Source organism: Nitrospira sp. Vd2, assembly GCF_979581665.1.
Window position 1 is genome coordinate 1 of the sequence record NZ_CEFZSK010000014.1, and the last position, 57671, is coordinate 57671.

A 57671-nucleotide genomic window follows, 5' to 3' on the forward strand; every position below is an offset into this window, starting at 1 on the left:
ACAGGACACTAGCAGGATGTTGAAAAAGGCCGCCAGCTTCGTTCTCGCATCGCTCGGAGGCTCACCGTACAAACAAGAGTACGCTTCGCCCCCTCGCTCGCTGCGGCCTTGCTGAACAGCCTTTTTGAACATCCTGCGATATTCTTTCTGTTCATGTTGTACCGTGAAGTATTGTTGCTTCTGGCGTCCGGCTATCGTTTTCAACAGCCTGCTACCGACCCGACGCCGGCTGTCGCTCGGGATACAAGCCGGCGGGAACCCCCGAACGCGCCGGCGCCGCCGCTATCCGGCCTGCCAAGTCCTCAATGCACCCCCGGAGCAACTCGTAGCATCGAATCACATCGGCCAGTTCCCCTCGATACGGATCCTCGATCTCCAGGCCTCCATCCGAAGCGCTCCCGCAGAGCCCAAGGAAATAGACCTTCCCTCGGGCATGGGGGAACCGGCCGAGGAGTTCCGCCTCGTTGAAGGCGTCCATCACGAAAATCGCATCCGCGCGCCTCACGAGGTCGGGGGTCACCGGCATCGCACGATGCTCACGGAGCGAGACCGCAAAGGCCTGAGCGGCTTGGATCGCCCGCGGATCGGCCCCCTTCCTGGGGTCGGCATGCAGGCCGGCCGATTCCACGTCGACGCGCTGCCCGCGCGCCGCCAGCGCCTGTTTCAGTAACGTGGCGGCCATCGGACTTCGGATGATGTTGCCGTGGCAGACGAACAGAACGAAGTTGTTCACGGTGAGGCGACCGGGCAGGCGATCGCGGAGCAGACGGAGTTCCCGAAGGATCGCCCTTCGAATGAACACGCGCCGGGCTCTGGTCCCGAGGACGCGGCTCTTGGCTCGCACGGTCAGCACCCCATCCGGGATCACCCGGGTGAGGTACTGTTTCGCTTCGCCCCACAGCAGTCTTTTGATCACGCTGAACGTCTCGCTCACCGCAGGCCGTGGATCACGCCAGCTCCACAGCATGTCGGCAGTCCCCGGCGCGCAGTCCTTTAGGAATCCTGCGACCGCGCGTCCCGCGCTCCCCACGCCGCCTCTGCGCTGGACCTCGCCGTACCATCGCTCGATGGCACCCGACGTCCACCGCGTACGGACACCGACTCGATAGTGCCGCGGCACGCTCGGCGTCTCGCCGCGTGCGATCTGCCATTCGAGCCATGGGAAGTCCATGCCTGCTTGGACAGACAGCGCCAGCGAGCCCCAGTACCGGCCGTTCACTTCCATCAAGACGGCGCGGCCACTCGAGGGATCGACACGAAATTCCACCATCGCGACGCCATCCCATCCGAGTGCGCGAAGCAGGCGGACGGCGTGCTCCGCGAGCACTGGATCGACGGCCTGCGACTCCGCGATCACGCTCACGCCACCCGTGCTCGGCAGCTCTTTGATCCGACGGTGCTGGAACAGCGCGACCGGCTCTCCACGACGCATGAGCGTTTCGATGCCCACGCCCACGCCCTCGCAATACTCCTGAAAGACGCACGACTGCAGCATCGCGGGCCACGTCGCGACCGCTTCCCGCCACTCATCCGAGTTGTTGAACCGACGCACCTTGAACGGAACGCGGACATCGGCCTTGCCACGGGGCTTCGCAACGATCGGAAAACGCACGCCGTGGTCGGTCAACGTTTCGGGGGTCAACAATCCATATGTGATCGGAATCGGAATCCCGAGACGCTCGGCCAGCGTTAATGTCTCGGCCTTGTCAAGCACGCGGTTCACGATGTGCGGCGGTGGACAGCCGACGGCGACGAGATGGGACAAGGCGGTCCAATAGCGACCGACAAGAGCCAACGCGGTATCGCTGGCCGGGATCAGCCGATCATAGGCATGGCGATCCAGATGCTTGAGGAGCCATGTGAGGAAGAATTCCGGATCGGCCTGATGATCGGGGAAGCGCACGAACCGCCGGATGGCCCGTGACGCGAGCGCCGGCCCATGCGAAGACAACGCGGCGACATCCACCACCACACCGCGCCGTGCCAGCGACCTGGCAATTACCACCACGACTCGCGGCTCATCCCCCAGAATCAATGCGGTACTCATCACCTGCTCCCCGACAGCGCGGCATCCCGCAGCATCCTGACGCCGGTCCCGAACCATTGGGTCATACGACGACGGAGTGTGAGTTGGACGGCCTCCAGCGAAACGCGCCGTGCGCCGAAGCCACCCTTGAATTGCTCGAGCCCGGAACCCGCCGTGCTGACACCGCCCAAGTTGAACGTCTTCTTTCCTTCCGCTTTCAGGACCATCGCGATCTCATGCACAAGGGCGTGAGACGCGCCGCACCGCAGCCCTTCCGCACCCGTGCCAGCCGAATGGTAGTAGCCCCCCTCGCGGGCGATGAGGACGAGAATCGAAGACAGCACGCCGTCGTCGTCCCAGGCTTGAAACACCTCACCGGCGCCTGCTTCCATCAACGCGAGGACTTCTCGGGCGGCATAGCCGTCGGTGTCCGGGACCGCTTCTCCTCGCGCCTTGCGCCGCTCCATCGACGTCGCCATCAACGCAACATGCCGATCGACAGCCGCTCGATCGGTGGAGCGTTCGATACGCAGCCCGGACCGTTGTCCCCGCTTGATCTGGCGCCGATGGTGAGACGAGAGGTCGGCCCACAGCGCATCAGAGTGAAGCTCCAACACGTATTCCCATCGCTCGCGTCGCGCCCGCTCTTCTGGCAGGCGTGGAATGAGCGCCTCGCTGGACGCAAAGGTCGCCACATCCACCGTCACGATGTCATGGCGCCGGCATGCGTCGAGCAACGCCGGCCAAAAGGAGTCGGCGGCGATCAGGACGGGCAATGAGGTGATCTCCAGCCGCCCTCCGGCCCGTCCGCGCTGGATGAAGACCGGGCAGAGCGCGTTCGTCTCGCGCAGTCGATCGTCGATGAGCATCCGGCACTCCCATCCCAAACGAGCCCGCGCGGCGGCGTAGGCCGATGTAAAGAACGGATTGGCCGGCGCTGCACCGGCCAGCCGTTCGGCCCAGCCATCCGCCGTGGCATCGACAATCTCTATGCGGCGACGTTCAGGCATCGCGATACCGGCGCTCTAGGATGTTCGCGTCGATCGTGAATTTGCACGCCCAATTGAGATAGAGGTAGGGATTGTAGGCGCCGTCCACGGGGAAGGATCCTTTGACGCCCCCACGGACATCGGCGGGTCCCTCGACGGTGATGCTGCGCCGCACGTAGCGGTTGGCGCGCACGGCCGCGTCCCGGTATCGCATCTCACGCGTGGCGTCGAACAGCAGCCACCAGCACACGGCGATCTGTGACGTGCCCGTCAGGCACGACCAGGAGACGGCAGGCTTCCAGTCGGCGTTCAAACGCCCAGGCAAGTATCCCTCACCATCCAGCACGTCGAGTAGCGGATCGGCCGCGCGCCGCGCTGCCTCGACCCACCGGCGATCGTTCGTCAATCGGTACGCTTCGATGATGCCGCGCAGGACGTAGCCGATGGTGTGAGTGAGTGGTCGCGCTGGGTCGGTGAGGCAACACCGATCAAACCACCCATTCGCGCGTTGGTGCGAGCAGGCCCACCGCATGTTCGCGAGCGCGGCCTCGGCATACCCTCGTGCCGGCTCCAGCCGTGCCGCTTCGAGCAGACCCCACGCGACGTGCGTGTCGTAGACCTTCTCGCCTGAGGCGGCGAACGGACTCGGATGTCGGCGCCAACACCCGTCTTCGTCCTGCGTCGCAACGAGCCAATCGGCCGCCCGTACCATGGCGCTGCGATAGGGCTCACCGAAGTGCTCGGCAGCTGCGGCGAGGCCCAGTAAGATCTGCCCGGTGTTGAACGTCACCGGCACGACCGGCTGCTCACCGATCATCCCGCCTTGGAAGCCGCCGCCCAGCAATTGGATGGAGACGAGCCAGTCCGCCATGCGCTTCGCCCGCTCGATCACACCTCGATCATCGTGCTCCATCCCGACCACGAGCAACGTGGGAATGATGTAGCCGGTCGTCTCCGGGTAGGACGTGCTCCAACCCGACTGCAGACTGTAGTGCCGGGCCACACCGCCGTCATGTGAGGCCGATTGATCTTGCGCCCGACCGAGCCAGGCCAGGCCGGCCTCGATGATGCGATCGACCCCGGGATCGCGTTTCGGCAGACCGGCTCGATCACGCCGGCGCTCGGCCCGCGCGGCGGGCGATAATTCCAGATAGCGCCGCACGCGGCGAAGTGGCTCGACCAATCCGTGGACGGCTTCTCCCATGGCCATGCAGTGTCCTAGAGGTTACGTTCGTCGCTCCACCAACGGCGAGCCGCCTTCGTCGCCGGTCAGCGCTACTGCGCGGAGTCGCCGGCGGTCGGGTCCATCTCCGTAGAGCCTGTCGAAGACCGCGGCGATCCGCTCCGCCGCTTTTCCATCCCACAGTTCAGGAACGCGTCGTGGCCCTCGCCGACTCCGGATCGCACGTCGCCCCGCATCGAGAATCCCGGCCTTGTCGCAGCCGGCGAGTTCGTTGGTGCCGTGTTCAATCGTGGCCGGTCGTTCGGTGTTTTCTCTGAGCGTGACGCACGGCACGCCGAGCACCGTCGTTTCCTCCTGGATTCCGCCGCTGTCCGTGAAGACGACGCGCGCCTCGCACATGAGCGAGAGAAACTCGAGATAGCCCAAGGGCTCCAACACCCCAATGCGACCACGCGCCCGCACTCGCCGCACGACCGCCGGGGCACGCTCGAGCCGCTCACGCGTGCGCAGGTGGCAGGGAAAGAGAATCGGCAGTTCATCCCCAAGCTCGGCGAGCGCGTCCAGAATTCCGGCGAGCGTGTCTGGATCATCGACATTGGCGGGACGGTGCAAGGTAAGGACGGCGTATCGCTGCGGCTCGACTCCGTAGCGTTCGGCCGTTTTCAAGGCGCGCGCCCGCTCCACATGCTTGAGCAACGTGTCCACCATCACGTTTCCGACGAACGCGATCTTCGCCGCGTCGAGACCCTCGCGCAACAGATTGCGTGTCCCGCTGGGCTCCGACGTGAAGAGGAGGTCGGACACGTGATCCGTGACAATCCGGTTCAACTCCTCCGGCATCGTTCGATCGAAACTCCGAAGGCCCGCCTCCACGTGGGCGACCCGAATACCGATCTTCGCCGCACACAAGGCCGCGGCCGCCGTGGAGTTCACGTCGCCGAAGACGATGACCCAGTCCGGCCGTTCTTCCTCCAACACCGGTTCCAGCCGAATCATGATTTCGCCGGTCTGGCGACCGTGCGGCCCCGAGCCGATCTGCAGGTCGAGATCCGGCTTCGGCAGTCCGAGCTCGTCGAAGAACAGGGCCGACATCTCATGACTGTAATGTTGTCCCGTATGGATCAGGCGCAGCCGGGCCCACGTCCGTCGGGACAGCGCTTCCAGGACCGGGGCGGCCTTCATGAAATTCGGGCGAGCCCCGACAATGCATATCATCTTGACCACACCGGCTCTCTCGCGCACGTTCATGGGATGTTCCGGACGATCGGCGGTCCCAACCGATTCGCGATGGCAAGCGGAAGCCGCTTCCAGAGCCGGACGGCGAGGGCATATCGCGGATTGTGCGGATTCAATTCCGGCACGCGGCCGTCTGCCGTCCAGTACTCCCACGTGAGCGGCACCTCCACCGCACCCCATTGCCGCTTGAAGTGGTAGGGTCCAGACCCCGGCGTGCTGCGTCCAAAATCAAAGCGGCGACAGCCGGCCTTCAAGGCCAACTGAATCGCCTCCCAATACAGCCGATGATTGGGGCACCAGCGAAGCGCATCCCGACACGAGGCCGCCCACGGCACTTCCGCCGTCTCACCGTGCACGAGGACGATGCCCGCGGCCACGGCCTCACCATCGCGACGGACGATCAAGAGTCGGCAGGTGTCGGGAAACGCACGGAGCACTTCATCAAAAAAGGTCTGCGCGTAGACCGGTGTGCCGAGGTCGCGCATGTTCCGCGCAAACACACGATAGAAGAGCGGCACTTCCGATGCGCCGCCAATCGTCACCGACAGCGATGAGGCCTCGGCCTTCCGGATTTGATTTCGCAATTTCGCATCAAAGGCTTTCCACTGCGCGTCGACGGTGGGGGCGAGATCCAGCACCATCGTCACTTTGTGATGCTTGGCGACGCCGATGAACTCATGCGGCCTGAGATGTCGCGCCTCGAGATGCCGGGCGTTGAGCCGTTGCGCGAGCGAGGTCGCATGCGCCCAGAGCGCGCGCTCGCTCTCCTCGTCGTCCGCCAACAGTCCGCCGTAGTTGACGAACGGCAGCGAGACGAGAAACCGTCCGAACAGTCGCGAGCTCATGAGGATGAGCGGAAGGACACCCGTGAGCCGCCGCCCTCGTGTCGCGGCCAAGGGCCACGCCTGATGGCCGAACGCGCGCGGAATGACATCGAGCCATTCGAAGCGATGATAGAAGGTGCGATGGGGCGAAGACTGGACGTATCGGTTCCAGTCGTGCCGGTCTTCATATGGACCGACGGTGAGACCGAACGGGGCCGGCCGTGCGGACGCGTGGAAGCTGGCTGCGATCATGCGACTCGTTCGCGAACCAGATCTCGAATGGGTGCGAATGCGTCTCGAATCGAGGCGAATCGGAAATCCTGAAGGAGCCGAATCAGGCGCTCCTCGGTCCGATCGAGGTTGAGATAGTGGCGATACCGGGAAACCACCGGCGCGTCGAGCTTCGGTTGCGCCGGATCAATCTCCCACGGATGCAGGTAGAGGACCAGCGGTTGGCCCCCGGATTCGAGACGCCGAAGCCACCGACGTAGCAAGCCGTAGGGCCAGAGCCGGAAATACCCGCCCCCCGCGACCGGCACCCGACTCTTGCCGACGGGCAGGGTCGACGGCGGAATTTCCCAAAGGGACCCGGAGCCCGTGGTCAGCCGGTGAGCCGTCGGCGTCGCACCCGGCAAGCCGTAGCGATCGTGCCAGACGGGGAAAATACTCGAATCGTACGCGTACCCTTCTTCGACGAGGATCCGGAGCGCCCACACCGTGTCCTCCATGATCGTGAAACTCGGTGCGCGATAGCCCAAAATCGGCTCGCCGACGATCTGCTCGATGACGCGTTTTGCACGTCGGACATCTTCCCGAAACGCTGTCGGAGTCAGAGCCGTCACCATTTGATGGGCATAGCCGTGCGAAGCCAATTCATGCCCTTGGTCTCGAATCCGACGGACAAGGCCCGGGTGCCGTTCGGCCACCCACCCGAGCACAAAGAACGTCGCCCGTGCACCCGCATGCCCGAGCAGCTCGAGGAGACGATCGGTCGACGCCTCCACCCGGCTTTCGAACCGATCCCATTCCTCCGTCTTCACCACACCCTCGAAGGCCGAGACGTGGAAGTATTCCTCGACGTCGATCGTCAGCGCATTCATCGTGACCCTTTCAACCCGACTATCGTGCCCCGGATTGGAACAGGACGGTGTGCAGCGTCTTCAGCGCGATCAGGCCGTCCAGGCGCAGCGACATGTGCTTGATGTAGTAGAGGTCGTATTGCAGTTTTTCGGCAGCGTCTTGAACCGTGGCGCCATAGCGGAACTTGACCTGCGCCCATCCCGTAATGCCGGGCTTGACCGCCAGGCGATACGGATAATAGGGAATGTCTTTCGAGAGCCGATCGATGAATTCGGGACGCTCGGGCCTCGGGCCGATCATGCTCATCTCGCCCCGCAACACGTTGATGATCTGCGGAAGCTCATCGAGCCGGTATTGCCGCATAAACCGACCGATCGGTGTGACCCGCGGATCGCTCTCCTCCGCCCACATGGCGCGGCCCGGAATCTCGGCGTTTTGCCGCATCGACCGAAACTTCAAGATCGTAAACGGACGCCCGTCCATCCCGAGCCGTTCCTGCCGGTAGAACACGGGGCCCCGCGACGTGAACTTGATGAGCAGCGGCAACACCACGAAGAGCGGAGCCGCACAGATCAACGCCGCGATGGCCAGACACAGATCGGCGGCTCGCTTCACGAGGCGGGAGGGCCAGCGAAACCCGCCGTGGAACAAAAAGTGACTCGGTCTGAGGCCGTCGAGAGGAACCTTTCGACACACGCGCTCGTAAAACGTGACGCCGTCTTCGACGCGAATCCCCCGAAACCGGCACGCCAACAACTGATGCATCGGCAAATCGCCGCGGCCATCAGAGGCGGCGACGACGACACAATCGATGGCGTCGCGCATGGCAATCTTGTCCAATTGCTCCAACGGATCGTATCGCTCCCGCTCGTGGTCATCGAGGGCTGCCTCGCCACCGATGCGCCGGCACACTCGGCCGACCACCTGATACGACGAATGCCTCGTCAACTCTGCGAGCAGCCGATCGCCGAGCAGACCATTTCCTACGATGAGAACCCGAGCACGGCCCGGTCGCAGTCGACCTCGGACGGTCGGCCGACTCCCGCTCTCCTGCGACGCTCGGTACGCCCAGACCCACCGGTCCGGTCCCTGTTCACCGCGATGAGGAAACGGCTGCCACGCCACTCGGTCAAGATCCGAAGACACCGATGTATCGGGTGAAGCCGTCAACCATTCCGTCGATCCCGTCTGCGCGTCATGTAGAGCGGCGGTCAAGCGCAAATACTCGGCTAACGTATCCTCCGTCTCCGCCATGCATACCCCCTCGGACAACCTGTACCCGTGGAAATGCTGAAGGCATCGTAGAGGCTTCACCTCGGAGGCAACATCGGAAAAGGGCTGTTAGGGCTGTAGGAATTCCTTCGCCCCCCGATTCGCCCTCAACTTACAGGTAGCGGGGAGCGCGTAAGAGATGATTGCGGTGCGCAGGGAACGCGCGTGCGGCTATCGACAGTGACACCGCATGACGGCAAATGGTCGACGTTCAGAGAAATGGCCGTCGTCGCATTCATGATGAAGGCGCTTGGCGCGGAAACGTTGACAGGACGCACAGGCGGGGTGAAGCAGCTGCGACGAAGCGGGAGGCTCGAAGCCGGTGATCGAGTCCTACGGACTCGCTCCTAGGGTAGGCAGCGAAGGAGCGGCCGGGCAGAGGCCCAGCGACTCCGTCAGTCGATCAATCCCTCGCGGATGACATAATGCGTGAGCTCGGCATTGTTCTTCATTTTCATCTTCTCGAGGATACGTGCACGATAGGTACTAATCGTTTTTACGCTGAGGGACAGTTTGTCTGCGATTTCCTTCACCGTCTTGCCGAGCGCGATCATACAGAGAACCTCGTATTCGCGATCGGACAAGGTTTCATGCAGCGGCTTTCCCGAATCGGATTCGAGGTCGAACGCGAGCTTTTCCGCCAGCGTCGGGCTCACGTACTTCCCGCCCGTCACAACTTTGCGAATCGCGGCGACCAATTGCTCGGGCGCGCTGTCCTTGGTCAGATACCCATAGGCGCCGGCCTTCAAGACTCGCACGGCATACTGATCTTCGGGATGGACGCTCAACACGAGGACCGGCAAGCTGGGCCGCTCCCGTTTGATATGCATCAACGTGTCGAGCCCGCTTCGCCCCGGCATGGCGATATCGAGCACGACCACGTCCACGTGGTTGGAGCGAATCTTGTCCAGCACTTCCTGTCCGTTCGTGGCCTGCGCGGCCACGATGATATCGGGCGTCTCGGACAAGATCTGCTTCAGGCCTTCGAGGACGACGGCATGGTCGTCGGCAATTAGCACTTTGATCATAGCGGCAACTCCTCGGATAATCGTTAACGACTCGACGGTGTCATCACGCGCGCTCCTCGGTAGGCGACCCGGATCCTCGGAGAGGCTCCGTCGCAGGCGTCAATTCTCGAAATGTCCAAATCCGGCCGTCGGCGCGGCCACCGTCCAGATGCGGCGTGCTCACACGCTCGATCAATCGTCCGTCGAGCAACTCCAAGATGTCATAGCTTTCCGTCTCAGGCGAGGCGTGCAGTTCGCTGACCGTCCTCAGCAGCAGCTCGGGGACTTTCAACTGCCGCATCATCCAGTCGGTGATCTCGCCAATCGTTCGCGCGCTGGCGACCGCATCCGGCATCTGCCACATCGCAATGAGACGTTGGTTGAAACTTTTCACATGACCGTCCGCGTCGACGACGAGCACCCCATCGGTCGTCGATTCGAGCGCGGCGTCGAGCTGGCGCAGAACACGTTGGAACTCCCGTTCGTCGGCAATCCCGATCGCGGCTTCAAGAATCGCGGCGCTCTTCGTCAAGCCTCGCAGCTCCACGTCCGACCACTGGCGTTCGCTGAGGCAGTGATCGAATTCCACGAACCCCCACCATTCTCGACCGGCGAACAGTGGCACGACGAGGACGTTCCGAATCCCGTACGAGCCCAGCGCGGCCGCCTCTGGTTCCGGAAACGTCTCGACCGATCCGCTGATCACCTCACGTCGCGACAGCACGTCTTCCCAGCGGCCGAAGCCTTTGGCGCGGAGCGACCAACTGAACCATTGCGACCACTCGGAACGCGCGACTTCGCCGCGGCCGATCCATTCGTATCGGCGGCTGGCCCACTGTTCTCCCCCCTCGCCCCGATGGTTCTTGAACAAAGCGACGCGGTTGACTTCCGCGAGCCGCACCCAACGCTTGAATTCCTCCCAGACGGCCGGCGTGAGCACGGCCGACTCAGGAGCCGGCGGCGCATCGACCTGCGGCTCGGCTCGCTCTTGGGGTCCGCCCGTTGGTTGAGAACGCGACGACGGCGGTGATGAGGCCCGCGATGGGACAGAGGCGGAACTCCGCTCGACGACAACCGTCTCCGCTTGCAAGGCGCGCCGTACCCGCATGAGAAGCCATGCGAGCGCGGCCAGCACGACGATCAGTGCGAGGGCAGCCCAGACAAGTAGCTGCTCCACGCGACGATGGAAGCTCGCCACAACGCGGCTGCGATCCATCCGCGCGAGGACGAGCCAGCGCGGTTGCCCCTCTTCTGCCCGGCCATACCTTGCGACGCCCGCGTAACCCGTGACCACGGGCAACCCGCGTTGCGGATGCAGCTCGAAGCGATAGCCCGATGAATCGGAGAATGCAGGCACCCGGTCCATCGCCTGCGCCGTCGACTGGCCTGTTCGGCGCGCGGCAGGTTCATACAGTACAAGACCATTGTCGGCTACGAGGCGATATTCCACGAAGCCCCCGCCATCACTTACGCCCGCGGACGACCGCCTGGCGGCATCGAACAAGAACTCTAGCGTGCGGAGGTCAACCCGCAAGATGACGGCTCCCGCCCATCGCCCCTCGTCGTCGACCATTGGCGCAGGAAAGATCAGCGCTCGAGCCGCCTGATCGAACGTCTCCGCGAACGGTCGTTCGCTGAGCGCGTGCTGCCGCAGCGCTTGAAACCATCGACTTTGCCCTTCCTCCGTCCCCACGGCAGTCGGGTCGGATGACGCCACGACCTGTCCTTCCGCGTTCGTCACGTTGATGCGTACATAGTCGGGTAAGGCCAATTTCAGGGACCGTAGATAGTCGGCTGCCGCCTCTGCGGGCCCTTCTCGAAGAGAACGGACCTGTGCGAGGGTGCGAGCGTAGAGGCCATGCTCGTACATGACCCGACTGATGGAGTCGCTCAGTGAGGCCGCGGTTCGGGCAAGGCCCTGTCCCGCTACCAGAAGCAGGCTGGATTCAAGCTGTCGGACGAGGACGGTCGCGATCGCGACCATGCCGATCCAGACGACGACCAGCGTCGCCAGCAGCCCGCCTGCCGACCAGCCAGAACCCGCGCTATCCGATCTCGTTCGACGTACCATGTCGTAAATACTTCGGAGTCCTCGTACCGTTGTGCTTACGCAGACTCTCTATCATAAAAGCCGTTCAGAACGGAACGCAACCGAGGTCCTAGGTAATGGCATCTATTCACAGCACGGGCGGCTGCTCAGCCATCGCATACCGCCCATAGTACTGGTGCCGTGGGGTGATCAAATCATTCAGCACGACGCCTTCGATACTGCCGCCCGCGAGGAAGCGCAGCGCCTCGCCCACCACCCCTTGCGGTGTCTGTTCCGCACGCACCACAAGCACGATGCCGTCGACCACCTCCGAGAACAGGTTCATGTCGGCCATCGGCAGAATCGGCGGTGCATCGAGGACGACCAACACGCCGCGTTGCCGCAGGTCGCTCAACAGCTCCTGCATGCCCAGCCGGCTCGCCGTGAGCCCCGGCCCGCCGTGCTCGACCGTGCCGGCCGGAAGAATCCGGAGGTTGGGATGGCTGTGCTGCGACAGCGTCTGATCCAAGCGACACTGACCGGCCAAAACGTTGATCAAGCCTGGGTCGTTTTGGAGACCCATCCGGATCGAGACTTCGGGGTTGCGAATGTCGCCGTCGATCAGGATGGTTTCTTCCAGATAATCGCGGGCGAGCGTCACCGCGAGGCCCAGGGCAACGGTGGTTTTCCCCTCGCCGGAGAGCGAGCTGGTGACGGCGAGGATTTTGGCGCCCTTCTTCTCACGCGCCTGGACGATCCGTCCCGCGAGGACCCGGAACTGCTCGGCCCCCAGCGCATTCATGTGCGCCTGCAAGACGCGCTGTGACCGCCCGCCGGCCGGCAGCTTCTGGAGCATCGTGCCGTTGCCCGACTCGGGCGCTGCAGGCCGCTGCACGCGCGTGAACCACCGCTTCCATCGTGACGGAGGATCGGCCGCCCCGTTGGACGCTTCGCCGCCGCCCGCGATGAACATGTGTGGAATGGTTGCCAGCATCGGCAATCCCAGCGAGACCTCGATCTCCTCCGGACGCCGAAACGGCAAGTTCCGGAAATCCAACCACCAGATCGTGCCTCCGGCGAGCCCGAGACCGCCCACGAGCCCGGCCATGAAGACCTTCAACGGATCCGGTTTAATGGGCTTAACCGGGAAGTTGGCGGGATCGAGCACGCGGAATTGCTCGCCCTTCTGCCGCTTCTCCATCTGTTCGGTGACTTTGGCGGTCTCCTTGTTCGCGAGCAGCGTTTGGTAATGCTTATTGGTGTTTTCGTAGTCGCGCAGCAGGACGCTCAATTCCTGCTCGCGCAAGGGCATCGTCTCCATGCGATGCTCGAGATCCTTGATCTGCCGCTCGAGGTCGGCCACCCGCTGCCGTCGCACCCGGATCTCCGCTTCCACCGTCCGTAATTGCCCATCGACGTCCGAGCCGCTGACGACGACGTCTTCCTCGAGGTCTTCCTTCAACGGGCCTCTGGCGATGCGGGTCTCCAGATCCTTGATCTCGCGCCGCAGCCGCAACACGTCGGGATACGTGTCCTTGTACTCGGCGAGCAACTGGGCCAGTTGTTCACGTAATTGCCGGAGCCGGGCCTTCGGCGAGAGGTGAATGACGGCGCCCGGCGACCCGGTCGTACTCTCGATCGCGTCGCGCATGATCTCGCGCCGCTCCACCAACATCCGCAGCATGTCGTGTTGCGTCTGCAGTTCGATGTTGAGACGATCGAGCGTCCTGAGCATCGCCTCGCTCTGCTGGGGGAGCTGCCCCATGTGCCGCTGTTTATAGGCCGTGATCTCCGCCTCCTGGCGGTCCAGCTTTTCCTTCACGCGCAGCAATTCCTGATCCAGGAATTCCGACGTGCCCTCCACGAGCTGCTCGCGCACTTTCAGGTTTTCCCCGATGAACAGCGAGGCGAGCTTGTTGGTGACCTGCATGACGAGCATCGGATCATAGCCGTCGTAGGAAATCGTGAAGGCCTGGATGTTGCGGTGCATCCGATCATCGACGGTCGTCACCTTGATATCGCGCCGCATCAAATCGACCACGTCGTCGAGCGGCTGGCGCTTCAGCTCGTCGGCGTACAGATGAAACTCTTCGATAATCTTCTGAAGCAGCGTCCGGCTGAGGATTTGCTGCTGAATCGTGATCAATCGCTCCTCGATCGTATCCACCGCCATCGGCTTGATGTAATCGGTCGGCACCTTCTGCGACTCCACCAAGATCAGCGTGCTCGACCGGTACACTTTCGGCATGAAGAAAAAGGCGACCGCGGCGCCGACCAAGCCGACAATCAGCCAGAGGAGCACGATCCACTTGCGCCGCTTCAGGACATCGATATAGTCGGCGAATTCGAGCATCGTTACCTGCGCTCCAGTCTGTCCATCCACTCGCGGAAGGCGTTCGGAAATTGGGCGTTCAGCGTGATCGTCACGGCATCCCGATTGAAGTCAAACGACTGCCCGCTGAATTTGTTATCGATCTTATTGTGCAAATAGCCGCCGGTCAGGGTCAGCGTCTTGGTCAGCTGGTAGTTGATACTGGCCTGCGCGCCATACGAAATGAACTCGAGCACGGGATTGGGCGTGGACTCGTTCCTCCCGTAATTCACCATCCCCGACACCGACAGGCGCTCGGTAAAGCGATGCATCACGGACAACGAGGCCACCTGGCTGATCAATGGCAGCGCCTGAATAAAGAAACTGGGGAAGATCGAGCGTGAATACGTCGCGGTCACGGTGGTATTTCGTTCGGTGTACTCGAGCGACCCGCTCGCAAGATATTGCAGTCGGTTGCTCCCGCTGAACTTCGTAAAACCGCCGGAGACGTTCGCCGACAGTTTCTGTGTAAACCCGTGCCGCCAGGCCACCGTGCCGCCTTCGAGCTCAAAACCGCTATTGAATGTGCTCCCCTGACTCCAATTGACGCTGGAATAGTTGAAATTCAGAGTCACGACATCCCGCGGCGTCACCCGAAACTGCGGTCCCACGCCGACGTTGGTGAAGGTGGTGGTGAAGAAGCCTTGCCCGGGCGTCGGCGCAAACGTCGTCCCGAACCGCATGTATTGGTTCGACACGGACGCTTGCATGCTGGTGACCCGGTTAAACTCATACGCGGTGGTCGCCGTCACGATATTGATCAACGAATTCGCCCGGACCGCTTGGATCCCGCGGATGAAGTTGTCCTGAGCGCCGGTCCCCGCTTCTGGTCGAAAGAAATTCGGCGGCTGCGGCGTGTAGGTGACGTATTCGGAGAAGCCAAGCTTCCAGCGTTTACTCACCATCGCGGCAATCGGATCGAGATTGACGCTGGCGCCCGCGTTAACGGCGATGTAATTCAAGCCGGGATTCTCGACGTACAATTCGCTCGTCATGGTGGTCCGGCCGTTGACCGTCAAGAGCCGGCTGGAATGTTCCACGTTCAGTTGCGGCGCGATGGTCGTCACGAAATCCTCGAGGTGCTTTCCCGACTGGATAAAGTACACGTTCGTATCGTACCGCTCGGACACGCTGATGGAGGGAATGACCCGCGTCTGCGCTTGACCCCACGCCGCCGGAATCAGTGCAGTCAGCCCGGCGAGCACGGTGAAGCCGAACGCCGTTACGCGCCGCGCCGTGGACCGACACATCTCCGGCCTTCGAGGGAAGTTGCCGGGGTAGGCTGCCGGCGAATGGTCATTCCGCTCTCGTGCATGGCCACGACGTTCACGCTCCGCAGGATGTCGAAAAAGGCCGCGAGCTTCCACTGGGCGCTCACCATCTCGCGCCCGTGCGCAAACGTGAGGCGAATTATTCCTCGCCTCGCGCACCTCGCATCACTCGGCGGCTCAACGTACAAACAATAGTACGCTTCGCCTCCTCCTTCGCTGCGGCCTTGGCCGGGAAGGGGCACGTCTTGGCGCGCCTGGGGCGGGCGGGTGAAACGGACGGCCTTTTTGAACATCCTGTAATACCCTACTAGGGCACCACCAGCGTGTCGCCGGGAACGAGGATGGCGTTGTGAGTCGAGTCCTCACCCGACACGATCTCATCGTAATCGATCGGGATTCGCACCTCGGTCTCCCGGTCCGGCACCTTCCGCAGCATGAACATCTTGCTCTTGGACGCGTACGGCGTGAAGCCGCCCGCCATGGAGACCGCTTGCAGCACGGTCGTGTATGACTTCAGTTGATATTTTCCGGGGTGAGCCACCTCGCCCAACACGTAGATCCCGTAGCTGTTCACCTCCTTGACCACGACGGACACATTCGGATTCTCTTTGTACTCTTTCAGGCGGTTGACGATTTCCTTGGTCAGCTGATCCGGCGTCAGACCGACGGCATAGACGTCGCCGATCAACGGCAGCGAAATTTTCCCGTCCGGCCGCACCGTGACCGTTTTCGACAGGTCCTGGTTGCGCCAGACGATGATCTCCAACACATCCTCGGGGCCGATCTTGTAATCCCCGCTCGCATAAGACGCGGTCGTGATGGCGGCAGGCTCCGGACGAGGATCGAACGGGCTGCATCCCACCACGACCGCCAACGCGAGGCAGACGACACTCGACAGGCAACGGCAGCCGATCATTGCGTCAACACCATCGTCTCTGCAGGCACGACAATCGTGTCGCCCGGTTTGAGAATGACGTTTTGCGCATGCCCCTCGCGCAGCACGATGTCATCGTAGCTTGCCTTCATCTTCACTTCGTTGTTCTTGCCTTCCCATCGGAAGATCACGATCTTGTTACGCGCGGCGATCGGCGTGAATCCGCCCGCGATCGTAATCGCCTGAAGCAGGGTCGTCTTACTCTTCAAATAGTACCGTCCCGGCTTCTGCACCTCCCCCAGCACATAAATCCCGTAGCTGTTCACTTGCTGGAGGATGACGGACACGGTCGGCGTCTCTTTGAATTGTTTGAGCCGGTTGACGATATTGGCGGTCAACTCGCTCGGCGTGAGCCCCGTCGCCTCGATGTCGCCCAAGAGCGGCAGCGAAATGCGACCATCCGGCCGGACGGTGACGACTTTGGAAAGATCCTGATTGCGCCACACAATGATCTCCAGCACGTCTTCCGGCCCGATGTAATATTCGTTCGTCACGACCAAGGAATCTTTTTCGGCCTTTTCCATCGCCTGCGTGCCGTCCACGCCGGCCCGTTTCCCGACGGAGGACGGAGGGGCCGACGGCTTCGACTCGGGCGTCGGCCCTAGTTGCGCACCAGCAATCGCCGGTAGGGAACTGATGAGCAGAGAGAACCCGAGCAGGCCAAGCAATTGTACGGTCGCGCGCACGTTGTCACCCCTTTCGTAAGCCCCGGGTCGTGAGGCGAACTCGGTTGATCACTCGATCCGTCACGGCCCCGAGTTGCAGTCGCATGAAGGAAGAAACCCTTCGAGGAGCAGTAGGCCGACACGGTGTGGTCTGACCGTTCGGCATAGACTCGTCTGACGGCGGCGTTTCGCGGTCCCTGGCGATGTCGTCAGGCAGAATCGCTCAAGCTGTTGGGTGGGATGATAAGCAGCGGAGGGAAGCCGCCATATCGGCGGTGGCCCTATTCTCCTGTAGGGGTAAAATCTGGCAGTACGTCAGGACTATCTGACGCATGCGCACGTGGGTCGGAGTCGACCCTCCGGGAGCGGGTTCTCACGACAACGTCGCTACTTGGGCTTGGCGCCTCGAAGCATCTCATCGGCGGTCTGCCGGACCGCGTGCGTAATGGACGACCCGGCGACCATGCGGGCGATTTCCTCACGGCGAGAAGCCGAATCGAGCGCGGTGACACGGGTGAACGTTCGGCCCTTGGTCACGGCTTTTTCCACTCGCCAGTGCGCGTCGGCCAGCGACGCGATTTGAGGCAGGTGCGTGATCGCAAGAACCTGGTGAAATGTTCCCAACGCGCGGAGCCGCTGCCCCATGGCGCTCGCGACCGCTCCGCCGACACCGGCGTCGATCTCATCGAAGATCAACACCGGCACGGTATCGGTCTCCGCCAGCACGGATTTCATAGCGAGCATGATCCGTGACAGCTCGCCACCGGACGCCACCTTCGCCAACGGCATGACCGGTTCGCCGGGATTTGCGGACAGCAAGAACGCCACCCTGTCGGCTCCCGCCGGCCCCAAGTTGCCCTCGTCTTGCACATCCACGATGAATTGAGTGCGTTCCATGCACAGTGCCGCCAATTCCTGCTTGACTCGCTTGGCGAGCGACGCGGCCGCGCGTCGACGAGCACTGGACAGTCGTTCCGCCATGGAACGCACGCGTTGGTGCGCCTCATCCACACGAGCTCGCAACGCGGCCGTGCGCTCATCGGACGAGGCGATCGCGGCAAGCTGTTCCCCGAGTTGGACCTGCTTCTGGATCAACCCCTCCAGCGTCTCCCCATACTTCTTTTTCAAACGCTGCAGCCGATCGACTCGTTCGTCGACGGTGGCAAGGCGATCGGGATCATGTTCCAAGCCGTCGCGATAGCTGCGGACACGGTGGACAAGCTCACGCAACGGGATGTCCGCCGAGTCGGCAAGCGACACAAGGTCCGCTGCAGCCGTGTCGATCTGCCGAATCGCTTTCAAACAATCCGACACGTGCTTCAAGCCGCCGAGCAACGACGGTTCCTGGTCATACAGCACGGCGTACGCCTGCTCGATCAACTCGCCCAGCCGCTGTGCGTGACGAAGCCGTTGCTGCTCGGCGGCCAGCGCTTCGTCTTCACCCGGTTGGAGCGCCGCATCCGATAGCTCCCGGTATTGGAACTGGAGAAACTCCTCCTGCTGGCGCTGCTCCGCAAGACGGCGCTCTTCCGCCTCGAAGGCCTCCCGGATCTCGCACCACGCTCCATAGACGTCGGCGTACTCGTGACGGAGGGCACCGAGCTGACCGAATGCATCGAGCGCCTGAAGTTGGGTCTGTGGGGAGAGGAGCGATTGCTGGTCGTGCTGACCAAGGATATCGACCAGTGTGCCGGCGAACGACTGTAAGACGTGGAGAGGTGTCAGCGCCCCATTGACATAGATCCGATGACGTCCGGAGCGCGAGAGCACCCGGCGAACGATCAGCTCCGTCTCGTCACGGCCAACGACCCCCTGCTCGCGGAGCCGGGCAAGAACGGGATGAGAGCCGGATATCGAAAAAGCCGCTTCCACGACCGCTTCTTCGGCCTCGGTCCGAATCTGATCCGTCGTGGCTCGGCCGCCGACGAGCAGGGCGAGCGCATCCACCAAGATGGATTTGCCGGCCCCCGTCTCGCCCGTCAAGACATGAAACCCGGGAGAAAATTCGAGGCTCACCCGATCGATCAGCGCGAAGTTCGTAATTCGCAGCTCGGTGAGCATTGGGAAGGGCGGCGACGCCGTGGCGCGGGACGATTCACTGAGGCGTCCGGCGGGCAACGCCCATCACGTGAGCCGGCCTACGTCGTCGCGGCTTGCGCAAGCAGATTATCGATCACTTCTTTGAATTGCCGCTTCGGTCTGGCCCCGATGAGTTTCTCGACCGGCTGTCCGTTCTTGAAGAACAGGATTGTGGGGATGCTCATGATTTGATAGCGGCCGGCGACCTCCGGATTCTCATCGGTGTTCAGCTTCATGACCTTCAGCTTCCCGGCATACTCGGTCGCCAATTCATCGACGATCGGCGCGACCATCTGACACGGCCCGCACCACACTGCCCAGAAATCCACCATCACGACGCCCGGCGATTTGATGACTTCCGTTTCCCACGTCCGATCATCCACCTTCAACGCATTTCCCACAAGCGCCCTCCTTCCGTGCATCCAGAGTCGAGCCGGCATCGTATCGTACGGTTCTTAGGGGAGTCAATGGCGCGAGGACCGAGGCCTCGTTTGGTGTGCGGCGCGTCGATGGGCAAGCGGGCAGCATCACCACGGCATTGCGAGCGCCGGCTGCGCGCCGTTCACTCTCTCCTGTGAATCTCGAGCGGACCTTGCGTGTCGAGGATGTCGACGTGCACGAACCCTTGCGCCTTCCGCTCGAATTTCACGCTACAGATCGCTTGCCCGACACGAAGCTGACGGACCTCGACGGTTTCCACGAACGCGGGCAGCCGGGGGCGGACGATCTCGAGACGATGCTCAAAGGCGTTGGGAGTCAGGCCCAACAGAGACTGCAGCATATAGGGCAGCGCGCCGGCCGCCCAGGCTTGCGGATGACAGGCGACCGGATAGGCGATGGGACGATGAAACGTGCTTCGGTCAAAACCACCGAACAGTTCCGGGAGCTGGGAGTCCTTAAAGTACTGCGAAGCCTGCGTCATACCCGAAAACACTTCGAGGGCGGGACCGTCGAACCCGTAGCGGCGTAGGCCAGCCACAATAAGAGAATTATCGTGCGGCCACACTGTCCCGACATGATAGCCCAGAGGGTTGTAGGCTTGCTCCCCTGCCGACAATGTCCGAATCCCCCATCCGGTGAACATCTCGCGCGCCATCAGACGGTCGGCCACCGCTCCACTGAGCTCGTCATCGGCAATCCCCGCCCATAAGGCCTGTCCGGCGTTCGAGGCAATGACGGCAGCCTGTCGTCCGCCGCTCTGAAGAGCCAAGGCGTAACATTGGCGTTCCGGCATCCAAAAGTCGCGGTTGAACGGCTCTCGCAGTCGCTCCGCTTCCGTTCGGAGTCGTGCCGCCCGTTCTTGATCACCGGCACGGTGAAACAGGGCCGCCATGCTGAGCTTCGCCCGATAGGCATAGCCTTGAACCTCGACCAAGGCCACCGGCGCTGTCACCGCACTCCCATCCTGATTCACGATCGCATTTCCGGAATCCTTCCATCCCTGATTGACCAAGCCTTGACTCGACGCGCTGCGATAGGCGACATACTGCGTCCCGTGCGCATCGCCATAGACATCCATCCATTCGAGCGCATGTTCGATGTGATCCCGAAGCTCCTTGAACAGGAACAGCTCACCGGTCCACACGGCATGCTGGCCGACGAGGATCAGAAAGAGGAGCGTCGCGTCGACGGACCCGTAGTACGGCGTATGCGGGACCAATCCAAGCCGCGCCGCTTCACCGATACGAAGTTCGTGCAGGATCTTGCCCGGCTCCTCGTCGCGCCAAGCATCGAGCCGCGTGCCTTGATATTGCGCGAGCAGGCGCAAGGTCTGCGCCGCGATGTCCGGATCGTACGCGAGGGTTTGCAAGCTCGTGATCAAGCTGTCGCGGCCGAATAAGGTCGCAAACCACGGGATCCCGGCGGAAAAGAATTCGTCCCCGCGAATCCGGCTTCGCAACATGAGCAGATCCCGGAAGGACCGATCCAGTGCACGCTGCAGCACCAGATTGTCTGTGGACACGCGGGCAATGGATTTCAGCCATCGTTCGGCGTCCGCTTCCAGCTTTGATTGGTGATCGACGAGATTGGGTCGACGATGCACCTGCGGCTCCACTTGTCGTCGATCGGAAGACTCGCTCAACACCACATCCAGATGGAGGCGTTGTACGCCTCGCGGCGGGAGCTGGATGTGGAACTCCACCGTGGTGCCGTTCACCGCGTGAGGGACGGGGTCGAACTGAATGGAGACGCTTCGGTACAGATGATCCGTTCCCGCATAGACGAATCCTAGAATCTCATCACGCCAGCCGGGAGGCTCCCGCCGGCCGGTGGGGTCGGACAACAACCCACGGACAACGAACACGTCCTCGAAGGAGGCCTCAAACGTCAACGACACGGTGAAGTCGACCGGCCGACCACTGTAGTTATGAAAGAACAATTGATCATGCAGGGCCGGCGTCCCCCCGTGGAGCAGCCGGTGCCAGTCCACGGCGATTTCCTCTTGGGCCAATACCGTCCCGTTCATCATCTGCATCTCGGGATTCGCCAGTTGAAGCGTGGCCGTGTATCCCGCCTCCGCCGTCCCGCCCAGCCCATGGGGCACCAGGCGGCCGAGCCTCAACTCGTACCCGTTGAGATAGCGGCAATCGTGGTAATAGAGCCCGAGCCCGTGGCCGTTCCCGATAGGGATTTGGCCATCGGCTTGCGTGACGAGAAAAATGTCCTGCTCTTTCATGACGACGGCGTCCGCGAGGCTCGCAGCAGCCGCCGGTCTCGCTTTGGTCAGTACACGTTCTTTTCGAGACGGAGCGGGCTCGACGGGTTGTTTGTGCCGGCAGGACTGTGCGAGCAGCAGCGGGAGGCCCAGCCATGCCCGATGGGCCAGCACGGCGAGGAACGTTCTGCGCGAAATAGGCCAGCTCATCCCTAGAGCCGCCGTCGCGGCGGCCATCCTTTTCCACCATCACCGGGAAGGTGCGTGAGGAGGCTTCACTGTCGAGCACATTCCGATCGTGGCGGTTCTTTTCTCATCCACCACTTCAACCAAAAGGGGCGGCTGGCGTTGTGGGCCGGTCACTTGTGCAGTATTTTTCACCCGCCCACCCCGGCACGTCGAGACGTGCCTTTCCCGGGCGAGCACCTTCCGAAGTGTGCAGCCTGCGAGCACCCCTTCCACTTCCTTTTCCACTCCTACCGGGGAGGCGCCTGAGGAGGCTTCACAGCGCGCGTCCAACGAGCACCTTCTGAGTGTGCGCGTTGCGCGAGCACAAAGCCTCCTCAGGCGCCTCCCCGCCCTCACCAGTTCCATTCCGCCGGCACGCCGGCCCACCAGGCATCGGGTTTCGCACGGCGCCAGGCGGCCTGCTGCTTCCACAACGTTTCGGTGCGCGCTTGATCGAGCCGCGCGGCCATGGCGGCGGTGACATCCGATTGACGCCGGACGCTGCCTTGAATCAGTTCCTTGGCGATGCGCGCCAACACTTCCGGAGGATCGACCAGATCCTGCGGCCCCTGAAAAGTGAGATTCACGTACAGTTGCTCGATGCCGATCCAGCGATCATGCGAGGCGAGATGATCCAGGTAGCCGTCGATGGCGTGAAAGACATAGGTGAGGTAGACGTAGCTGTCGGCCGACGGCGACTCCTTCACCTCATCCAGGCACGCCTCGAGCGCGCGCCGATAGTCGGCGGCGGCGAGGAATGTCTTCGCGCGCTTCAGATGATCATGGGTCGGCTCACCGGCCATCGGAGCCGTGGGCAGGACCCACACCGCCGCGGCGACGATGGCGGCAACAACCGGGAAGGACCGGGACCTCGGCATCGAGCTCACGTATATTTTTGCACGGTGGAGGAGACAGTGGCGCGATTGGGAAAGTGCGCCGCGGCCAATTTTTCGATGACGACCTGGCCGTCCATTCGAAGAACCCGGACGCTGACGTCCTGTGGGTGTCGCTGGAATACGATATCGATGGTGGCCTTCCCCACGCGGAGGTTGTCGATGCGGACCTCTCGCAGGAACTCCGGCAAAATCGGGTTCGTCAGACGAATGCGTTCTTCCGCCCCGTGAATGGAGAGCCCGAGACACGCTTGCAGGAGCAGAAACACCGCACCGGACGCCCACGCTTGCGGCGCACAGGCCACGGGATAGAGGGTCGGGCCTTCCCCCGGACGGCGGATGAACCCACAAAAGAGTTCCGGAAGACGATGCAGATCGACGAAGAGTGACGCGTCGAACAGCCCCGTGAGAATCTTGACCACGGGTTCCTTCAGGCCGTAGCGTGCCATGCCCCAGGCGATGAGTGCATTGTCATGCGGCCATACCGAGCCGTTGTGATAGGACATCGGGTTATACCGGACCTCGGACGACCCCAGTGTGCGGATCCCCCATCCTGAAAACATGTCTTCCCGCAGAAGCGTCTCGGCGGTTTGCAGCGCGTGGTCGGGGCTCGCGATTCCCGTCAGCAGGCAGTGCCCCGCATTCGAGGCCCGAACGCGGCACGGCTGCTTGTGTCCATCGAGCGCCAGCACGTATGTCGACAGTTCGCTGGACCAAAACACCTGCTCGAACCGCTGCTGGAGCTCGTCGGCCTTTCGCCACAACTCAGCGGCGTAATCCGGCTTCCCGAGCGCAAGCGCAATCTGCGCCGCCATCCGCCGAGCCGCGAACACGTAGCCTTGCACCTCGCAGAGAGCGATCGGCGGCTCCGCCAGCACGCCGTCCGCGTAAAACACCGAATCGGCCGAATCCTTCCAGCCTTGCTGGGCGAGCCCTTTCGAAGAATGCCGCGCATATTCGACGAACCCGTCGCGGTCGATATCGCCGTAGGTATCGATCCATTTGAGACAGAGTTCGATGTTCGGCCAGATCGAGCGAACAAAGCCGAGCTCGCCCGTACGTTCCAAATAGGCGCCGGCCAGGACGACGAAGAGCGGGGTGGAATCCACACTGCCGTAGTAGCGGCCGAAAGGAATCTCGCCGAGCGCCGCCATCTCGCCGCTTCGAGCTTCGTGAAGAATCTTCCCCGGCTCGGCGTCCTGCTCGGGGATTACCTCCGTCGCCTGTGTGGCGGCTAAGTACGATAACACCCCGCGCGCCATGTCCGGATTCGTCCACAGACACTCCAACGCCGTAATGATGCCATCTCGCCCGAACGGCGTGCTGAACCACGGAACCCCGGCATAGGGATACGGTCCCTGATTCGTCCCGGTCACCATCATCTGCAAATCGGCGACCGAGCGATTCAGCCAGTCGTTGAATCCTTCATTCGAGGCGGTAATGTGGCAGACCTGCGTTTTCGACTCGTACAGCACCTTGCTCGCTTCCGAGAGCGCGTGCTGGTAGGACACACGCCGATAGGCTTCCTGTGACGACTCGCAGGTGATGGTCAGAAAGACCGTCACGTCGCCTTTTGCCGCCAGCGCCGCCTCGAAATACGCTTCCGACCCAAACACCCGCGAGGGGGCGGGGCTGCACTCCAGCTTGGTGCGCCGCGTGACACCGTCCAACCCCTCGTACACCATCAGGATCGTCCCGCCCTGAATGACGTCTTCATGCCGGCGCCCTCGTTGAGGTCGCTTCATGCCCCGGACTTCGAAAATGTCCGCAAAGTCGGCCTCGAACTTCAGCGAGAATCCCAGGTTGATCGGCACCAGTCCATAATTGAGCAGGCGGAGCCGTTCGTAGCACCGGCCTTGCCACAGGAACATCGTGCGTGAAATGTGCAGCGTCCCGCGCGGGACGGGGACATCGGCGGTCGCATAGGTATCGGGGTTCGTCAGATCGACCGCCAGCAGCGCGTTGTCGTCTTTCACCGTGGAGCTCAAGAGCAGCGGGCGTAGCTTGCCGAGGCGCAACTCCAAGCGTGACAAGTATCGCGTGCCTTCGTGATAGATGCCTTGGACGCCCTGCCCGACCGTTCGAATGTCCCCGTGTCGGTCGAACACCGCAAACGTGTCGCCCTGTTTCAAGACGCGCGTGCGATCGTCCGCCATCGAGGAGGTCGACAGGATATAGAATTGATCGTTCACCCGGATGACCTCGTCGACCGCCGCTTCGTGTTCACCTGGCATCATAAGAAGACCTATGAGAGAGAAGGTTGGTTCGAACGTTCATTGCCGGAACGCATCAGGGTCGGAGAGTAGGGAGCACGGCGTTTCTTGTCAAGGTAGGAACGGCCCGAGCGGTTCAGAACGCGCAGTCGTTCGCTTCCCGTAGGGCGACGGCCATGGCAGCGCGCGCTCATTGAACAGCAACGGTTGGAGGAGATACTTCACGATCTGCGTGCCGAAGTTCTCCGTAGTGCCGATCCCGGTCAACGTCAGCATGAAATTATACTGGACCCGGTCGGGAAACTGGATATAGTAGAACGCCAGCGACCAACACTCGCACGGATTACGATAGAGCGCGACCAGGTCGGTTTCCGGGTTCCTCCCGTTCCTGAAGTCGTAATAGGTCCGCCCGCCGAACGCCGTGTTCCACGGACCCCGAAACGCGGCCGAGATCGTCGCAAACGTCAACTCCGGGGTGGGCGCGTAGACTTCATTGAATGAAATGGGATTCCAAATGTCGCCGCGCCGCGGCCGCAGCCCTTCGCGCGTATGGCGTTGTCCCACCTCGACATACCAATTCCGTTCGTATTGAAACCTCAGATCGGTATTGAACTGACTGAACATGTTCCGATACGGGTCGTAGAAGGCGTCGATCGTCAGGACGTGGTCGATCATGCGGAGCATCCCGACGGGATTGCCGATCACCGACCGCAGCCAAATATCCGAGAATTTGTTCGTATGGACGGGGACGGCCGGCAACTGCAGCGGCTGGGTGACCGTGCCGAATTGCGGCGGGACACCGAAGTCGATCGCGCGGTTCGGTGTGCTGCCGGGATGGTAGCTTTGCGCGATCGTGAAGTCGAGCCAGCTCGTCGTTCCGCTCGGCGCCGACCGGATCAGTCGACTCGTCAACGAATACGTGACGAGATTCTTCTCGATGAGATCGTCGACGTTGTCGATCTGAACGATCTCGCTCTGCGGTGTCCGTGGCACGTATTCATAGATGACGTTGGGCTCGATCGTATGAAGGAAGCTTCCGCCGTCCTCCGACCGATACCGGCGGACCAGCCGAGAGGCGCCCTGCATGCTCGCCCAAAACGTCTCGCGATGCACCGAGCCGGTATCGGTGAGGTTGTGGGTGTAGTAGACCTCGCGCAATTTGACCTGGGGCGTAAAATTGACCATTCGTCCGAGATTGATGGGCATCGTACCAATCGACGGCACCACGTCGAAGCGGTCCTGATTGAACCCCTGCTGCCGATAGAAGTTGCTGATGGCGGTGTCTAATCCCAGCAAGACGGGGCCGCTGAACGGCGCATAGTTGTAGACCTGATAGCCGACCTCCGGTAATCGCTGGAACGTGTCGACCCCGCCAGACACCAACGGCTGGAAGTATTGCCCAAGGAGGTAGACATTTCCGTACGGGACACGCTGCGTGATCATGAGGTTGGAGTCGCCGCTCGGGAGCGCGCGCTGCACGCCGGAGTTGCTGAGGTCGTTCAGATAATTGGGATCGGTGACGAGAAAGGCCTGGCCCGCGATCCGGAGCGACGGATTGACTTCCTGATAATGCAATCCGCTGAAGAGCGCGCGCGGCTTGTTCACTTTGATGTCGTCGATGAAACTCATCAACCACTGCCCGCGCGAGCGCGAATTGATCGCATACCGGTATTCCAAATCACCGCCGTACCCGCGATTGCTGAGGAAGTCCGGCGTGATGATCATGTCCTGGCTCGGGTTGATCGCCCAGAAGAAGCTCTGGCGGTAATGGAAGCCGAACCGGTTGTCGTAGCCGACCGTCGGGATCAGGAACCCGGTCTTCCGATAGGTTTGAATCGGGTAGAACATCGTCGGAAACGGAATGAGCGGATGGTCGTTCACGCACATCCAGGCGGACCTTGCATAGACGCCTTCACCGATATTGAGATCCAGGTCTTTGAACGTGAAGCGCCAGGCCGGCACTTCGCCGTACTGCGCATCGCAATTCGTGAAGCTCCCCTCCTTCGCGCGGTAATGGTTCTCCGAGAATCGTTGGAGGAGTCGACCCGTGACGAGGGTGTCGGAGTCCTTGATGAAAATTTGCCCATTGGTCACGACACCGGCTTCCGTATTGACATCCAGCTCGATCCGCTCGCCCTGAATCTCAGACGTGGGATCGGTCATACGGACGTGGCCCTCCGCGATCGCCGTCCCGGTCAGCATGAAGAGCGTGACGCGATCCGCAGTCAGTCGGATCGGCCCTTGGACAATCACGACCGACCCTTCGGCCTCGTAGACGTCGACGTTTTGCAAATATTGAATGTGGTCGGCTTTGATATCGAGCGGCGCCCCGGTCGCCGGCTTGACCGCGACGGAGGAGCCGGCTGACGAGGGTTCAGGGGCGGGAGCAGGAGACGGCGTGGTCGACGGCGCCGCGACAGCCGAGCCAAGAAGGGTGACCGTGAACAGAAGCGAGAGGAATGGACCGATCGACAGCCCGGATCGACGACCCATCATCCACGAAGGAGAGACACTTCACATCCCCGTAGAAGAGCTTTCACCTCCCCCACCAACATCAGGGAGCCGGTCGCACAAACCACATCGACAGGACGGGCCGCTCGGCGGGCGATGAGCAGGGCTTCGGCAACGCTCGGGGCCGGACGGACAACCGGCGGCCACACCACCGGCGTGGCGAGGATTTCGTCGACGGTTGCGGAACGAGCCATCGGCACCGTGGTCAGGATCACTTCATCCGCGACGGGGAGGAGTACCTTCAAGAATCCCTCGCGATCTTTGTCACGCATGAAGGCGAGCACGAGAATGACTCGTGCGTTGGGATTCTCCGATCGGACGCCCCTGAGGTATTCGGCGACCGCCAATGCAGCCGCGGGGTTGTGCGCGCCGTCCAAGAGTAGCCGGGGTCGCTGCTCCACCACTTCAAGGCGGCCTTCCCACCGGACAGTCTTCATTCCGTGGCGAATCGCCTCTTCGGACGCGGGGAAGGACTGCGAGACCGCTTCAACGAGCGCAAGCGCGCAGCCGGCGTTTTCCAATTGATGATGACCGGCCAAAGACGTCCGCAAGCCGCGATACGACCGCGAGCGGCTGCGATACGTGAAGTCGACGGCCGGATCTCCCGTGCATTGAAAATCGCAGCCCCACCTGAGGACCGGTGCTTCCCGTGCTTCGGCGACCGACCGGATCACGGCCCATGCGTCGCGGGTCACATGACCCACCACGACCGGCACGCGCGCTTTCATGATCCCGGCCTTCTCGCTTGCGATGGCCGGAATCGTCGATCCCAAGTGGGCTTGGTGGTCCAACGCAATCGTCGTAATGGCCGTCGCGATCGGTTGAACAACGTTGGTGGCATCGAAGCGGCCCCCCATCCCGACTTCGATCACGGCGATGTCCACCCGCGCGTCGGCGAAATGGTCGAACGCCATGGCCGTCGTGAATTCGAAAAACGTGGGATCGAGATCGCCCGCCATCGCGGCCCGGACGCGTTCGGTCAGCACGACCAGCGCCTCCTCCGGCATCAGTTCTCCGTCGACCCGGATGCGTTCACGAAAATCGACCAGGTGCGGAGAGGTATAGAGCCCGACGCGATAGCCGGCGGCCTGGAGCACGGCTGCCGTCATGGCCGCCGTGGAGCCCTTGCCGTTCGTGCCGGCGATGTGAATCGTCGGATACCGACGGTGCGGATCACCGAGACGCGCGAGGAGGCACTCGGCGGTGTCCAGGCCGAGCTTGACGCCGTGTTTCTGGAGGGCAAACAAGAAGGCGAGTGACTGGGCGTAGGTCATGCGCAACGATCGGCACGGAGACTGAACTCTGTCATGGCGGGTGGATGCCGGTGAGTCAGCGCCGTGAACCGGCTCTCCTACAGATGGCTCAATAGGCTGCTCAAGGCCTCTTTGAGATGTTTGCGCTCGACGATCATATCGATCATCCCATGCTCGCGGAGAAACTCCGCGCGCTGAAATTCGTCGGGGAGCTGCTGCTTGATCGTCTGCTCGATGACCCGCGGGCCGGCGAAACCGATCAACGCCTTGGGCTCCGCGATGATGACGTCGCCCAACATCGCGATACTGGCCGTCACGCCGCCGAATGTGGGGTCCGCCAGGATCGAAATGAACGGGACCCGTGCTTCGCCGAGCTTTGCCACCGCCGCGGACGTCTTCGCCATTTGCATCAATGACAGAATGCCCTCCTGCATCCGAGCGCCGCCCGATGTCGTGACGAGCACCAGCGGCGCCCGCATCTCTTGCGCGCGCTCCGCAGCGCGGCAAAATTTTTCACCGACCACAGAGCCCATGCTCCCGCCCATGAACCCGAAGTCGAAGACCGCCAAGATGACCCGCCGGCCATTGACGGCCGCCTCACCGGTGACAAGCGCGTCCTTGCGGCCCGTCTTGTCCTGCTGCGCTTTCAACCGCTCGCGATACGACCGGCTGTCGACGAACTGGAGCGGGTCCTGGGGCTCGAGCGCGGCATCCCACTCCTTGAAGGTTCCAAGGTCGGTCAGCAAGGCAATGCGTTCGGAGACCGAAATGGGGAAATGATAATCACACTTTGGGCATACCTTGTTGTTGCGATCGACTTCCTTTCGATAGACGATCTCCCGGCAGTGGTTGCACTTCAACCACATGCCTTCGACGGATTTTGATCGCGTCGGCGGCGGTTGCCCGGCTCCCTTTTGTTTCTTAAACCACGCCATGGAACTCCACGTTGTGCTTGCCGGGAGCGAAAGCTCTCGCATGCTGAGAGCGGCCACAAGAATAGCATAGCTCTCGCTCTTTTCCTATTCTCTTACGGAGCAGTGCCTAACGCCGAGGGATAAAACGATGGGCTGCTAGGAGAGCGGATGACCGAGCCCCGTGCGGAGCATAATCAACAGACCGAGGCCGATGCTGAGAGCGCAGGCGCCGCCTTGAACCGCGAGCTGCGCGCGGCGACCGAATAGAGCGGATGACAGCGGCACGCTCAGCAGCACGGCGACGAGCGCCATCCCGACAATCGAGCCGAGCCCGAAGACGAGAATATAGGTCGCAGTGGCCGCGAAGGATTTGACCGAAGACAGAATCATCAGCATCAGCGCGGCAGACCCCGCCAAGCCGTGCACCATGCCGACGAGCAGCGGTCGCATCGATCGCTCGACCCAATGCACGTGATTATGATCGGCGCCAACATCGTGACGGTGCAGATGTATGTGCCCCGCGCCGTCATGCTGGTGTCGATGCAGATGCCAGTGGTCCTTCCACAGTGACCGCGCAAGCGAAGAGCCGAGCATCACGAGCATGATACCGACGACGAACTCGAACATGCGGGCGAGGGGCTCGGGAATGGTCACGTCGAGCGCCACTACCACCAACCCCACCAACAGCAGCATCGCCGTATGTCCGATACCCCACCAGACACCGATAAAGCTCGATGTGCGAAGACCAGGGCGCTTGCTGAGTAAGGTGGAGACGGCGGCCAGGTGGTCCGCATCGAAGGCATGACGGACGCCCAGGAGAAATCCCAGGCCGAGCATGGACATCACTTCAACGGGCGACATGGCGGTACGACATCCGGCGGTCGGGCGAAGGAGGGAGAGTCGCCGGGATTGGCGAGAGCGTGATCATCCCCCGCGCGCGTGCATTTCGAGGTGCGGGTCTTCCCGAAGCCGTTCGATATCGATCAATCGACCGCGTGCGCCAACTTGCTCGAGTTCCTTACGCTCCTCGGCGCCACGGTTCGTGCGCCCGGCCCAGATGGAACGCATCAGCGCAAGCAGCTCTTCACGACTGGCGCCTGATCTGAGTGGCCCGCGCAGATCGATCCCTTCCTTGGCGTAGAGACACAAATACCAGAGGCCGTCCGCGGTCAACCGGCTGCGATCGCAAGAAGTACAGAAGGGTACGGTCGTCGACGAGATGATGCCGAAGGTCGCGCCGTCGGGAAGCAGGAAACGCTGCGCGGGAGCGGAGGTGTGTTCGATAATCGGCTCGACCGACCCGTAATGCTCGGCGAGCGCGCGAAGGATCGCGGCGCGCGACAGCACCTTCTCCATCGACCAGTCGTTCGCTCCACCCACATCCATGTACTCGATGAACCGCACTTCCGCCCCGACGCGCTTCCCGTATTCGATTAGGTCGACCAATTCATCGTCGTTGAACCCACGAATCACCACGGTATCCAGCTTCAAATTCGGGAAGCCGAGACGTACCACCGTTTCGATGCCGTCGAACACACGCTCGAAGTTGTCGCGACGAGTCAACGCGCGAAACCGATCGGGCCGTAGCGTATCGAGGCTCACCGTCACGCGGTGCAGGCCGGCGTCGTAGAGGGGCTGCGCTTCCTCCGCGAGGAGAATCCCATTGGTCGTGAGGGCAAGGTCCGTAATCCGCCGATTCTTTGTCAGCAGCCGGATCAGGCGAGGAAGGTCACGGCGGAGCAAGGGTTCCCCGCCGGTCAACCGAACCTTATCGACGCCGAGTTCCGTGAACAGGCCCGTGAGTTGATCGATCTCTTCGAACGAAAGGAGCGTCTCACGCGGGAGCCAGGTGTACTCCTCTTCGGGCATGCAATACTGACAGCGGAGGTTACAACGATCCGTAACGGAGATGCGAAGACTGCGGAGGGGGCGACCGAGGGTATCGACGATCGCGGAGGCCGACTCCGAGTCGGGCAGCGGATTCACGGGTGCTCCTCGACCCAGACCTGGCCTTCGGGCGTCTGTTCCAGTTTCCAAATCGGGGTGATTTGTTTCAGCTCATCAATGCACCACTTGCACGCTTTAAAAGCATCGGCCCGATGCTCCGCGCCCACGATGATCAGCACGATGTTCTCACCGATGGCGATAGGACCGTAGCGATGCACGATGAGGACTTCCAAGATATCGAAATCCTTGAGCGCACGCTCCCGAATTTCCCGCAATTTCTTCTGCGCCATCCCCTCGTAGTGCTCGAAGGTAATGCCGCTGACCGCATGGCCTTTCGACCAATCACGCGCTGTGCCCAAGAACGTCACGATCCCGCCAATTCGGGTCGAACGAGAACGCACGCGGTCCAGTTCGGCATCGATCGAGAAATTTTCGCGCTGCACGCGAACCAGTAGCGCTTCATCGGAGAGCACGGCGCCTTTGCTCTGCTCCGGTTCCGGCCCACCGCCTGCGAACGGGGGCAGCAGCGCCACCTCGTCTCCCTCCCGGAGCTCGGTCGCCTCGTGGGCGATCTCCTGATTGACGGAAACCAGGACCTTCTTCTTTTGGATCAGTTCCCCGACCTGCGGGTACCGGGCACTGATCGCGTCGACCAAATCTCTCACCTGCCGGCCACCGTTCAGCGCGCAGGTCAGGTCGCCTTGATTGTTCGTCAATGTCTTGATCAGACCGAATAATTTGATTTGGACGATCATCGGCGTGTCAGCTTCTCAGGTAGTGGCCGGATTTGCCGCCGCTCTTGCTTAAGAGGTACGTGTCGGTGAAACTGATGGCCTTATCGACGGCTTTACACATATCGTAGACGGTGAGCGCGGCGACGGACACGGCGGTCATCGCTTCCATTTCGACACCGGTGGGGCCGGTCGTCTTGGCGGTCGCCGTGATGGTAATGGAGCAGAGTCCGTTACGGTCCGGTTGCGGGTCTTCTTTGAATGCGATGTCCACACTGGTCAGCATTACGGGGTGGCACATCGGAACCAAATCCGGCGTCCGCTTCGCACCCATGACGCCTGCAACTTGCGCCACCGCAAGCACGTCGCCCTTTGCAATTTTGCCTTGTTGAATCAACGCGAGTGTTTCGGGCTTCAGTAACACGCGGGATTGCGCGGTAGCGACGCGCTCGGTGGCCGCCTTCGCACTGACATCCACCATGCGGGCACGACCCGATTCGTTGAAGTGAGTAAAGTCCGCCATGTCCTTGTTCAACGACGGCTTGCACCCCGTGATGGCTAGTCGCGATTATAGGAGGGGCAAAAAAACCAAGTCAAGGAGATGAGTTACTTCCGCTTCGACTGCGCGGCACGGAGCCGCTTGGCCCGGCTCAACGCACGCTTGAGCTGCATCAGTTGTCGCCGGGTGTGCGCGCTTTGCGCTTGAAGGTCCGCCATTTGGCGCTTGGCCAGATCGATTTCTTGTTTGTGGAGATGCGCCCACTCGGCTCGGGTCAGATTTTCACCCTCGCCGGTTTTTTGCCCTCGCTTGATCCGATGTTCCAGTGTTTCACGCAACCGCTTCTGTCGCATTTGCAACAGGGACTTCAAGGCCCGTTGACGGAGCAGCATCTCGAATTCTTCCTGCGATCCCTCACGATAATTCTTCGGAAACATGGTGCTCCTCGCTGGATGTAACGGAAATATCGAGGAAATGATTGTACCTCAGATGGTCCTCCCGCTTCTAGGGGGGCGCCACAAAAGATTGTGCCTTGACGGAGCGAAAGCCGATCCATGAGAATACCGAGGGTGGACGGCCAGATTGTTATAGAACACATTGAATTTTTATGTAATATCGGCGTCACTGCCGACGAGAGACGGGTGCGGCAGCCGGTCGGCGTGGACCTTGAGCTGGATTATCCACCCGAATGGCTTGCGGCGGCGACCTCGAGCGACCGCATCGAAAATGCCGTGGATTATTCCAAGATTGTGCAGCGGGTCGTCGACGTCGGGAGCGGAGGCGAGCACCAGCTGATCGAGCGGCTCGCCGATCAATTAATACAGGTAATTTTTTCAGAATTCCCAGTGACCGCCGCCAGCATTTGGGTTCGCAAGCTTGCCCCTCCCCTTTCTGCCGTCCGACAATCGGTTGGTATCAAGCTGTCGAACAGCAAGCGATCGTCCGCAAATCCCTCGGACCTCCTCATCCAATACGCGCCTCTATTGCAGAAAGGCCTCGCTCTCGACGTGGCAGCAGGACGCGGGCGCAATGCTCTCTATTTGGCGGAATGCGGGTATACCGTCGATGCCATCGATCGTGACCGGGCTGCACTGGACGAATTGATGAAAAGCGCCACAGAGCGTGGATTGACGACCGTCACACCGGTTGCCATCGATCTCGAAGGCGGGCACGGCCCCATCGCTTTTCCGCGATCACCGTACGATCTCATTGCCGTCTTCTTCTATCTGTACCGCCCGCTCTTTCCAGCCTTGATTGCCGCGCTTGCGCCCGGCGGACTCCTCTTCTACGAGACGTTCTTGATCGACAACCACGAACGGCATGGTCACCCCCGTCGCCGCGAGTTCTGCCTGGCACACAACGAATTGCTCCGCCTTGCTCAGGGACTCCGGGTTGTGTCATATGAGGAGGGCGAACGCCGAAATGGCGGCAATGCAGCGTCAATCTGGACGGCTCGTTTGGTGGCCAAGAAAGAATGCTAATGGCGCGCCTCGATCTTCATCTCCATACCACGCGCTCGGACGGCAGCCTGCCTCCAGCGGCCGTTGTCGCATTAGCCAAGAAGGCGAACGTAACGGCACTTGCCATCACCGATCACGATACCGTGGATGGGATTGCGGAAGCCCTTGCAGCGGGACGCGAGCTAGAGATCGAAGTGATTCCGGGCATCGAGATCAGCTCCAGGTGGGAAGGGCTTGAACTTCATATTCTTGGCTATTTCATCGACTGGCACGATCCGGTGTTACTCGATCGGCTCACACGGTATCGCGCAACACGGCATGATCGGAACCCGCGGATAATCGCCCGTCTCAACGAGCTAGGGCTGGCCGTAACGTACGACGAGGTCCGTCAACTGGCGGGAACGGAATCGATCGGCCGACCTCATATCGCGCGCGTCTTGATCGAGAAGGGCTATGTGAGCTCGGCAAAGGAGGCGTTCGATCGCTACCTGGCCGATGGCGCCCCCGCGTACGTGCCCAGGTCCCTTCCAGATCCCGCTGAAGCGATCGCGTTGATCCGGGGAGCCGGCGGTGTTCCGGTGCTGGCGCATCCCTCCTGGATCGACCGGGGTAACGGGATGGTCGATCTCTGCCGTCACCTCAAGGAGACCGGGCTTGCAGGCATCGAAGTGCACTATAGTACTCACCGTCCCGAGCAAACGAGTCAGTATCTGAACCTCGCACGACAGTTGGATTTGCTCGTCACCGGCGGAAGCGACTTTCACGGCGTGACGAAACCCGATATCGAGGTCGGAATCGGCCGCGGGCAGTTGCACGTCCCCGAAAAACTACTCGAGCCACTGAAGAAAGCCGCCGGGCGCGCCTGACCGTCCTGCGCGCTGTGTCCGCGCAGCAAATTGGATTCACCTTCCAGAAGGAGGTAGCCAGCCATGCGACCCAAACTCACGCTCGTGGTCGTCGCTCTCACGCTTTGGTTCATGAACAGCCCGTCATCCGACGCTTCGGCTAGCGAGTGCTCGACCGATGATCGCCTCCAACTCGCCCGAGCCGGCTATACGAAAGCGGACATCGAGGCGCTCTGTGCAGTGCCGTCCGCGCTCTCCGCTCCTGCTCAGCCGTGGGGCATCTTGGCCGGCGAAGGGCAAGCCGGCTGGGTGCAGTGGTGTGTGACGCCACAAGGCCGCTGCCCGCTCAACCCCATGCTGCTGCCGTACCAACGAGGATTCCCGTGCAATTGCTACATGCCGTGGGGGTTTTACGGCGGCGTCTCGGAGTGACGGGATCATCAGACGAGACGACTTCCCGGCGGGCGGCCGGCTACTTCGCGTTCACCGCGATAGACACAGCCGGTCGTGCACGTCTCCTGCACGATGATTGTCGACAAGGATGGAAGCGCCGGTTTCAGTCGCTCCCAGATCCACGTCGCCAGCACTTCGCTCGTCGGATTTTCAAGTCCCGGGATGTCGTTCAAATACCGGTGATCGAGCTGATCGTGGATCGGCTGGAACACCTTCTTGATATCGTCGAAGTCGACGATCCACCCGGTCGGTTGCTGCACCGGTCCCGTCACGTACACGTGTACCCGAAAGGAGTGACCGTGGAGTCGCGCGCACTTGTGGTCGGCCGGCACATGAGGCAATCGATGGGCCGCTTCAAATGAGAATTCCTTGAAGATCTCCATCTTCGTTTTAGCTCATGTCCCGGCAACCGCGATCTAGTCACCGACGTTCGCTACAGCGGCACACGGGCCACCACGCTTGGCGCCGAGCAAGGTTGAAGCCCACCCTAGTCTTCGTTTTAGCTCATGTCCCGGCAACCGCGATCTAGTCCCCGGCATTCGCTACAGCGGCACACGGGCCATCGCGCTTGACGCCGAGCGAGGTTGAAGCCCTCAAACATTCTTAGCATAGCCAGAGGCAGCGGCAATCGTTCGCCCGGCGCAGCAGTGATGATGCCTGCCCAAGCGGATCAAGATAGGGTGCGTTCGGAGCGCACGGTGCCTGAGGGATGTTTGGGTCGATTCAGATAGGAATAGGTAAGAAGCGTCGTGACGAATATCGCCCAACTCACGCCGATGTAGATGACATTGGAAATGAACACGTGTGAATGTCGCGAAGCCGCCGGAATTTTCCCATAGCCGAGCGTGATGAGGCTGATCATCACAATGACCGCTGTCAGGTGCACCCCGGCATACGGGAGCGGCCTTAGACGGCGGCTCAGGTTCAACGCCAAGATAGCGGTGGCGGCGCACACGACGCCGATCAGCATGGCGACGTAGGCTTCGTACATGCATACCTCGTAGGAGAATCGCAACCGGCCCGGCGGATAGTAACGAAAACGCCGGAGCGATACAAGAGCCGTCTCTTAGCTCATTGACCGGCAGCGGCGCACATCGTCCGACGTTCGCTACCCCGGTTCGCACGCCATGACGTTCCAGGCCGAAAAAGGTCGAAGCAGTTCTTAGCTCATTGACCGGCAATGACATGCGGTCCTCCGACATTCGCTACCCGGTTCACGTGCTATGACGCTCCCACACCAAAAGTGGTCGAAGCCCTCCTAGCTCATTAATCGGCAGCGGCACACCTCGTCCGACGTTCGCTACTCTGGTTCGCGTGCCACCACGGTCCAGCCCGAAAGTGGTTGCAGCCCTTTGATTATGGTCGTGAAGGAGAGGACGCCTGAAAACGGCGGAATGGGTTGCTCGAAGCTAGTTCTCCGGCGCTTCGACGATGTGGTTCTCGAACCGGGTGCAGCCTTCGGCCAGTAACCGATTGGTCAACATCTCACCGGGCCATTCGATCGGCAGATCGGCCGTGAACACCCACACGTCGGGGGATGTCCAGATGGGGCCGTGGTCTTCGGGAAGTTCGGGATCAAAGAGGTCCGTCCAAATCGGCATGTAGACGCCGTTGCCGCACTGCGTATGGAGGTGGACGATCGTCCGGCTGCGGACGGCCGGATCGAGGTCGCGCCAGACCGCGACCGTTTCATCCGCCAGCCGATGCAACCGCACGGCGTTTTGCGCGTCGAACATCGCATAGGCGGCATAGACCGGTGCTTCAATCATATGGGGCGCGGCCGCGAGTTCGGGGCACTGGCCCACCAATCCTTTGAGCAGGGCTTCACGGTCATCTTCCTCGACGCTGTCGGGTAGGCCGGAATCAGGCGAGCCGATCAATTCGAACATCAAATACGCCGTCGATTCCACGGGCGGATGCAGACGGGCCGCGATGGGCTGGCGCCGTTGTGAATCCGCAATCGAGGAGATGTGCGCGTTCAGCTCATGCAAGGTCAGCAAGTCGAGGGTCGCGTCGGTCAGGAGCCGCGGCTCCACGGTCACCACCGTGCCGGTGGAGAGGTGCAGATGCTTGTGCAACAGGTCGGCCGTCGCGACCGGATCGATCTTCAGCCGCAACAGATGCGTGAGGTTGGCCTGCAGCGGCAACTCGAGCGCCGCCATGATGGCATACGTGGGCCTGTCCTCGGGTCCCGCGTCCTCGTGCTCGATCGCGACCGAACACGCGGCCTCGGCGACCAGATCGAACATCCATTCGGCCATCTCCTCGTCGAGCGCCGCGAGCACCGTCAACAGATCATGTTCGCGGTCCTGCTCCAGAAACGCCTGGAGCGTTTCGACGGCCGCATCCGCATCTCCATGGTCATGGCGCCGGGCATTGATGAGATGGATCAGATCGCGCGTCAACGGATCAGGCCGACACCAGTTCGACATGTTCACTTCCTCCGTACTTCACGAGGTGCTGCGAAGCAGCACCGTCGATGATCCATGTTGCCAAACTTTTCTCGGCGAAAGCAAGAGTGAGCGTCTTCACTCACCGATGACCTTGATCAAGACACGCTTGCGGCGGCGTCCATCGAACTCGCCATAGAAAATTTGCTCCCATGGTCCGAAATCCAAGCGGCCGTTCGTGATCGCCACGACGACCTCTCGGCCCATCAGTTGCCGTTTGATATGTGCGTCTCCGTTGTCTTCGCCGGTGTTGTTATGCCGATACGTCGCCCCCTGGGGCGCAAGCCGTTCGAGAAATTCATCATAATCGGCGAGCAGCCCGGCTTCGTCGTCGTTGATGTAGACGCTGGCCGTAATATGCATGGCGTTGACGAGAACGAAGCCTTCCTGCACTCCGCTCTTCTTGACCACCGCTTCGACCTGAGGCGTGATGTTGAGATAGGCGCGTCTGGTCTTGGTCTCGAACCAGAGTTCTTCGCGGTAGGATTTCATGGAGCGCTCGCGAAGGTGCATTCTCCCGCACGATGATGGCCTTTGCAAGACCGAGCGCGACGTGACTCCGTTACCATATAATATAGCTCGTCTTCCGGAAATGACCGGGGAGGCATGAGCGAACCACGATGCCGAACGCACCACTCAGAGCCGCGCGACTCACAGCCAACGCCGTGACCGTCCTGCGTCGCCGGTACCTGAAGAAGGATGAGGCCGGCCATGTCATCGAAACGCCGGCTGCCATGTTTCGCCGTGTGGCAAGCAACGTTGCGCAGGCCGAAGCCCGCTATGGCGGCGACGACAAGATCGTGTCGCTCTTCGCCCGCCGATACGAACAGCTGCTTGCCTCGTTGGATTTCCTCCCCAATTCGCCGACGCTGATGAACGCCGGCCGCAATCTCCAGCAGCTGTCCGCCTGCTTCGTGCTGCCCGTCGAAGATTCGCTCGACTCCATCTTCGAGGCGGTCAAGCACCAGGCCTTGATCCATCAGTCGGGCGGCGGCACCGGGTTTTCGTTCAGCCATCTGCGGCCGAAGAATGATCGGGTGCATTCCACCAGCGGGATCGCCTCCGGGCCGGTCTCCTTCATGCGTGTCTTCAACATGGCGACCGAGGTCGTGAAACAGGGCGGGGCGCGGCGCGGGGCGAACATGGGCATCTTGCGCGTCGATCACCCGGACATCTTCGAATTCATCGCCATCAAGAACCGCCCTGATGAGTTGACGAACTTCAATATCTCGGTCGGGATCACGGACGCCTTCATGCAGGCGCTCGATCACGGCAAGTCGATTGCGTTGCTCCATCCCCGCACGGGGGCCCCCGTCAAGCGGGTTGGCGCCGCGGAGATTTTCGACCGCCTGATCGATTCCGCGTGGCGCACCGGTGAACCGGGTGTCGTGTTCCTCGATACGATCAATGACGCCAATCCGACTCCGCACCTCGGCATGATGGAAAGCACGAATCCCTGCGGAGAGCAGCCGCTGCTGCCGTATGAATCGTGCAACTTAGGATCGATCAACCTTGCGCACTTCCTCATCGGACCGTCGCACCGGCGCCGCGTGGATTTCGATCGCCTGGCCGAGACGGTTCGTCTTGCCGTGCGATTTCTCGATGATGTCATCGATGTGAGCCGCTTTCCGTTGCCGCAGGTCGACCAGATCACGAAAGGCAACCGGAAGATCGGTCTCGGGCTGATGGGGTTCGCCGATCTGCTGATCGATCTCGGCATCCCATACGACACGCAAGAGGCGCTCGACCTGGGCACACGGCTCATGCAATTCGTGTGGGAAGTGGGACGTGATGCGTCCGCGCAGCTCGCGAAGGACCGCGGCGTGTTCCCCAATTACAAAGGGAGCCGCTTGGAAGCGATGGGGCACCCGTTGCGCAATGCGACTGTCACAACGATCGCGCCGACGGGCACGATCAGCATCATTGCCGACTGCTCACCGGGCATCGAGCCGATCTACGGCGTGACGTTCGTGCGGACGGTGATGGATGGCACACGGCTGGTCTCGCTGCACCCCGCCTTCGTCCGTCTCGCCGAGCGCGCCGGCATCTATTCGCCACGACTGGTGAAACACATTGGCGCGAACGAATCGATCCAGGCGCTGCCCCGCATCCCGGAATCGATCCGCCGAGTATTCGTCACCGCGCACGACGTCGCGCCCGAGCACCACGTCAGGATGCAGGCGGCGTTTCAGCGCTACAGCGACAGCGGGGTCTCGAAGACGATCAATCTTCCGCCCGATGCGCGCCGCGCCGACGTCGCGTCGGCATTTCGATTGGCCTATCGCTTGGGCTGCAAGGGCATCACGGTGTTCCGAAGCGGGAGCCGCGAGAATCAGGTGCTGACCTGCACGAACGTTCAGTATTGCTAGCCGCGCCAGGTCGGATTCCACTCGTCCGTCGCGTCCCCGAGAACGACCTCGCACGCAGACCGATTCTCCTCTGTCACCGCGTTTGACAGCCCTCTCTTATAATGATATTTACTGAGCGGCTTTTCCCGTTCGCCCATCATCAAGGAGTGCCGTATGTTTGGATCGACCTATCCCGCCTCGCCTGACGGTCCTCTTGTCCTGCTCTTTGCAAAAGAGCCTGACCACGATCTGGAGCTCGAGGAAGCCGAGAGCGATCGCCCTCCGTCGGCCGGCCCACCGAAACGGGAGAAACCGCCCGCCTCTCGGGCACTCGTCTGGGCCTTGCTGCTCGTGATCGTCGCCGGTGGCGCGTACGTGCTGCTCGATCCTGACATCCTTATGAAGGTGATCGGCCCAGAACCGGTATCCGCCCCACCGCGGCCGGTCCCATCAGCAAACCGCACACCGAAGCTGCCTTCCGCGCCACCCCCTGGTTCGGAAAATCCCAACCCCGCACTCGCGCCCGCCTCCGTCCCGGTGCCCGCCTTTGCCGAAGGGCAACCGGTCACCGTGCGGCTCGACGGCGCGTCTCCGGACGTCTCCCTCAGTGCCGACCCCGCAGGCAGCAATCCAGGTCCCGCCGTGCGCCCCGGTTCGGTTCTCGTCGTGGTCGATGCGGAGTTCCAGAACACGGGCTGGGTCTATCAGCTTCGCACCGAAGACGGCAGTAAGGGGTGGATCGCGGAGAAGCGCCTCGCCGCGAAGCCCTGACACCCTTCCTTCCCCCATCACCTTTGCTATAATGACGCCGCTCTTCGGATGCCGCCATGGCGGTGTCCGTCTCGTTGCATCCAGCCCATGAACCAAACCGCCATGCTGCACGCCATCATTTTCGACTTCGACGGCGTGGTCGCGGACAGCGAGCCCGTCCACTACGCCGTCTTCCAGCGCGTGCTCGGTGAACGTGGATTCTTCCTGAGCAAAGACGAATACTACGCCGAGTATCTGGGATATGACGACAAAGGCTGCTTCGAAGCATTTTTGACGGCTCACGGGCATCCTGTCTCCGAGGCGCTGGTCGAAGACCTCGTCGCTCGCAAAGCCGCGGCGTATCTCGAGTACATCAAAGAGCATCTCGTGATCTTCCCGGGGGTCGTGAGTTTCGTTCGTGAAGCGGCTGAGCGATATCCGCTCGCGATTTGTTCAGGAGCGCTACGCCACGAGATCGAGTACATCCTGGAAGCCGCCGGCATTCGACCGTACTTCGCCCACATCACCAGCGCGGAGGATGTGCGGCACGGGAAACCAAACCCGGAAGGTTTCCTGCACGCGCTTGCCGGCTTGAATCGTCGATCGTCGCCTTCGACACTGCTGCCCCACGAGTGTCTGGTGATCGAGGATTCGCTGCCCGGTATCCGAGGCGCGCACGCGGCCGGCATGAAGGTTCTGGCGGTCTCGAACACCCATCCCGTGCACGAACTCGGCGAGGCGGACGCGGTGATCGAGTCGTTGGAGAAGGTAGATCTCGGGATGCTAGCGACGGCACTCTGGGAGACCGGGACATGACGGCTGCAGCGCAATCATCCGCCACTCGGATCTGCTCCCTGCTTCCGGGCGCAACCGAGGTGATTGCCCAACTGGGTTTGGCGGACCAGCTCGTCGGCGTCAGCCATGAGTGCGATTTCCCTCCCGAGGTTGCCCAGAAGACGGTGATGGTCGAGCCGACGGTCGATCCTTCCGCCCCGTCGGCCTCCATCGATCGAGACGTCCGCGAGGCCGTGGCACATGAGCGGCCGCTGTACCGATTGAAGGAAGAGCGGCTGCGCGCTGCCAGACCGGACCTCATCATTACGCAGCAACTCTGCCACGTGTGCGCAATCACGCCGGCTGAGGTGGAACGCGCAATCCTGAGCCTCCCCACCCCACCGAGGCTGTTGGCCTTGAATCCCTCGACCCTCGCCGATGTCCTGACCGACATCGTCCGCATCGCCGACGCGGCCGGTCGGCCCTCGGAGGGCCGCCGGTTAGAGTCGCGGCTGCGCGAAAGGCTCGGCGCAGTCACAGCACGAATGGCTCGACTCTCCTCTCGTCGGCGCGTGGTGTGCTTGGAGTGGTTGGATCCGCTCTATGTCGGCGGCCATTGGATTCCGGAGATGGTGACCACCGCCGGCGGACAAGATGTAATGGGTGCGGCCGGCGCGGCGTCGCGACGGGTCTCGTGGGACGACTTGGTCCGAGCCGCGCCCGATGTCCTGATCATCATGCCATGCGGCTTTACCATCGACCGCACGTTGCGGGAAGTTGACATCCTCACCGAGCATGCCGGCTGGTCTGACCTCCCGGCCGTGGCGAGTGACCGCATGTTTCTCGTCGAAGCCGGCGCGTACTTTAGCCGGCCCGGTCCGCGGCTCATCGATGGAGTCGAGATGCTGGCCGCACTGATCCATGCCGATCAGACAGACGATGCGCTCCCACCAGGGACCCGCCGTCTTGAAAGGAAACGGAGTCGCGATGGTAGCCGTTCGAGCCGCTGAGCGCGCGATGACCGAGGCGGAAGCCCAAGCGTATTGCGAGGACGTCACCAAGCGGAGCGGCAGCAATTTCGCCTACTCCTTTTTGTTCCTGCCGCCGGCTCGTCGGGCGGCGATGTATACGATTTACGCGTTCTGCAAAGAGGTCGACAGCGCGGTGGACGATCCACCCGCCGGCAGCAATCCTCAGCACGAACTGGCGGCATGGAGGCGAGAACTCGAGGCCGTCTACCGGGGAGCGCCCTCGCGACCGGTCACCATCAGCCTCGCGCACCACGTGCGTGAGTTGAAGATCCCGCAAGATTATTTCGAGGACCTGATTGCCGGCGTGGAAATGGATCTGACGATCAACCGGTATCCCACGTTCAATGCCCTGTCACTCTATTGCTATCGGGTGGCGGCCGTCGTCGGCCTGATTTGTTTGCACGTGTTCGGCACGGCGTCCCCACGCGCGCGCGACTACGCGGTCAATCTCGGTCTCGCCTTTCAGCTCACGAATATTCTCCGCGACCTCGGCACCGATGCCGCCCAAGGCCGCATCTACCTGCCTCAGGAGGACTTGGCGCGCTTTCACTATACGGAGGAAGACCTCTTCAACCACCGCTACTCAGACGCGTTCACCGAGTTGATGCGGTTCGAATGTGGTCGGGCGAGGGAGTATTATGAGAAGGCCCGGACGGCGGCCGAAGGCTTGCCCGTGGAAGATCGGCGTGCCTTGACGGTGGCCGAAATCATGCGGGGGGTCTATGCCCGGATCCTCGCGCGCATCGAGCGAGCGAACTACCACGTCTACGAGCGCCGCATCGGCTTGTCCCCGTCCTATCGGCTCGCCATCGCCGCCGGCGTCTATTTGCGTTCGTTTCTGCCGTCACTGTGACGATGCCACGCTCGCTTCCCTTTCCCGATTCGACCTCGAACTTCGAACCTCGAACTGTGCACGCCCCTCTTCCCTATGAGTTCCCGCGTCCTGGTCATCGGCGATAACCTTGCCGGGCTTTCGACGGCCTTCGGTCTCTCCGCGCAAGGCTACGACGTGACCCTGCTGTCACAGCAGGCGGAGCCGGCCGATGTCGACGAGCCGCTCCTGCTATGGGGTTGCGACCGGGCGACGCTGTCGTTATTGGGGGTCCTCGGGCGATCCCGGTCTCAGGTCATCTCATCCGCCATGTCGATTGAGTTGATGCGGACGGACAGCCGGGTCGTGCGCTGGCCGCGGTTGTTCCTGCCCGCGCCGTTGCATACGGTTGTCGGGCTGGCGTTGTTTCGTGGATTGCCGCTTCGGGACCGCTGGCGATTCCTGATCTGGCTCGAGCGGACGTGGGAGAAGGATCCGGCGCTGCCGCTCGATCTCGACTTCCATACCGCGGAGGCCTGGTTGCGCGGGATCGGGCAATCGGAACTCGCGCGCCACCAGTTCTGGACGCCGCTCAGCCGGCTTCTTCTTGGGGACGACGTGCGAACCGTGTCGGCCGCGTCGCTGCTGTCATCACTGATCCGCTGTTTCATCAAGACACGCCGCGACGCGCGACCTCTTCAACCCTGTGGCACGGTCCGCGCATGTCTTCTCACACCACTGCGCGCCGCACTGGACCGAGCGGGCGTCCCGATCGACTCCTCGCCGGTGGATCATCTTCGGTTCGACATGCATCGGGCGACCGGCGTCCATCTCAGAGACGGGCGGATGCTGACGGCCGATTGGTATATCGGCGCGTTGCCGCATGGTCTGTTGACGCCGCTGCTGCCCGAGCGGGCCATGACACACTTCTCCTACTTCCAACAATTGACTCAACTGCGCGATGCGCCGAGCCTGACGGTCGCGGTCTCGATCGGACGCGTCCTTGACCGCGCGCGCCTGCTCCTTCTCGCCGATGCCACGTGCCACTGGATGGTGATCCTTCCGAGACGTGACACGGGCACGACGGAGATTACCTGTCGGATCAACGGCCCGCGGGAACCCTTCGACGATCCCGACCTCATCTCGGCCGTAAAGGCCGACGTCATCCGGACGCTCGGTCTTCGAGGGGCGGAGAGCGCGGTGCTCGCCGTCACGCCTCGTGTCTCGACGTCGCTTGCCCTCACCCCCGGGACGACCTCCAAGCGCCCCCTTCAGCAAAGTCCGTTTGCGAACTTTTTCCTGGTCGGTGAATGGACCGATACCGGACTGCCGGCCAACGTCGAAAGCGCGGTGCTCAGCGCGGAGTTGTGTATCAAGGCCGTCGCCGCCAAGGCGAAAGCGAGCGCGACGGCGAGCGGTTAGAACGGATAGTCGAGTCCGACGAACACGTTCGCCCCGTCTTGCCCCCAGGCGATGTCGAACCGGCCGACCACGTGGGGTTTCGCAAGGACGCGCAGCCCGAGTCCCGGGTTGACCTGCGTGCTGTCGAGATCGTGGAGCCGAAAGCGGGTCATGACGCGGCCGATATCGACAAAGGGCGCCACTTCGAAATCAATCAGGTAGTCAAAAATTTTCTGTTCGCGGACGCGAATACGCTCCTCGAAGTTGACCAGCAAGGCCGTATCGTCGATAAAGCGGCTTTGGCCGAAGGCGCGCAAGGAATTTTCTCCCCCCAGCGTCGGCTGCTCGTAAAACGGGACGGCATGGCCGTTGACGGTGTCCGCGAGGAAATGCGCGACGAAGACCATCCGATCGCCGGCATGCGGGATGAAATGGTGCGCGTCGATCGTGGTCCGCCACCAGCGATCCGGTTGACTGTGCTGCACGTTCTGGTTGAACTCCATCGACAGCGTCACGTACGTCCCGCGCGTTGGCACCAATTGTTTGTCCCGCGTATCGTAGCGAACCGTCAACTTATGGCCGAATATTTGGGCCCCTTGCATCCCGAATAAATTCGGGAAGAGAGATTTCGTCTGCGGCAGCGAGCTGACCGCTCCCTCTTCCGTCCGGACGTCGTGATAGCGCTCGGTCCACATCACCGCGACATCCGGGTTCACATTGATGCCGACGGTCGCTTCGACCAGCGTCTCGCGTGCCGTATAATTGCTTTCGGCGCTCTCGGGCGTCTCGTTCCCGATCCCGAAAAACCGCCGGAAGGCATTTTTGAACCAGGTCACGCGCCCCGCCAGGAGATACCGGCCGCCACCGGCTCCCACGTTCTTGTAGTTCAGATCGATGTCCCGTTGGATTTTGGTCGAATACGACAACACCGCGCTGTACTGCTCCGTGTCCGAGGGATACCCGAAATAGTTCAAGGTGACGGTCTCGCCGATGCTCTGATTGTGAAGGTACTGCGGCGCGATAATATCTTGTAGCTCGCCCTTCTCGTTGGATTTCAAAATCGGCACCAACGCACCGATCCAATACCGTTCGTTCCTGTTGTACGTGAAGGCCGGCAACGGGATCAGCGTATAGTGCCCGTGGACGAAGAGCGATTCGAGCGCTTCTTTCTTCGCTTCGGTCTGCCTGGCCTCCGACCGCTCAGGCTCCGTTTCTTTGACGGGCAGATCGGTGGCGTGCTCGGCTTCTGGGCGCTCGAGAGGCGGGTTCTTCTCGGGCGGCGTACCAGGTTGAGCGAGAGCCCCAGGCCCTGCCATCAGGAGCCACACGCCGAAGAGGACGCCGATCCACATGCAACTCACGCTTTACCGAGCGGCAACGCTCAAGACGCGATGAAACACCGGTGAAAGTGGCGCGAGCAGCCAACACGCATCGTCCGAATCCATGCACGGCGACAGAACCATACGTGGTCAATGGAAGGAACCGCAAGCAAAGAGTATGAAGGGAGTACAAGAATCGGTCATCAGGAACGACGGGGCGCGGGCGCAACCGGCCAGAGCCGGTCCTCTTCGAGCAGCACGTTGGAGGTCAGATAGACGGCGAACATGAGGCGGCGATACTGCGCGACCTCGGCATCCGATGCGGGCCATCGCTGCGTCACCCCGTCATCGTTAACCATCAGACGAGACAACGCGTGGCGTCGAAACGAATACAGCCACACGCCGGAAGAATCGGCCCATCCAATCAAGTCGTCATAGACGCTGCTGAGGTACGCGTGATTGTCTTCGGCGCAATCCTCCGCCAACGCACAACTGACATCGCGTCCCACGAACGGAGCGAGCGCGGGCGTGAACCCGTTCAACGAGAGAATCGTGGGCGCGATGTCGACCTGGCTCGTCACGCCGAACACTCGCCTCGGACGATAGCCGATCTCGCGTCTCACCGACTCGTCGACCCAGATGAACAAGGGGGACAGAAAATGCCCGAGCTGACGGTCGAGATCCGTCCGGCCGACCGGTTCGTGTCGCCCATGATCTCCTACGATCACGACGATCGTCTCCTTCAAGAGCCCTCGCGATCGGCATTCTGCAAAGAACCGTTCCAACGCGAGATCAAAGGATCGGAGCGCGGCCGGATAACCGTCGTGATCCTGCGTGAGCGCCTCAACGTCCGGATGATCTCGGGGGACGACAAACGGATGATGCATCCCGGCAGTCATCGCGGCCAGCCAAAAGGGACGCGCGCCGTGCTGAAGTGTCTCGAGCCGCGCCGTAAGGAAATGGAGGAGATCGCGGTCGGTGATCCCCACGCCCAGACGCTCCGCAGCGTGTCCAAAGTCTGAATCGCCGTAGACGCGTTGGATGCCGTTTCGTGCGGCAAACGTGCGCAGTCCCGCAAGGTCGCTCTCGAGCCCGACCACCAGTTCCGTATCATATCCACGCCGCTCGAGCACGGCCGGCAGGCACAGGTAGTTGCGATCCGCGCGTGTCTTGATCGCCGCGGTGCCGTGGCGTGGATAGGCGGAACACAGCGCGGAGAACAGGCCACGCGCCGTTTGCACGCCGTTGCTCAGGAAGTTGGCAAAGTACACGCTGTCGCGTTGCAGGTCGTCCAAGAACGGCGTGAGCGGCACCGCCCGCGTCGCGCCCGGAATCCCACTCTTCTCGTCCGGGACGTTGACCGTACGACCGACATAGCGGCGATCCAACCCTTCGACGAACAGCATGAGCACATTGACCGGTTTCGAGAAGGAGCGCCGCGACGACGGAGACTGTTCACGGACTAGAGGAAATTCGGGCGCGGGAAACCGGCCGCCGACAGCCGATTGCGTCGTCCGTACCGCCTCTTCCAACGTGAGGGACGCCGCATCGCGACGCGGCGTCCACTTCCATCGGGACACGAAGACGTCGAGGAGCGGCTCTCGTGCGAACAGGATCGGGTTTTGAGCCAAGGTGTGGTAGCCTTCGCTGGCGAAGGAAGGACGACCGCTCGCAGCCACGTGGGCCGGACTTAAGCCGACGACACCGACCAGCGCCGCCATGAGCACAGGAGCGGCGAGCGGACGTCGGACGTGCCATCGGTCGACGGTCGGCTGCAACCGTCTCGCAGACCACCACCAGCCGGCGACGAGCAGCGTCTCGATGAGCAGGAAGCCGCCGATGCGCACCGTCCATTTCCCCGCCTCGGCCAGCTCCGCTCCGGTTTGCTGGGCGGCTTGGGATGTTCCAGAATCCACGCTGCCCTGTATCAATTCATGGAGGTACTCGAAGAAGACGAAATCGAGATGTTGGTGACTGTACGTGAAGTAGCCGACATCGATGATCAGGAGGATGCCGAGCAGCACAGCTATTGTGGCGGCGATGATCGGGAACGTTCGGGACCACGCATGCCGTCGCGCTCCTTCGCGAGCCGCAACGATGCCGGCCAAGGGGGCGGTCACGACGGCGGCGATCCCAATCAGGCCGGTCGCGGTAACCGCATCACCCATCCATCCCATGGCGAAGATCTTGGCCAGCGTCGCCGCGCTCGGCAGATCGGCCTCCACGATCCCGGGCAGCAGGAACAGCCGCTCGCCGAACTGGAGCAGGATCAGGATCAGCCACCAGAAGATCAGAAGATGCAGCCAGGAGCGAGGCCGAGGCTCCGCCATCACGCAACCAGCAGCCGTTCCGCGCTCCACTTGTCCCGAAACCACTGCACGGTTCGCGCGAGACCGTCTTCGAATTCGACGGTCGGGAACCATCCCAACTCCCGCCTGGCTTTCTCGGCCGAAATCTCTTTGCCGCCGAAATCACCAGGCCGCTCGGGCACGAACTCGATTCGCACGTGGTCGCCCACGAGCTTCTTGATGCCTTCTGCGACTTCGAGAATCGTCACCTGGCGTCGGCCCTCCAGATTGTAGGTGCGGTTCGCGGCCTCTTCCTTCATCGCGAGCACGTGGGCCTCGGCCATGTCACGGACATAGACGAAGTTCCGGTATTGGTTCCCCTTCCCGGCCACGGTCAACGGCTGGCCGGAGAGCGCCTTCTTGAGGAAGACCGGAATCAGGAGTTCCTCCCGCATGCGCGGCCCATAGGGAATACCGTAGCGCAGGATCGTGAACGGCACCTGGTAGAGCTGATGATAATTGTGGCAGACCATCTCGGAGGCGATCTTCGACGAGGTGTAGATGTGGCCCGCGCCTTCAAGATAAAAAGGCACGGATTCATCGGCCGGCTTGCCGTTGGGCGCCCCGTTGTAGACCCAGACCGTGGAGGCGAGATGAACGCGCCGCGCGCCATTGAGCCGCGCCGCTTCCAGTATATGGGTGGTGCCCATGACGTTCAACGCGGTCGTGTAGACGGGATACTTGTGCGCGTAGTTGACGTTGGAGACCGCCGCGAGATGAAAGATGTGCTCAGCCCCTTGCGTCGCGGCGAGCACGGAGGAGAGATCCATCAAGTCCACGTCCTCGAATGCCACGTCCTTGCGATGCGGCCGGACGCGATGATCCAGCACGGTCACATGATGCCCGGCGTCCACCAAGGCGTCCACCACGTGGGATCCGATAAAGCCGCTTCCTCCGGTTACGACGACGTTTGCCATATCGACTCCTTTTATCCGATGACGTGGCGCAATGCGTTGATGACGTGCCGCGCGTCTTCGTCCTGCATGCCCGAGAAGATCGGCAGGCAGAGATGTCGCGCACAATAATCTTCCGACACCGGCAGCGGCCCGTCGGCATAGGAGGCAAAGATCGGCTGCTTGTGCAACGGCTCTTCGTAGACCTCCCCCGCCAGCGAGACGCCATACTGCTCACGAAGCGTCGCTTTGAGCGCCTTCCGGTCGCGGTGCTCATCGAGCACCACCATGTACTTGTAGTAATTGCAGACGCCGCCGGCCGGGACGTTGACCGGCCGTACATGGCGAAACGCTTTCAGCTCACGATCGTAGAACGCCGCGATACGCTGCCGGTCGGCAATCATTGCCGGCAGTCGCTCCAAATGCTTGACGCCGATGATCGCGTGCGGCTCCGACAAGCGCCAGTTGTGTCCCATCCGGACGTGCGCGTTTTGTGTGAAGCTCGCCTTCCCTTGATCGCGATAGATCCGTGCTTCGTCGGCAATCCGGTCGTCGTCCGTCACGATCATCCCGCCCTCGGCGGACGTCATGACCTTCGTCGGGTAAAAGCTGAAGGACCCGGCGACGCCAAACGCGCCGGCTTTGACGCCGAGATAGGACGACCCATGCGCATGCGCGGCATCCTCGACCAGCCACAGGCCGTTCTTCGCCGCGAATTCCTGCAACACCGGAAGCCGGCGCGACACGATTCCGCCGATGTGGACGACGATCAGACCTGCTGTCCGAGGGGTGAGTTTGCGTTCGAGATCCTGCGGGCACATGCCGAACGACTCGGGATCAAGGTCCACGAAAATCGGCCGCCCACCGGCATGGATCACCGCGGCGGCGGTCGCAAAGAACGTATTCGTAGGGACGAGCACGTCCTTGCCCTGCACGTCGAGTGTCCGAAGAATGATCTCGAGCGCGCTGGTCCCGCTGTTCACAGCGACCGCGTGCCGCGTCCCGCAGAACTCGGCGAAGCGACGTTCGAACTCCGCCCCATATTTTCCGAGCGTCAATTGCCCGCTCGCCAAGACCTCCTGAATCCGGTCGGCAATCCACAGTCGATCTTCCGGGAGGAACTGAATCTTCGCGGCCGGTACCTTTCGCTCCGGTACCGGGATCGTGGCCTGGTGTTCCATTCGCAGCTCCTCTCGACGTGTTACGTTGGCTCACCGCCAAACGTGATTAACATGACGCCCAACACGACGAGCGCAATCCCGGCCCATCGCAGCGGCGGCACGACTTCCTTCAGGATCATCACGGCCAGGATCGCCGCCATCCCATACTCCAACGCGGTCATCGGCAACACGACCGTGACGTCCGTCCATGACAAGGCGGCCAGGAAGAGAAAGTAGAAGATTGCGTTGAGGATCGTGCCCCAGACCACGTACGGGTTCATCAACGCCTGTCCGAAGTAGCTCATGACGGCCATCGGCGCGTAATTCTCCAACGACCCGACGGCCTGCATGCCTTGTCGCACGAAAATCTGACCCATCGCGGCAGCGGCCGCGGCGATCGTCATCGCAACCAGGACTCGCACCATCGCGTACTCCTTTCCACAACGCTCCGCTTACAGTTCACTGAACGCCACTCGCCGGATGCCGGCTGCCGTCACGGCATGTCGCACGATGGGGCTGGTCAGCAAGTGAAACTCTTCCTCGTGCTGATACTCGGGCATCGTCATCGTCAACTCGGGACACCGTCGAGTGGCCGGGTGGAAGTACCACTCCGTGACCCCGTCGGGCAGATAGCTCAGCCACTTGAGCGCGAGGCGCGGGTTGAGCCGCCCGGTGTCGTGCAAACCGAACACGTAATCGTTGTAGCGAATGCCGGCTCGCCGGAGACGCCATTTGAGCAGCGACGTCCAGGGCGACAAACACGCGGTCGCCCACGCACGACTGATCAGTCCACTCCCCGCCGCCCGCCACGACGGCAGGGCAGGCTCGAAGGGCACGCGCACCGCCTTCAGGCCATACTCGCGTCCGATCGCGAGGATCAGGCGAAGCACCGTGGGATGAAGATGCATATGGTTGTGGCCGTTCACGTGATCGAGCGGGAGCCCCGACTTTCGAAATGCCTCGAACTGTGCTCTGATCTCGGCCGTGAGCTGACGACGCACGCCGGGCCGAAAAAAGAATTTGATCCCGGCGGTGACGAGTCTCGTAGAGAATCGGCCGTCTGGGTCGACGAGGTCGGGAAGCTGCTCGGGGGGCAGCACCGGCGCCCCTTCGACGAGCACGAGGTGTAGACCAACGTTGAGCGACGGTAACCGTCTGGCGCGGGCGACCGCATCCTCCGCCGCGGCCGCCCCGACCATCAGACTCGCCGTCGTCAAAATGCCGTGCCGATGCGCCTCCTCGATGGCCTCGTTGACCGGGACCGCCAGACCGAAATCATCTCCCGTCACGACGAGTCGTTTCATGCCGACGCTTCCTGTGCGACCAAACGTCCGTCCCGGGTCAGCACGAACGTTTGCCCCCGCCAGACCGTGGTCTTCTTCACGAGCGCGAAGATCCACGACAGAAAGGCCGCGACGTCGCGGACCGGCAGCCAGGCGAGGCTTCGCACACCTTCCCGGTCAGCCGAATACCACCGCATCATCCCGGCCATCGTCGCCAAGCGGACGGCCACGGTGACGGCGAAGACCATCAACCCGACCGGATCGCCGACCCGCAACACAGCGAACAGCATGGCGAAGGGAATCGGTTTGATGGTGACGGTCGAGAAAAAGGCCCCAGGCCGCGCCGCGCGATTGTTCTGATCCCAGTAGACCTGATGCCCCCACCATTGCGCCGGTGTCTTCAGATCCACCACCGTGTCGACGAGATAGGGCAGAATGACCGCCTTCATTCCCAGCGCGTGAATGCGCCGCCCCATTTCGAAGTCTTCGACGAGATAGTCCGCGAGCGCTTCGAGCCCCCCGATGGCGTCCAGCGTCTTGCGATGCAGCGCGGTCGAGGCGCCGAGACAAAAGGTGGACGCGCCGGTGAGAGAGGCGAACACAAAATTGGGGAGAAACTCGGCGTTCATCGTCAGCAGCTCGAGCTTCTCGAACCACCGATCGCCGCCGACCGCCTTGTACAACGTGCAGACGTATCCCACATCGGGATCGGCAAGCGGCGCCACGATCGTTTTGAGATAGTCCGGCCCCACGCGAATATCGCTGTCGCTGATGACCAGCACGTCGTGACGTGCGTGAACGAGCCCGCCGAGCAGGTTGTTGATCTTTCCGTTCGACCCCGCGCGTCGCTCTTCAATCGCCACGGTCACGCGCTCCATCCCGAATTCGCGCTGGAGCCTCTGGAGCAAAGGAATGGCGGGATCGTTCCGCCGTTGCACCGAGAAGACGACTTGGAAGTCGGGATAGTCCTGGAGGCAGACGCTGCGAAGATTCGCCTCAAGCCCCTTTTCCAGCCCATGGACCGGCTTGAGAATCGTCACCTTCGGCCACGCGCCTTCCGCAAGGACCTGCCGCCTTCCGACACTCTTGCAGCGAAGCGCCGCGACCAGGCATGCGACGCCGTATGCCGATCCCACGATCACGGGAATCAAGCACACCCACTCCGCTACGGTGTAGACCGACATCACGACTCGGCGTCTCCGCTTTGAACCCGAACGGACGCGAACCTGTCGCCTTGCAATAGAGTCGAATAGAGAGCGACAGCAGATTGCGTGCCCGCGGCACCGTCACGCGCGCACGATAAGTTGCAGGTTTTTCGGTAGAGGAAGAAAGGCGAGCACATCCCAGCAGGCATCACGTTCAAATTCTTGAACGTGACGTCAAAAAACTTGTACGAGGCGACTACGAAGACGGCGGAGACTCAGAGAAGAGGGACTTGAGCTTGTACTGCAGGAGGCTCCGGCTGATACCGAGGGCTTCCGCCGCCTTGGCCTGCACGCCGGCGGAGCGCTCCAGTGCGCGCGCGATCAGGCGGCGTTCGATCGTTTTCAGTGTGACGTCGAGTGGGACATCGTCGGGCAAGAGGCGATCGAGCGCTCTCGCCCATTCTCCGGTCGCGGCAAGCTCCAGCGGGAAATCCGTCCCTTGAATCTCCTCGGTGTTCGCCATCAACGCCGCATGGGAGACCACGTTCTTGAGTTCGCGGACATTCCCCGGCCATCGGTAGCGGGTCAATACCTCAATCGCAGACGGCGCGAACCGTTTGCCGCGCGCGCCGCCGTCCTTGACGCACTCTTGCAGCGCCGTCTCCGCCAGCGCCGGGATATCGTCGATCCGTTCGCGCAGTGGCGGCACGTCGATCCGCACGACGTTGAGACGGAAGAAGAGGTCCTCTCGAAAGTGCCCTTGCGCCACCTCGGCCTTCAGGTCGCGATTCGTGGCGGCGAGAATCCGCACGTCGAGGGCGACCGCCTTCTCGCTCCCCACGCGTCGAATTTCCTGCTGATCGAGCACGCGCAGCAATTTCGCCTGGAGCGGCACGGGCAGCTCGCCGATTTCGTCCAGGAAGAGGGTCCCTCCATTGGCCTGCTCGAACACGCCGAGATGCTTGCCGGCGGCGCCGGTAAAGGCGCCCCGCTCATGCCCGAACAGCTCGCTTTCCGCCAGCGTGTCGGTCAACGCCCCGCAGTTCACGCCGAGAAAAGGGCGTCCGGCGCGCGGGCCGTTGAAATGGATCGCCCGAGCCACGAGTTCCTTGCCACTGCCGCTTTCGCCGCAGATCAAGACGGTCGTCTTCGAGGGCGTCACACGCGTGATCTGCTCGAAGACGGTCTGCATCGCCGCGCTGCGGCCGATCAACTGATCGAAGTGATAGTGATGGGCCAAGGTTCGAGACAAGCGGCGATTTTCACGGAGGAGGATGCTTCGCTCCGCCGCCTTCTGGACACTGCGAAGCAGATGGGCCGTGTCGAACGGCTTCAACACGAAGTCGTAGGCCCCCAATCGCATCGCCTCCACGGCGCGCTCGACGCTCCCGTACGCCGTCATGATGATCGTCGACACCCCGGGCGCGACCTCGCGCACCTGCCGCAACAGCGTGAGACCATCCATGTCGGTCATACGCAGATCCGTCAGGAGAACGTCCACTCCTCCGTCGGCGAGCGCCGCTAACGCGTCCGCCGCCTTCTCAGCGGTCAGTACCCCGTAGCCGTCGTCTTGCAACAGTTCTCGAAGCATCCACAGATAGTTTTTTTCATCGTCCACAACGAGGATGGTCGCCATCGCGCGCTCCTACTGCACACCGGCGGCCGGGACAGCGATCTGATGCCATCGCGCTCGGAGGTCGCCAGGAAGATGGATCGTGACAGAGGTGCCTTCTCCAAGAAGGCTTCGCACGTCCAGCGTGCCGCCATGGGACGCAATGATGCGGCGGGCGAGCGCGAAGCCCAATCCAACCCCGCCGGCTCGTTTGGTGAAGAACGGCTCGCCGAGATGCTTCACGTCATCGTCCGACAATCCGACCCCGGTATCGGACACGGTGATGACGACGTCATCGGATACGTCATCGCGCCGACAGGTGAGGGTCAGCACGCCCGCAGACGGCATGGCCTGCACGGCGTTTCGGATCAGATTCGCCAACGCGTGATGCAGCAAGTCGTGATCGCCTCTGAGTTGAATCGGCTCGGGCGGCGTGTCGATACGGATCGTGTGGCGACCGGCGGCGGACCCCTCGGAGAGCGATCGCCCCACCGATCGCACGAGCGCGCACACGTCGACCGTCTGGTTGTCCAATCGCAAGGGCGTGCCAAGCCTCAGAATGCTGCCCACAGCGGTGTTGAGATGCTCGACTTCTTCCAACAGCACCGTGACATGGCGAGTCACGGTCGGATCCGTGACGCGCGCCGCCAGCATCTCGGCGGCTCCTTTGATCACCCCCAGGGGATTGCGCACCTCGTGCGCGATTTGCGCGGCCATCTCGCCCAGTGCCGCCATCTGTCCGATCCGTTGGACCCGTTCCTCCATCTGGGTCATCTGCAACAGTCGCTCGGTGAGTTCGCCCTGAACGTGGCGCAATTGCGCATTCGTGTCAGCCAAGGCCGCGGCCATCGCTTGGTAATGCTCGCGACGGTCCCGTTCGTCTTTGGCAAACAGATAGGTCAACGCGCCCGCCATCGTGAAATAGACGATCGCCGCCAGCGAATCTTGAAAATCCTTGAGCTTGATCTGGGAAGCGGCGATGTGTTGCCCGGTAACGATGAAGCCGACCATCGCGACGATTGCGCCGCCGACCACGCAGACCACCTCGACACCCGTCAGTCGCGCGGCGGCCGACACGATCGGCAGGAGATAAACGAGCTCGTAGATGCTGCCGCTGCCGTCGGTCAGCGCAACGAGCACGGAGGCCGCATTCAATTGGAGAAAAATGCTGAGCCGCAACAGGAGGAGCCGGCGTGTCGACTCTGCCTCATCCGGCCCGGCGACGGGATAGAAGAGTTCGAGGGCCTGCAGGACCATGATCGCGAAGAAGGCCAGGTAGGCGCCGACCGAGGCTTGATGCGCGGGCGTCCCAAGGAGGAAGAGTAATCCGCCCAGGAGAACGAGTGTTCCGACCTTCAGGAGATCGAACAGATGGATCGATCGCAGAGACATGCGGCACCTTCGCTCGAAGCAAAGTCTGAGCGTGAGAGGCACTGTGAGCGGCGGTCGTCGAGGTGGGCGGACGAGAGATTCAGACCCTCATCGAAGAACGCAGCCGGGGATTAGAACGGAACTGCTGGAGGAGCGCGGGGCAAGGCGGTGGCGGACACGTCGCGGGCCGTCGGTGGTTCAGCATTGCCGAGAGGATGATCGAGGGATGGCGGCAAAGCCGGCCATCGTTCAGAAGGTGAACCGACCGCGACGCCGTGCTGGTCCTTCCCTTGTTTGCGGTCGTCCGACGACTCCAGCATGGAAAGCGCGAGTTCGCCCTCATTGATGATCGTCGGGGCGCGCAGGCCGGCTTCCCGAGTCGCGCCGGGCGACGATGGCGGGAGAAATTCGTTTGGGAGATCGGCCGACACGACCGTGTGCGCAATGCCCGCATGGCGGGGAAGGGACGGACGTGGATCGTCGTCAATACCAGCGAGATGGACGTGGACGAGCGGAACGGCGACGATCCAGAGAATGAGCCAGACGACAACGGCTCTGTTCAGATGCCGATGACAGGGTCGGGATTTCATAATATTGCGTACATGAGATATTGCGTACATGAGTAGCACAAGCGTGCCGCTTAAAGAAAGACTCCACCTGCGCCTACAAGGAACGCCTGGTACGCATGCCTGTCGCGGACCCGAGACCTAAAGTCGGTTTAGCGCCCATATCCGCTTCGCTCGTCGAGCGTGTGTAAAAGCGCGCGTGCCTCTTCTCGGTACCGGCTGCCGTCTTGCCCCGGTCGACCCAGCACGGTACGGAGTTGGCGCCGAGCCTGCTCCCACTCCTTGCGTTTCATGTATGCCTTCGCGAGATCGAGCCTGGCATGATCGTACTGAGGGTCCACCGTCACGGCTTCTTCGAGGTAGGCCAGGGCCGCCTTGGCGTCGCCGCCGAGAACCCACGGCAACTCCTCCAGCATCATGCCCATCATGTGAAGAGAAGGGGCATGGTGCCGCCGAAGCTCGAGCGCCCGGGTCACATGTCGCTTGAGCTCGCGAACACCCAAGGCCGACGCCATCGTCCCGGACAATTGCATCGCGCTCCCGAGATTGGCCGCATAGAGGTAGTGGCCCTCGGCGTCCGCTTCGCGAATGGCCAGCGCCCGTTTGGCGAGACGCGCGCCCTCCTCGTACGCGGCCTTCCGCTTCGCCGGCTCGGTCTCCACCTCATCACCAACGTCCAAATAGAGGGATGACAGTTTCAGCAGTACCTGTGGATCGGAGGAGTCCTGCGCCCGTGCGGCGACTAGGGCCTGAAGGTCGACCGCGGGCGATCGACGCGGTTCCGCAAAGGCGTTGAAATCGGGTGCGAGGAAAGGAAGCAGCAGGAGGACACTGAGAAGC

Annotated in this window: 51 protein-coding genes (1 of these 51 running past the window's edge); 9 read left to right on the forward strand and 42 right to left on the reverse strand. The window is 62.0% G+C overall.

What is annotated here, in order from left to right:
• The 27 genes from AC1U7K_RS07535 to AC1U7K_RS07665 form a co-directional block, all read right to left on the reverse strand.
• On the reverse strand, window positions 1-204 hold a 204-nt coding region (locus tag AC1U7K_RS07535; protein WP_480250439.1), incomplete at its 3' end, for a hypothetical protein.
• A 7-nt stretch (window positions 205-211) separates the two neighbouring features.
• Complete coding sequence (locus AC1U7K_RS07540; RefSeq protein ID WP_480250440.1) at window positions 212-2047, reverse strand: arsenate reductase/protein-tyrosine-phosphatase family protein; 1836 nt, start codon at window positions 2045-2047, stop codon at window positions 212-214.
• Window positions 2047-3036: a GNAT family N-acetyltransferase gene (locus tag AC1U7K_RS07545; RefSeq protein ID WP_480250442.1), complete on the reverse strand. Its 990-nt coding sequence runs from the start codon at window positions 3034-3036 to the stop codon at window positions 2047-2049. Before AC1U7K_RS07545 ends, AC1U7K_RS07540 begins: the two co-directional genes overlap by 1 nt.
• Window positions 3029-4225, reverse strand: coding sequence for a hypothetical protein (locus AC1U7K_RS07550; protein ID WP_480250443.1), 1197 nt, complete (start codon window positions 4223-4225; stop codon window positions 3029-3031). The genes AC1U7K_RS07545 and AC1U7K_RS07550 overlap by 8 nt, the downstream gene beginning before the upstream one ends.
• Before the next feature lie 15 nt (window positions 4226-4240).
• Complete coding sequence (gene wecB / locus AC1U7K_RS07555; protein ID WP_480250444.1) at window positions 4241-5446, reverse strand: non-hydrolyzing UDP-N-acetylglucosamine 2-epimerase; 1206 nt, start codon at window positions 5444-5446, stop codon at window positions 4241-4243.
• A complete protein-coding gene (locus tag AC1U7K_RS07560) occupies window positions 5443-6510 on the reverse strand; it encodes a FemAB family XrtA/PEP-CTERM system-associated protein (RefSeq protein WP_480250445.1) in 1068 nt (355 codons plus the stop codon). The genes wecB and AC1U7K_RS07560 overlap by 4 nt, the downstream gene beginning before the upstream one ends.
• Window positions 6507-7358: an XrtA system polysaccharide deacetylase gene (locus AC1U7K_RS07565; RefSeq protein WP_480250446.1), complete on the reverse strand. Its 852-nt coding sequence runs from the start codon at window positions 7356-7358 to the stop codon at window positions 6507-6509. Before AC1U7K_RS07565 ends, AC1U7K_RS07560 begins: the two co-directional genes overlap by 4 nt.
• A gap of 19 nt (window positions 7359-7377) precedes the next feature.
• Complete coding sequence (locus AC1U7K_RS07570; RefSeq protein ID WP_480250448.1) at window positions 7378-8592, reverse strand: exopolysaccharide biosynthesis polyprenyl glycosylphosphotransferase; 1215 nt, start codon at window positions 8590-8592, stop codon at window positions 7378-7380.
• 413 nt (window positions 8593-9005) lie between these two features.
• The gene (locus tag AC1U7K_RS07575) at window positions 9006-9638 is read right to left on the reverse strand and encodes a response regulator (RefSeq protein WP_480250449.1); all 633 of its coding nucleotides are present in this window, start codon (window positions 9636-9638) and stop codon (window positions 9006-9008) included.
• Window positions 9639-9681: 43 nt separating this feature from the next.
• On the reverse strand, window positions 9682-11688 hold the full coding sequence (locus AC1U7K_RS07580; protein WP_480250450.1) for a GAF domain-containing protein: 2007 nt from the start codon (window positions 11686-11688) through the stop codon (window positions 9682-9684).
• 106 nt (window positions 11689-11794) lie between these two features.
• Window positions 11795-13999 carry a GumC family protein gene (locus AC1U7K_RS07585; RefSeq protein ID WP_480250451.1) on the reverse strand — a complete coding sequence of 735 codons (2205 nt, stop codon included), beginning with the start codon at window positions 13997-13999 and terminating at the stop codon, window positions 11795-11797.
• A 2-nt stretch (window positions 14000-14001) separates the two neighbouring features.
• A complete protein-coding gene (locus AC1U7K_RS07590) occupies window positions 14002-15267 on the reverse strand; it encodes an outer membrane beta-barrel protein (RefSeq protein ID WP_480250453.1) in 1266 nt (421 codons plus the stop codon).
• 328 nt (window positions 15268-15595) lie between these two features.
• A complete protein-coding gene (locus AC1U7K_RS07595; protein WP_480250454.1) occupies window positions 15596-16204 on the reverse strand; it encodes a polysaccharide biosynthesis/export family protein in 609 nt (202 codons plus the stop codon).
• On the reverse strand, window positions 16201-16908 hold the full coding sequence (locus AC1U7K_RS07600) for a polysaccharide biosynthesis/export family protein (protein ID WP_480250456.1): 708 nt from the start codon (window positions 16906-16908) through the stop codon (window positions 16201-16203). Before AC1U7K_RS07600 ends, AC1U7K_RS07595 begins: the two co-directional genes overlap by 4 nt.
• 366 nt (window positions 16909-17274) lie before the next feature.
• Window positions 17275-19005, reverse strand: a complete 1731-nt coding sequence (gene recN, locus AC1U7K_RS07605) for a DNA repair protein RecN (protein ID WP_480250457.1) — start codon at window positions 19003-19005, stop codon at window positions 17275-17277.
• Between the two features lie 20 nt (window positions 19006-19025).
• Complete coding sequence (gene trxA / locus AC1U7K_RS07610) at window positions 19026-19367, reverse strand: thioredoxin (RefSeq protein ID WP_480250458.1); 342 nt, start codon at window positions 19365-19367, stop codon at window positions 19026-19028.
• Between the two features lie 161 nt (window positions 19368-19528).
• Entirely contained in the window at window positions 19529-21859 is a 2331-nt protein-coding gene (locus tag AC1U7K_RS07615; RefSeq protein ID WP_480250460.1) for an amylo-alpha-1,6-glucosidase, read from the reverse strand.
• Window positions 21860-22203: 344 nt separating this feature from the next.
• Window positions 22204-22728, reverse strand: coding sequence for a hypothetical protein (locus AC1U7K_RS07620; RefSeq protein WP_480250461.1), 525 nt, complete (start codon window positions 22726-22728; stop codon window positions 22204-22206).
• 5 nt (window positions 22729-22733) lie between these two features.
• Window positions 22734-24980: an amylo-alpha-1,6-glucosidase gene (locus AC1U7K_RS07625; RefSeq protein ID WP_480250462.1), complete on the reverse strand. Its 2247-nt coding sequence runs from the start codon at window positions 24978-24980 to the stop codon at window positions 22734-22736.
• Window positions 24981-25067: 87 nt separating this feature from the next.
• On the reverse strand, window positions 25068-27452 hold the full coding sequence (locus AC1U7K_RS07630) for an LPS-assembly protein LptD (protein ID WP_480250463.1): 2385 nt from the start codon (window positions 27450-27452) through the stop codon (window positions 25068-25070).
• The gene (locus AC1U7K_RS07635) at window positions 27449-28741 is read right to left on the reverse strand and encodes a bifunctional folylpolyglutamate synthase/dihydrofolate synthase (RefSeq protein WP_480250464.1); all 1293 of its coding nucleotides are present in this window, start codon (window positions 28739-28741) and stop codon (window positions 27449-27451) included. Before AC1U7K_RS07635 ends, AC1U7K_RS07630 begins: the two co-directional genes overlap by 4 nt.
• 77 nt (window positions 28742-28818) lie before the next feature.
• Entirely contained in the window at window positions 28819-29655 is an 837-nt protein-coding gene (gene accD, locus AC1U7K_RS07640) for an acetyl-CoA carboxylase, carboxyltransferase subunit beta (RefSeq protein WP_480250465.1), read from the reverse strand.
• A 135-nt stretch (window positions 29656-29790) separates the two neighbouring features.
• On the reverse strand, window positions 29791-30495 hold the full coding sequence (locus AC1U7K_RS07645) for a HoxN/HupN/NixA family nickel/cobalt transporter (protein WP_480250466.1): 705 nt from the start codon (window positions 30493-30495) through the stop codon (window positions 29791-29793).
• 63 nt (window positions 30496-30558) lie between these two features.
• The gene (gene moaA / locus AC1U7K_RS07650; RefSeq protein ID WP_480250467.1) at window positions 30559-31620 is read right to left on the reverse strand and encodes a GTP 3',8-cyclase MoaA; all 1062 of its coding nucleotides are present in this window, start codon (window positions 31618-31620) and stop codon (window positions 30559-30561) included.
• Window positions 31617-32336: a molybdenum cofactor biosynthesis protein gene (locus tag AC1U7K_RS07655; protein ID WP_480250468.1), complete on the reverse strand. Its 720-nt coding sequence runs from the start codon at window positions 32334-32336 to the stop codon at window positions 31617-31619. The genes moaA and AC1U7K_RS07655 overlap by 4 nt, the downstream gene beginning before the upstream one ends.
• Window positions 32337-32343: 7 nt before the next feature.
• Window positions 32344-32835 carry a cyclic pyranopterin monophosphate synthase MoaC gene (moaC, locus tag AC1U7K_RS07660; RefSeq protein ID WP_480250510.1) on the reverse strand — a complete coding sequence of 164 codons (492 nt, stop codon included), beginning with the start codon at window positions 32833-32835 and terminating at the stop codon, window positions 32344-32346.
• A gap of 83 nt (window positions 32836-32918) precedes the next feature.
• A complete protein-coding gene (locus AC1U7K_RS07665) occupies window positions 32919-33248 on the reverse strand; it encodes a hypothetical protein (protein ID WP_480250470.1) in 330 nt (109 codons plus the stop codon).
• Between the two features lie 117 nt (window positions 33249-33365).
• Here AC1U7K_RS07665 and folB point away from each other — a divergent pair, with 117 nt between their 5' ends.
• The 3 genes from folB (at window position 33366) to AC1U7K_RS07680 (ending at window position 35548) form a co-directional block, all read left to right on the forward strand.
• Window positions 33366-34292, forward strand: a complete 927-nt coding sequence (gene folB / locus AC1U7K_RS07670) for a dihydroneopterin aldolase (protein WP_480250471.1) — start codon at window positions 33366-33368, stop codon at window positions 34290-34292.
• Window positions 34292-35137, forward strand: a complete 846-nt coding sequence (locus AC1U7K_RS07675) for a PHP domain-containing protein (RefSeq protein WP_480250472.1) — start codon at window positions 34292-34294, stop codon at window positions 35135-35137. Before folB ends, AC1U7K_RS07675 begins: the two co-directional genes overlap by 1 nt.
• 63 nt (window positions 35138-35200) lie before the next feature.
• A complete protein-coding gene (locus AC1U7K_RS07680) occupies window positions 35201-35548 on the forward strand; it encodes a hypothetical protein (RefSeq protein ID WP_480250473.1) in 348 nt (115 codons plus the stop codon).
• A gap of 8 nt (window positions 35549-35556) precedes the next feature.
• Here AC1U7K_RS07680 and queD read toward each other — a convergent pair whose 3' ends face one another.
• The 4 genes from queD to AC1U7K_RS07700 all read right to left on the reverse strand — a co-directional run bounded on the left by queD (window position 35557) and on the right by AC1U7K_RS07700 (window position 38511).
• A complete protein-coding gene (gene queD, locus AC1U7K_RS07685; protein ID WP_480250474.1) occupies window positions 35557-35952 on the reverse strand; it encodes a 6-carboxytetrahydropterin synthase QueD in 396 nt (131 codons plus the stop codon).
• 287 nt (window positions 35953-36239) lie between these two features.
• Window positions 36240-36560 (reverse strand): hypothetical protein, encoded by a 321-nt coding sequence (locus tag AC1U7K_RS07690; RefSeq protein ID WP_480250475.1) that lies wholly within the window; start codon window positions 36558-36560, stop codon window positions 36240-36242.
• Between the two features lie 418 nt (window positions 36561-36978).
• Window positions 36979-38001, reverse strand: coding sequence for a hypothetical protein (locus AC1U7K_RS07695; RefSeq protein ID WP_480250477.1), 1023 nt, complete (start codon window positions 37999-38001; stop codon window positions 36979-36981).
• 96 nt (window positions 38002-38097) lie between these two features.
• Complete coding sequence (locus tag AC1U7K_RS07700) at window positions 38098-38511, reverse strand: secondary thiamine-phosphate synthase enzyme YjbQ (RefSeq protein WP_480250479.1); 414 nt, start codon at window positions 38509-38511, stop codon at window positions 38098-38100.
• A 128-nt stretch (window positions 38512-38639) separates the two neighbouring features.
• Between AC1U7K_RS07700 and AC1U7K_RS07705 the strand changes: the two genes are divergently transcribed.
• From AC1U7K_RS07705 to AC1U7K_RS07730, 6 genes are all read left to right on the forward strand, one after another.
• The gene (locus AC1U7K_RS07705) at window positions 38640-40388 is read left to right on the forward strand and encodes an adenosylcobalamin-dependent ribonucleoside-diphosphate reductase (RefSeq protein WP_480250480.1); all 1749 of its coding nucleotides are present in this window, start codon (window positions 38640-38642) and stop codon (window positions 40386-40388) included.
• Window positions 40389-40541: 153 nt separating this feature from the next.
• Window positions 40542-41138 carry a hypothetical protein gene (locus tag AC1U7K_RS07710; RefSeq protein WP_480250482.1) on the forward strand — a complete coding sequence of 199 codons (597 nt, stop codon included), beginning with the start codon at window positions 40542-40544 and terminating at the stop codon, window positions 41136-41138.
• Between the two features lie 87 nt (window positions 41139-41225).
• Entirely contained in the window at window positions 41226-41933 is a 708-nt protein-coding gene (locus tag AC1U7K_RS07715) for an HAD family hydrolase (RefSeq protein WP_480250483.1), read from the forward strand.
• Window positions 41930-42901, forward strand: coding sequence for an ABC transporter substrate-binding protein (locus AC1U7K_RS07720; protein ID WP_480250484.1), 972 nt, complete (start codon window positions 41930-41932; stop codon window positions 42899-42901). Before AC1U7K_RS07715 ends, AC1U7K_RS07720 begins: the two co-directional genes overlap by 4 nt.
• A complete protein-coding gene (gene hpnD / locus AC1U7K_RS07725) occupies window positions 42879-43775 on the forward strand; it encodes a presqualene diphosphate synthase HpnD (protein ID WP_480250486.1) in 897 nt (298 codons plus the stop codon). The genes AC1U7K_RS07720 and hpnD overlap by 23 nt, the downstream gene beginning before the upstream one ends.
• 75 nt (window positions 43776-43850) lie before the next feature.
• A complete protein-coding gene (locus tag AC1U7K_RS07730) occupies window positions 43851-45155 on the forward strand; it encodes an FAD-dependent oxidoreductase (RefSeq protein ID WP_480250488.1) in 1305 nt (434 codons plus the stop codon).
• Here the strand turns inward: AC1U7K_RS07730 and AC1U7K_RS07735 are convergent.
• From AC1U7K_RS07735 to AC1U7K_RS07785, 11 genes are all read right to left on the reverse strand, one after another.
• Window positions 45152-46486: a BamA/TamA family outer membrane protein gene (locus AC1U7K_RS07735; protein ID WP_480250489.1), complete on the reverse strand. Its 1335-nt coding sequence runs from the start codon at window positions 46484-46486 to the stop codon at window positions 45152-45154. The two genes, AC1U7K_RS07730 and AC1U7K_RS07735, sit on opposite strands and share 4 nt — an antisense overlap.
• 170 nt (window positions 46487-46656) lie before the next feature.
• On the reverse strand, window positions 46657-48783 hold the full coding sequence (locus AC1U7K_RS07740) for an LTA synthase family protein (protein WP_480250491.1): 2127 nt from the start codon (window positions 48781-48783) through the stop codon (window positions 46657-46659).
• Entirely contained in the window at window positions 48783-49718 is a 936-nt protein-coding gene (locus tag AC1U7K_RS07745; RefSeq protein WP_480250492.1) for an NAD-dependent epimerase/dehydratase family protein, read from the reverse strand. Before AC1U7K_RS07745 ends, AC1U7K_RS07740 begins: the two co-directional genes overlap by 1 nt.
• An 11-nt stretch (window positions 49719-49729) precedes the next feature.
• Window positions 49730-50875, reverse strand: coding sequence for a DegT/DnrJ/EryC1/StrS family aminotransferase (locus AC1U7K_RS07750; protein ID WP_480250493.1), 1146 nt, complete (start codon window positions 50873-50875; stop codon window positions 49730-49732).
• A 20-nt stretch (window positions 50876-50895) separates the two neighbouring features.
• The gene (locus AC1U7K_RS07755) at window positions 50896-51279 is read right to left on the reverse strand and encodes an EamA family transporter (protein ID WP_480250495.1); all 384 of its coding nucleotides are present in this window, start codon (window positions 51277-51279) and stop codon (window positions 50896-50898) included.
• 27 nt (window positions 51280-51306) lie between these two features.
• On the reverse strand, window positions 51307-52158 hold the full coding sequence (hpnK, locus tag AC1U7K_RS07760) for a hopanoid biosynthesis-associated protein HpnK (protein WP_480250496.1): 852 nt from the start codon (window positions 52156-52158) through the stop codon (window positions 51307-51309).
• Entirely contained in the window at window positions 52155-53321 is a 1167-nt protein-coding gene (gene hpnI / locus AC1U7K_RS07765) for a bacteriohopanetetrol glucosamine biosynthesis glycosyltransferase HpnI (RefSeq protein WP_480250498.1), read from the reverse strand. Before hpnI ends, hpnK begins: the two co-directional genes overlap by 4 nt.
• 217 nt (window positions 53322-53538) lie before the next feature.
• Window positions 53539-54918, reverse strand: a complete 1380-nt coding sequence (locus tag AC1U7K_RS07770; RefSeq protein ID WP_480250499.1) for a sigma-54-dependent transcriptional regulator — start codon at window positions 54916-54918, stop codon at window positions 53539-53541.
• A gap of 9 nt (window positions 54919-54927) precedes the next feature.
• Complete coding sequence (locus AC1U7K_RS07775; RefSeq protein ID WP_480250500.1) at window positions 54928-56286, reverse strand: two-component system sensor histidine kinase NtrB; 1359 nt, start codon at window positions 56284-56286, stop codon at window positions 54928-54930.
• 110 nt (window positions 56287-56396) lie between these two features.
• Window positions 56397-56855 carry a hypothetical protein gene (locus AC1U7K_RS07780; RefSeq protein ID WP_480250501.1) on the reverse strand — a complete coding sequence of 153 codons (459 nt, stop codon included), beginning with the start codon at window positions 56853-56855 and terminating at the stop codon, window positions 56397-56399.
• Between the two features lie 128 nt (window positions 56856-56983).
• Window positions 56984-57671 carry the 3' portion of a tetratricopeptide repeat protein gene (locus tag AC1U7K_RS07785; protein ID WP_480250503.1) on the reverse strand. It continues 44 nt past the right edge of the window, so only the last 688 of its 732 coding nucleotides appear in the window; the start codon falls outside the window, past its right edge; it ends in the stop codon at window positions 56984-56986.

Bases quoted from the DNA above. Each gene is read 5' to 3' on its own strand.
- AC1U7K_RS07705 (WP_480250480.1), top strand. From the start codon at position 38,640: ATGCCGAACGCACCACTCAGAGCCGCGCGACTCACAGCCAACGCCGTG.
- AC1U7K_RS07590 (WP_480250453.1), bottom strand. From the start codon at position 15,267: ATGTGTCGGTCCACGGCGCGGCGCGTAACGGCGTTCGGCTTCACCGTG.
- AC1U7K_RS07625 (WP_480250462.1), bottom strand. From the start codon at position 24,980: ATGATGCCAGGTGAACACGAAGCGGCGGTCGACGAGGTCATCCGGGTG.
- hpnI (WP_480250498.1), bottom strand. From the start codon at position 53,321: ATGTCGGTCTACACCGTAGCGGAGTGGGTGTGCTTGATTCCCGTGATC.
- AC1U7K_RS07550 (WP_480250443.1), bottom strand. From the start codon at position 4,225: ATGGCCATGGGAGAAGCCGTCCACGGATTGGTCGAGCCACTTCGCCGC.
- AC1U7K_RS07700 (WP_480250479.1), bottom strand. From the start codon at position 38,511: ATGAAATCCTACCGCGAAGAACTCTGGTTCGAGACCAAGACCAGACGC.
- accD (WP_480250465.1), bottom strand. From the start codon at position 29,655: ATGGCGTGGTTTAAGAAACAAAAGGGAGCCGGGCAACCGCCGCCGACG.
- AC1U7K_RS07770 (WP_480250499.1), bottom strand. From the start codon at position 54,918: ATGGCGACCATCCTCGTTGTGGACGATGAAAAAAACTATCTGTGGATG.
- AC1U7K_RS07580 (WP_480250450.1), bottom strand. From the start codon at position 11,688: ATGGTACGTCGAACGAGATCGGATAGCGCGGGTTCTGGCTGGTCGGCA.
- AC1U7K_RS07710 (WP_480250482.1), top strand. From the start codon at position 40,542: ATGTTTGGATCGACCTATCCCGCCTCGCCTGACGGTCCTCTTGTCCTG.
- queD (WP_480250474.1), bottom strand. From the start codon at position 35,952: ATGGAGATCTTCAAGGAATTCTCATTTGAAGCGGCCCATCGATTGCCT.
- AC1U7K_RS07675 (WP_480250472.1), top strand. From the start codon at position 34,292: ATGGCGCGCCTCGATCTTCATCTCCATACCACGCGCTCGGACGGCAGC.
- AC1U7K_RS07755 (WP_480250495.1), bottom strand. From the start codon at position 51,279: ATGGTGCGAGTCCTGGTTGCGATGACGATCGCCGCGGCCGCTGCCGCG.
- AC1U7K_RS07750 (WP_480250493.1), bottom strand. From the start codon at position 50,875: ATGGAACACCAGGCCACGATCCCGGTACCGGAGCGAAAGGTACCGGCC.
- AC1U7K_RS07565 (WP_480250446.1), bottom strand. From the start codon at position 7,358: ATGAATGCGCTGACGATCGACGTCGAGGAATACTTCCACGTCTCGGCC.
- AC1U7K_RS07620 (WP_480250461.1), bottom strand. From the start codon at position 22,728: ATGCCGAGGTCCCGGTCCTTCCCGGTTGTTGCCGCCATCGTCGCCGCG.
- AC1U7K_RS07545 (WP_480250442.1), bottom strand. From the start codon at position 3,036: ATGCCTGAACGTCGCCGCATAGAGATTGTCGATGCCACGGCGGATGGC.
- AC1U7K_RS07740 (WP_480250491.1), bottom strand. From the start codon at position 48,783: ATGGCGGAGCCTCGGCCTCGCTCCTGGCTGCATCTTCTGATCTTCTGG.
- AC1U7K_RS07595 (WP_480250454.1), bottom strand. From the start codon at position 16,204: ATGATCGGCTGCCGTTGCCTGTCGAGTGTCGTCTGCCTCGCGTTGGCG.
- AC1U7K_RS07570 (WP_480250448.1), bottom strand. From the start codon at position 8,592: ATGGCGGAGACGGAGGATACGTTAGCCGAGTATTTGCGCTTGACCGCC.
- folB (WP_480250471.1), top strand. From the start codon at position 33,366: ATGAGAATACCGAGGGTGGACGGCCAGATTGTTATAGAACACATTGAA.
- AC1U7K_RS07630 (WP_480250463.1), bottom strand. From the start codon at position 27,452: ATGATGGGTCGTCGATCCGGGCTGTCGATCGGTCCATTCCTCTCGCTT.
- AC1U7K_RS07745 (WP_480250492.1), bottom strand. From the start codon at position 49,718: ATGGCAAACGTCGTCGTAACCGGAGGAAGCGGCTTTATCGGATCCCAC.
- AC1U7K_RS07715 (WP_480250483.1), top strand. From the start codon at position 41,226: ATGAACCAAACCGCCATGCTGCACGCCATCATTTTCGACTTCGACGGC.
- AC1U7K_RS07775 (WP_480250500.1), bottom strand. From the start codon at position 56,286: ATGTCTCTGCGATCGATCCATCTGTTCGATCTCCTGAAGGTCGGAACA.
- AC1U7K_RS07680 (WP_480250473.1), top strand. From the start codon at position 35,201: ATGCGACCCAAACTCACGCTCGTGGTCGTCGCTCTCACGCTTTGGTTC.
- wecB (WP_480250444.1), bottom strand. From the start codon at position 5,446: ATGAACGTGCGCGAGAGAGCCGGTGTGGTCAAGATGATATGCATTGTC.
- AC1U7K_RS07695 (WP_480250477.1), bottom strand. From the start codon at position 38,001: ATGTCGAACTGGTGTCGGCCTGATCCGTTGACGCGCGATCTGATCCAT.
- moaC (WP_480250510.1), bottom strand. From the start codon at position 32,835: ATGGCGGACTTTACTCACTTCAACGAATCGGGTCGTGCCCGCATGGTG.
- AC1U7K_RS07665 (WP_480250470.1), bottom strand. From the start codon at position 33,248: ATGTTTCCGAAGAATTATCGTGAGGGATCGCAGGAAGAATTCGAGATG.
- AC1U7K_RS07780 (WP_480250501.1), bottom strand. From the start codon at position 56,855: ATGAAATCCCGACCCTGTCATCGGCATCTGAACAGAGCCGTTGTCGTC.
- hpnK (WP_480250496.1), bottom strand. From the start codon at position 52,158: ATGAAACGACTCGTCGTGACGGGAGATGATTTCGGTCTGGCGGTCCCG.
- hpnD (WP_480250486.1), top strand. From the start codon at position 42,879: ATGGTAGCCGTTCGAGCCGCTGAGCGCGCGATGACCGAGGCGGAAGCC.
- AC1U7K_RS07575 (WP_480250449.1), bottom strand. From the start codon at position 9,638: ATGATCAAAGTGCTAATTGCCGACGACCATGCCGTCGTCCTCGAAGGC.
- AC1U7K_RS07730 (WP_480250488.1), top strand. From the start codon at position 43,851: ATGAGTTCCCGCGTCCTGGTCATCGGCGATAACCTTGCCGGGCTTTCG.
- AC1U7K_RS07720 (WP_480250484.1), top strand. From the start codon at position 41,930: ATGACGGCTGCAGCGCAATCATCCGCCACTCGGATCTGCTCCCTGCTT.
- AC1U7K_RS07690 (WP_480250475.1), bottom strand. From the start codon at position 36,560: ATGTACGAAGCCTACGTCGCCATGCTGATCGGCGTCGTGTGCGCCGCC.
- AC1U7K_RS07635 (WP_480250464.1), bottom strand. From the start codon at position 28,741: ATGACCTACGCCCAGTCACTCGCCTTCTTGTTTGCCCTCCAGAAACAC.
- AC1U7K_RS07540 (WP_480250440.1), bottom strand. From the start codon at position 2,047: ATGAGTACCGCATTGATTCTGGGGGATGAGCCGCGAGTCGTGGTGGTA.
- AC1U7K_RS07655 (WP_480250468.1), bottom strand. From the start codon at position 32,336: ATGATCGTCCAAATCAAATTATTCGGTCTGATCAAGACATTGACGAAC.
- AC1U7K_RS07615 (WP_480250460.1), bottom strand. From the start codon at position 21,859: ATGGCCGCCGCGACGGCGGCTCTAGGGATGAGCTGGCCTATTTCGCGC.
- AC1U7K_RS07560 (WP_480250445.1), bottom strand. From the start codon at position 6,510: ATGATCGCAGCCAGCTTCCACGCGTCCGCACGGCCGGCCCCGTTCGGT.
- AC1U7K_RS07645 (WP_480250466.1), bottom strand. From the start codon at position 30,495: ATGTCGCCCGTTGAAGTGATGTCCATGCTCGGCCTGGGATTTCTCCTG.
- AC1U7K_RS07735 (WP_480250489.1), bottom strand. From the start codon at position 46,486: ATGTGGATCGGCGTCCTCTTCGGCGTGTGGCTCCTGATGGCAGGGCCT.
- AC1U7K_RS07585 (WP_480250451.1), bottom strand. From the start codon at position 13,999: ATGCTCGAATTCGCCGACTATATCGATGTCCTGAAGCGGCGCAAGTGG.